Here is a 54115-nt window from a genome sequence, read left to right on the forward strand (position 1 = left end):
TTGATATCGCCCAGGCGCTGGGCGTGACCAAGCAAGCCGTTGCACAACGAGCGAACCGCGAAGCCTGGCCGTTCGAGGAGATCACCCTCCGCGGGGGCAAGCGCCGCCTCTACCCCCTCGCCACCCTCCCGGCCGATGTTTCACGGGCCGTGACGCATCACCGAAACGTCGTCGTTACAGTGAACCGGGGCGCGCGGATGAAGGCCCTGACCACCATGCTGGCCCAGTTTGAGGAAGAACAGGAAGCCGCCCGCGCGCGCCGCCAGCAGACCGCCGAGGCGGTGCTGCGCGACCTCGCCGGCGGGCTGTCGGCGCGCGAAGCGCTGACGCTTTCCGCGCACAGCGAGATCGCGCAGGGCTGGCAGGTGTGGTTCGTGAAAGCGCAGCCCCTCAAAAAATCCGCGAGCTGGGACCCCTACGCGCAGGCCTACAACGGCTTGGAAATCCCGGTCTCGAGGGCCGTTCGCGAGGCGTATCCGGCGGTCTCCGGGCGCTCGGTACAGCGCTGGGTGGCCGCCTACGAGGCGCAGAACCTCGCCGCCCTGGTCGATCGGCGCAACGGCGCCAAACTCGCCGGCCAGACGGTGTTTTCCGCCGTGCCGCTCCTGGCCGCAGCCGCCAAGAAACTGATGCTCGACCGCCCCGGCATCCGCACCGGGCAGTTACACCTGCTGCTGCACACCGCGTCGATCGACGCCAAGACCGGCGAGAAGCTCTTCCAGGCGCCGAGCTACGACCAGGTGATGCGCTTCCAGAAAACCTGGATCGCGGAGCACCGCGAACTCTACCTGCAGGCGACGAATCCGGACGCCTGGAAGAACCAGTGCATGCTGGCGTACGGCTCGTGCAGCGAGGACGTGCACGGCCTCAACGACCGCTGGGAGATGGACGCGACGCCGGCGGACTGGCTGCTGCTCGACACCGACGGCCAGCATAAACGGCACACGGTGAGCGTGATCATCGATGTGTGGAGCCGGCGAATGCTGGTGGTGGTGGCGAGGACGCCGCGCACGGTGACGCACTGCACGGCGCTACGCCTGGCGCTGCTCCTCTGGGGCGTGCCCACGGAAATCCTGACCGACAACGGGCAGGACTACCAATCCACACATTTCAAGCGCGCGCTGCTGGCGCTGGGTATTCAGCACCGGACGACGAACCCTTTCTCTCCCGAGGAGAAACCGCACGTCGAGCGCGCCATCGGCACCCTGAACCACTCGATTCTGGAGCTGCTGCCGCATTTCGTGGGCCATTCGGTGGCCGAGCGCAAGGCGATCGAGGCGCGGCGGACTTTCGCGGACCGGCTAGCGCGCAAGGGCGAGCTGGTGGACTTCGGCGAACTGGGCATCGAGGCGATGACGGCGGAAGCGATGCAGGCGCGGATCAATACCTGGATCGCCGGGGTGTATGAGCAACGGACCCATGCCGGCCTCGGCAGGAGCCCGTTCGCCCAGGCGGCGTCGTGGAGCGGCGAAGTTCGGCGGATCGCTGACGAGCGCAGTCTGGACCTGCTGCTCGCCAGGCCGGCCGACGGCGGGCAACGGACGCTGCAGAAGAAGGGCATCCGGCTCGACGGCACGTGGTTCCAGGCGCCTGAACTCGCGCGGATCGACGTCGGCAGCGTGGTGGACGTCTATGAAACGCCGGATCTCGGGCGGATCGTCGTCTATTTCCGCAAGAACTTCGTGTGCATCGCCGAAGCGGCCGAGCGCACCGGGGCGGACCGACAGCAGATCGCCCGGAAGGCGAGCGAGATCAAGCGCGAATTCCTGGCCGAGCAAAGACGACGCCAGAAAGCCGAAACCAAGGGTCTGGCGCCGACGGCCGAGGTGCTCGAACGGCATCTCGCCGACCAGGCGGCGGCCGCCGGCAAGCTGGTGGTGGGCGATTTCGGCAAGACGGCGACCGCGCACACCAGCCACGGGCTTACCGAGGCGGGCAAAGCGGCTGCCGCACTGGCCGGGCCGCAGCCTTCCGCCCGCGCGGCGGCGCTGCTGGCGCAAGCCGAGCAAGCGATGGCGGAAGCGCCGAGCAACGTCACCGAACTGCCGGCGGCCAAGGCGCACGCGACGCCGCTGGAAGGGCTTTCGAATCGCGAAAAATATGAGTTGTGGCTGCAGTACGACGCCCTGGTGACAGCGCACGGCGGCGAGGTGGAGGTGCTGGAGGAAGCCTGGCAACGGCGGTTCTGGCTGCATTTCCCCGGCACCGCGATTTTCCGGACCGAGGCGAGCATGGCCGCGGCGAGGCAAGAGGCGGACGCCCGTTAGCGGCGGGCGTCCTGGGATGACCGAGCGGGCAGGAACCCGCTCTGACTACAGAGAGGTGTGATTATGACGGAAAACAGGGTTCACGGGGTGGCGGGGGTCAGCAGCGTGCCGGATGGTGGGCACATCGCCCCGCTGACGAACATCGCGGTGATCGAGCAGGCGATTTATCAGCTCGCCGACCGCGGCGCGACCGACCCCGGCATGATGGTCGTCAGCGGGCCGTCGGGCTACGGCAAATCGGTGGCGGCGGCGTGGGCGAAAGCCCGGCACCGCGCGTACTACCTGCAGCTCGACGATTTTGTGAGCAAGAAGAGCCTGCTGGTGCAGCTCTGCCTGGTGCTGGGATTGTCGGTCGACGGCAAGCCGCCGAAGGGCACGATTCAGCAGCTCGCCGAGCGGGTGGCGGCGCAACTGCACCAGTCGAGGCGGCCCTTGATCATCGACGAGTTCGACTTCGCGATCGACAAGTCCCTGGTGATGGCAGTGTTCTCGATCTACGAGATGAGCCGGGCGAGCATCATTCTGATCGGCGAAGAAGCGATGCCGGCGAAGCTCAAGAAATGGGAAAAGTTCGACGGGCGCGTGCTCGATACGCTCTACGCCGAGCCGGTCAGCCTGGAAGACGCACGCCGCCTGGCGCGCGCCAAGAACGCCGGCCTGACGCTGGCCGATGACCTGCTGGCGCACCTGGTGACGATCGCCAAGGGCAGCGTGCGGCGGGTCTCCAACAACCTGCGGAAGATCTTCGAGACCGGCGCCGCCGAGGGCTGGGACCACTGTGACCTGGCGCGCTGGGGGGATCGGCCGCTGCAGCAGGCGGACGTGAAGCGGAGGGGGTCGTGATGTCGCGATTGCCTGTCGTGATGGAGCTGGCGGGTGGCAAGAGCCAGCGGCAACGGGTGTGGGAGGCGATCCGCAGCCTGTCCGCCTGCGCCCTCGGCGGCGGCGAAGAATCCCGGTGGTTCGCGGCAGACGACCTCTCGCGCCAGGCCAAGATCGAGATGCCGGTCGTTCGCGAATATTGCAAGTGCCTGGTGGCTGCCGGCTATCTGCGCAGCGCGACTTCTGCTGCCGGTCGAGGCGTTAAAACCTCCTTCGCCCTGGATAAAGATAACGGCATCGAAGCGCCTCGTGTACGCCGCGATGGCTCGCCAGTGACGCAGGGAAGCGGCACCCAGGCCATGTGGGACGCGATCACCGTACTCGATTCCTTCACGCCCGCATTTTTGGCCGAGCTGGCGATGGTCAAGCCGGCGACGGCGGCCAATTACTGCGGGTATCTCTATCGTGCCGGGTATCTCACCCTCCTGAAGCCAGGGCACGGCACCGGCCGCGGCGGCGTCGCCAGCGTCTGGAGCTGCGCGCGAGCGCATCGGAAAAAACCCCGCGCGCCGATGATTACCCGCCTCAAGGCAGTCTACGACCCGAACATTCACGAAATTGTCTGGCGGGAGGACGCGGGCACCGCGGCGGACCAGTGGGATGCGGGCGAGGTGATCGAATGAGCGTCCCGACCCCTCGCGAGTACATGGTCGAGCGCTGGTTCAGCGTGCTCGTCGCGGCGGTCGCGGCCGACCCGCGCGGCATCCAGGGCGTGGCGGATCGCCTCGGCCGCGGCTGTGGCCGGACGGCGCTCTCGCTGATCCTATCCGGCGCGTACCCGGCGTGGCCGGGCAAGGCCTCGCGCCGCGTGCTGGAGGTGTACGACGCCTACCGTTGCCCGTATCTGGGCCGCGACGTGCAGGCGAGTTTCTGCGCCGAGACCAACAGCGGCCCGGTGCCGACCTGGGACCCTGCCGCGCTCGATTTGCGCCGCTGCTGCCAGAAATGTCCACACCAACCCCCTTCTTCTCCATCCGGAGAAACGCCATGACCCACCCTCTGCTGAAACCCCTCCCTGTCCGCTCCGGCGTGGCGTCCCAGGACACCGTCGAAGCGCTGCACGATCTGGTCGAAGTGCTTTCAATCCTCCTGCTGGAGTTCACCGACGCCATCGACAAGGCCGCGGTGCGCGACGCCATGCAGCATCTCCTCGATGTGGCCCTGGTGCATGACGCGCTGGGCGGCTATGGCGTCTATCCGGCGCTCGACGCCGAGGAGGTGGCCGAGACTCCCGCCACGGAGGTGCGCACATGAGCACGACCACCCCCGAAGCCCGCAAGCCGGGCAGCACGCGCGGCCAATTGCTGGCCCGGCTGCACTGCATCAAGCACGAACGCACCTGGTCGGATGACGAATACCGCGACATCCTGCAGGGCGTCAGCGGCAAGCGCAGCGCCGCCGATCTGGATTTCGCCGGGCTCGCCCGCGCCGTCGCCGTGCTCGGCGGCAAACCGGTGCGCGTCGCCGCGGCGGACGTCGCCGGCGGCCACGCGGACGATCCGCGTTTCCGGACCGTCATCGCCCAGGCCAGCGCCGACAAGAAGCCGCTGCTGCGCAAGATCGCGGCCGTCTGCGGCGCGCTCGGCGCAAACGCCGCCTACGCCGAAGGGATCGCAAAACGTCACTCTGGTGGCGTCGATCGCCGTCTGGAGATGTGCAGCTACGAGGAGCTGTACAAGATCGCTCAGGCGCTGGTCAACACCCAGCGAGCGCGGCAGAAAGGCCGGGAGGTGCCGGCATGAACGCGCAAGTTTTCGGTTTCCCGGTCGGTGGCGGGACCTCCCCGGCGCTCTCCGAGCGGCGCGCCCTGCAGGGCGCACGTGTGCAGATGGATTTCACGACGCAGCTCGGCAAGCTCGAACGCACCCTGCGCTGGCTCGATCGGCACCAAATCGAAGTGGTGGCGTTCGCCTGCTCGACGCTCAAGGGAGCGCGCATCCACGCGCGCGGCGCCGGGCCGTTGCGGCGGATTCTCCGCGAGGAAATGTGCTCGCGCGGCCATTACGTCACTGGCGCTACACGGATCGAGCAGATGGAAGCGCGCGATCCGTCGACCGGCGTGCTGATCTGCTGGGAAGAGGAGGCGAGCGCATGAAACTGATCCTGCTCGCCTACCTGGTGCTGGCCCTATTCAGCCTCCCCCTGCGCAGCGCGCCGGTGCTGTGGTTCTGCCGCTGCAGCCGCGCCATCCGCCTGTGGCGAGTCCTGCACCATCCCTGGCGCGTGGCGTGGCAGCGGGCCTGCCGGGAGATCGCCCCATGATCACCACCGATGCCCGGACGGGCGCATCCGCCCCCGTGGATGGGCGGATTACCTGGCGATTCGAGATCGCTCTGCTGGCGCAGCATGCCGAGCGCCTGAGACAAACCAGCCCTATCACGTGGAAACGAATTCTGGAGTGCCTTCCTGTGTGCTCCGAGCGGGCGATGCGGCCCCTCGAGCTGAACCAAATCCTGCCGGACGTGGATCTGCGAACGCTCAGCAGCTACCTGTCTATGATGGTTGCCAGAGGCAAAATCCAGCGCATCGGGCGACCGAACCAATCCCGTTACTACCGTGAATCCTGAAAGGACCCCCATGCCTTCCCCCCGCAAGACCCGGATCAAAACCGGAACCGCTCACGAGGCGGTGCCGCAAAACCGCGACGAAGCCAATCACTCGGTCGCCGAGATCGGCACCGCCACGCGCGAAATCGCGCGCATCGAAGCGGAGATGAACGACCTCCTGGCCAAGATCAAGGACGAGTACGAAAATCATGCCGCTCCCTATCGCGAGCGCATCCTCACGATGACCCGTGGCGTGCAGATCTGGGCCGAGGCCAACCGGGACGAACTGACCCAGCATGGCAAGGTCAAGACGCACGACCTGCCCGCCGGTCAGGTCCTCTGGCGCACCCGCCCGCCATCGGTGCGCGTCACCGGCGCCGAAGCCGTGCTCGACCTGCTGCGGCGGATGCATCTCGATCGGTTCATCCGCCACAAACAGGAAGTCAACCGCGAAGCGATCCTCAACGAACCCGCGGCGGTCGCCCACGTCCCCGGCATCACGATCAGCCAGGCGGAAGATTTTGTGGTGGTCCCGTTCGAAGTCGAACTGGCCAACGCCATCGCTTAATCACCCCCTACCAGGAAAAATCATGACTAAGCAGGAAACCATCGCCGTTTGCCGGCAATGTTTTGGGACCGGCCCGGTGACCGCCGGCCAGAGCAGCGAAATCGCCTGGGCGCGCTGGAATGCCCGGCACGCGGCGACGCCCGATCCCGAGGACGCCGACGCCCCGGGAATCGGCGAGTGACCGACTTTGTTTGACTTTGATCTGACCGACATTCACTGAAAGAACTCGCCGGGAGGCGACCTCGCCCCTACCGATCCAACCCCCTGAAAGGAGCCACCACCATGCAACAGAAAGAACTCATCCAGACCGTCTCGAACATCACCTCCGTGAGCCGGAGCATCGTTGCCGAGATCCTCAAAACGACCGCCTGCGTAGTCGCGGAAACCCTGGCCGAGGGGGAGGAGACCGAAGTCAAGGTACCCCGGATTCGGGATCTTCAGCACGCATGTCAGCGCGACCCGCGTCATGCGGCTCAATCTCCAGGAGAGCAATGAGATCCGCACGGTCGGCGGCCGCAAGCGCCCCCGGTTCCGCCCCAGCAAACCGTTTGCCGAGTGCATCGATGGCCGAGGGAAAATCTGATGGGCGCGATCCCCCGTCTCGACGATCTGAAAACCGCCGAACTCCACGACACCGCCATCGCGCGCGCCGCGCGCGCCGAAATCGCGCGGCGCGCCGCGCGTTTATCGGAGCGGGCCGCCGACCGTTCGGCAGCCGCTGAACATTCGCCCGCCGAACGATGTGGCGATCGAACGCCTGGTCTTTCAGATCTGCCACTTCACGCTGGCGCCGCTGCGCCTCGTCTCGGCGTTCGTCAGCGCCGACCGGCGGCGGCGGGGCGTCGGTTGACCCTGCGCGCGCCGCGCTGATGGACAATCTGCCGCGATCGGTGCGCGAGATCCTCGCCCTGATCGGCCTTGCGCCGGCGCTGGCGCTGGTGCAGGCCTATGGCGGCTGCATCCTGCGCGTGCCGACCGGCGCGCACGCGGACGGGCAGGTGCGCGCGCGCCTGATCGGCCTGCTCGGCGGCGACGCGGCAGAGGTGTTCATCGCCCACTACGGCGGCGAGCGAATCTCGATTCCCCGCTGCGCGGCGGCGCTGCGCGACGAACGCGACGCGCGCATCATCGCCGCCTACACGGCCGGCCGGGCGGTGCCGACGCTGGCCAGGGAACACGCCCTCACCGAGCGCCAGATCCGCAACATCCTGAAGCGCGTGCCCGGTGGCGGATTCGGGAGCCGCGGCGCGGACGAGTTACAGATCCCGCTGTTTTAACGGGCGCGGTCCTCAATCCCCGGCGCGCGGGCGCAGGTTCGGCAGGAAGCGCTTCCTACCTTAATAAACCTACGCGCGCGCGTATGCTGGAATTCTTAACCATCCTTCGGAGTTGCGCTCATGCCCGCTTCCCTCTTTCTTCGATTCTTTCTTTTCCTGTGGGCGCTTCTGACGTGCTTCGTCCAGCCCGCGGTCGCAGGTTCTTTTACGGACTATGCCGAGAACAAGCTGGTCGACTACCTGTTCCGCGGCCAGGCGAGCGGCATCCCGGCAAGCTGGTACATCGGTCTGGATACGGTCGCCTGCGGCGAGACCGGCAGCGGCACCGAAGTGACCGGCGGCTCGTATGCGCGCGTCGCAGTCACCTCCTCACTGGCGAACTGGGCCGGCACGCAGTCTGCCGGCAGCACGACGGCCAGCAGCGGCACCGGCGGCACGACCAGCAACAATAACGCGATCACGTTTTCGGCGCCCACGGCTAACTGGGGTTCCGTCACCAGCGTGCGCGTCTGGGATGCCAGCTCCGCCGGAAATGCCTGGCTGTGCTTCAACCTGACGACCGCCAAGACCATCAACAACGGCGACGCAGCGCCCTCTTTTTCTGCGGGCGCGCTGACCATACAGGTCGACAACTAAGGAGTCCCAAATCCATGCTCACCGAAACCCAAATCGCCACGCTACGCACCGCCGTGATGGCAGAGCCGACCCTCGATACCGCTCGGGTGACGGGCGACGATTACGCGATTGCCGCCTGGTGCAATGCCGTCGCCTCGCCGGACTACAAAGTCTGGAACACGACCACGCCGACGGCGACGATCGGCGACGCGATTACCTGGGGGAACCTGACGCCCGTGGATACGCCGGATGGCACGGCGACGTTCACCAACCGTGCCTTGGCGGCGCAGGCCAAGCAATTGAATCTGCAGATCCTGATCCAGGGCCGGGAAACGCTGTCGAGCGGCCGGTCGAATATCCGCGCCGGTCTGCAGGATGCGCTCACCGACCTGCCGACTGGGACCAGTGGCGCGCTGCGGAGTGGCGGCTGGCCGGCGGTCAAATCGATCATCCAGCGCAATGCCACGAATGCGGAAAAAATCCTGACCAGCGGCGCCGGAACAGCGACCACGCCGAGTACCCTGGTCTTCGAAGGTCAGGTCACGCCGAACGAAGCGTCGCTGTTGCGATAACGCCATGACCACCACCACCCTGACCAAAACCGCCGGGACCGTCCTGCTGGCGCATACCCAATGCGCCACGGCGACGATTACCGTCGGCAGCGCAGTGGACGTCTCCACCAAGCTGGGTCCCGCCACGGCGTATGTCAAGATGGGCCGGACCATCGCCAACGTGCTGACCAATAATGTCAAATTCCGGATGGACGGGTCCGCAAAAACGAGCGGGAACGACGAATGGGTGCCGTTGTATGAATGGCAGTCGGCCAATGGGGGCACCCTAGCCAGCAAGACCACGTTGAACGACGCCGCGTGCGACCCCGGCGATACCTCATTCACCCTGACTAGCGCCACCGGATTTACTGCGGGCGATCTGGTCTATCTGCGCGAGACGGGCACCCCGGCGAACAGCGAGTGGTGCCGTGGCAAGTCGACGTCTTCGAATACGCTGATCCTCGAGGAAGCGCTGACGCGTGGGCACACCAACGGGATCGATGTCACCGATCTGGCCGAGGTATTCGCCATCCCGTTCGATGTGTCCGGGCAAGTGCGCGTCCGGCTGGTCGTCGATACCGCCAGCGCCGCGTCCGGGCAGACGGTGGACTGCATCGCCTGGCTGGTGACGGCAGACAGCGCCAATACCGCCTAGCATGCCGCTGATTCTCTCCCGTCCTCGCATCGTCCAGCCGATAGGACCGGTTGGGGTCAATCGCCGGCATCCGCTGACGCGAGGGCTAGTGTCGCTGATCTGTCCCGGCAGCGGTCTCGAGGATTGGGCCAGCGGACGGGTCGGGGCGTCGGCCGGGCTTCGTCATGCACTGACCGCCACCGGGAAAACCTGGAGCCTGGACGGCACCGCTTCCACGGTCATCGACCTAGGCGGAATGCCGCCCGGTCTTCCCGACCTGAGCGGTACGTATACCCTGGCCGCAATCGTGATCCCGGACGGCACATCCGCGGTCGGGCCGTTCATCCGTTTGTACGACGGCGCCAGGAGCATCCAGGTCGGCTATGTCGTGAATAATGGATGGATGGGGCTGCAGTCGTCGGTCAGCAATAGTTCCCGAGCAGTTTCCGTCAGTTCCGCATGGGGCAAATTTCATACGATCATTGGCAGCCACGCCAACGGCGCCGACCTCGACACCTATGTGAATGGGAGCAGCCTCGGAAAAGCGGGCGCCATGGGGGCCTCTCTCACCACTGCCGGGTATTTCCTCAACAATCCGGATATCACGGCGACTACTGCGAAAGTGCAGATGGTGGCGATCTGGAACCGGTTTCTGACGGTCGAGGAGAAGCAGCAATTCACGCGCAATCCGTGGGCGCTGTTCGAGAGTGCTCGTCTGTGGATCGATCAGCCGACCGAAGCATCCGCCGGACTGGCGGGATCCGCCACCGGGCAGGCTACGGGCAGCGGCACGCTGACTACCGGCATCTCACTGGCTGGAGCCGCCACCGGACAGGCATCCGCCTCTGGATCGTTGACCACCGGCATCCCACTGGCCGGCGCCGCGGTCGTGCAAGCCACGGGCAGCGGCTCGCTGACCACCCAGATCCCGTTATCGGGCAGCGCCGCTTCGGTATCGGTCGCGTCCGGTGTGTTGACCACCACCATTCGGCTTTCCGGCGCCGCTCTCGCGCAGGCCGGCGCCACGGGCGCGCTGACCACGCAGATCCGACTGTCCGGCGCCGCCGTGATGCAGGCGCTGGCCAGTGCTGGGCTCACCACGTCTCCGCAGGGATTATCTGGCGGAGCGATCGCATCCGCGACTGCCACCGGTACGCTGACCACCGGAATTCCGCTCGCCGGCAACGCCACCGCACTGGTGACCGGAGCGGGCGGTCTGACGACGGCTATCCGGCTTTCCGGCGCCGCCGTGGCCGTCTGCAACGCCACCGGCAACCTGATCGTCAGCGGGGGCCTGTCCGCCGTCGCCGTCGCGCAGGTGATCGCTACCGGCACACTGTCCACGCAGATCCGATTATCGGCGGCGGCGGTCCTGTCGGCGCTGGCGAGCGCCTCGCTGATGAGTGACTCGGGAATGGGGTGGATCGCCGACCCCCGATACCGCGCATCGGGCAGCGCGCGAGGATATCGGGCGCCGGGATTTTCCAGGAGCTATCGGGCATGACTTCCCTGAGATCGGTCTGGCCGGCGAAAGACCCGGAAGAAGCCCTCGTCGCCGAGTTTTCGTACGCGAACGAGATCCAGGAAGGCGAGACTATCGTGAGCGTGAGTGTGAGCTGCAGCGTGCTCGCCGGCGCCGACAGTAATCCGGCCGCGGTGCTCAACGGCACCCCGACCCTCAGCGGCAGCTCGGTGCTGCTGCCGTTCCACGCTGGCCTGGATGGCGTGAACTACCGGCTGCGCTGCGTCGCGACGTTATCGAGCGGGCGCATCCTGGTGCGCGCGGCGAATCTCCCGGTGCGCACGGCATGACCGACTTCGCCGACCTCGCCGCCGAACGGGAAGCCGAGATCCGCGCCGATGCCCTGGCCGAGCACGCGCGCCGCTCCAGTTGGCCGGACCGGCTCTCCGCGGTGCTCTGCGGCGTCTGTGACGAACCCATCCCCGAAGCGCGCCGGCGGGCGGTGCCGGGCGTGCAGACCTGCATCGATTGTGAACGAGAACTCGAACAAACACTGAACCGCACCGCCAGGAGGCGCCCCCATGGATACTGAATCGATCAAGTTCGCGATCACCCTCGCCCAATTCGTGATGCTGATTGCGCTCGCCGCCTACACGTACCTGGGCGACCAGAACAAGGCAACGACGGCCCGCGTCTCGACGCTGGAAACCGACCTCACCGACAAATATGAAGAGCACGGCGAACGGATCAGCAAACTCGAAGTTTCCGTGGACGGACAACTGACCCATAAAGATTTGGCCGAGCTATACGACTCGATCAACAAGCTGGCCGCGACCGTGAATCAACTGGTCGGCGAGACAAAACTACAGAGCGACTGCCTGCGCATGATGATCCACAACATGGTCAATCGACGGGCCGGAGAGAGCCAATGACCCCAGAGGACAAGAAGCGCGCCAACAGCCTGCTGGTTTCCCTGCTGTTCGCCGGCGGCGCGAGCCAGGCGCGGACCTTGCGCACCGATCTGGAAAGTGTGCACGGCATGGCCGTCACCCTGGATCGCGTACGCCAGGACCTCGCCTGGCTCGCCGATGTCGGCCTGGTCCAGCGCATCAACGACACCGTTGCACTGACCGAGGAGGGCCGCGAGACCGCTGGTGGCCTGCGGCAACTTCCCTAATGGCCCACCCCCCCGAAAAGCGCATGGAGCTGCGCGCCGCGTACATCGGCGGCCTGCCGCTCGAACAGGCCGCGGAAAAGGTCGGCATCCCTCCCGGCACGGCGCGCAACTGGTATCGAGAGGCGCGCGAAACGCAGGATGATTGGGACAAGTTCCGCGCCGCTTCCCTGATCGTCGCCGGCGGCGGCATCGAGCAAGCCCTGGGCCGCATCATCGCCGCCGGTCTGATGCGCTGCGAATCCCTGCTCGAAAAGACCGCCGACGCGGACGACCCTTTCGAGGGCGTTCGCGCCATGGCGACGCTCGGCGACACCATCGCCAAGCTGCGCTCGGCGGCCAAGAGCTTCATGCCCGAGGTCAGCGCCGATGCCGCGGCGTCCGACACGCTCAAGGCGCTCGCAAGCTGGACCGCCGAGGTCGCCCCGGCACGCGGCATCCTGCTCGCGGACCTGCTCGAACCCTTCGCCGCGGCCCGCAAGCTCCCCATCGCCGCGGCGGTGGAAGAGCTACGCGCGCGCGCCAGAGCGGCCGGCGCCGCCGACACCGCGCGCAGCGGCGAGCGCGCGCAGATTTCGTCCGAGGCCCTCGCCGAGATCAGCGAGCGCATCTATGGCATCGACGCGTAAGCCCCGCGCACCGGCTGTCCCGCTCTACCCCTATCAGCAGCGCTGGCTGGCCGATACCGCACGCTTCAAGATCGGCATGTTCGCCCGCCAGACCGGCAAGAGCTTCACCACCACCCTGGAAATCGTCCTCGACTGCCTGCATGCCGAAGCCGCCGGCCGGCGCGCCAAGTGGATCATCCTCTCGCGCGGCGAACGCCAGGCGCGCGAGGCGATGAACGAGGGCGTTAAAAAACACCTCGAAGCGTTCAAGATCGCCAGCCAGAGCAACGAATTTGCCTTCTCCCCGGACGTGCGCGCGCTCGATGTCACGCTGCCCGGCGGATCGGAGATCATCGCCTTGCCGGCCAATCCGGACACTGCGCGCGGATTCTCCGCCAACGTCTTTCTCGACGAATTCGCGATTCACAAGGATTCGCGCGCGATCTGGGGCGCGCTCTTCCCGGTCATTTCCGCCGGCTACAAGATCCGCGTCACCTCGACGCCGAAAGGCAAGGGCAACAAGTTCTACGAGCTGATGACCGGCGAAGACCAGCTCTGGAGCCGGCACCGCGTCGATATCCACCAGGCCGTGGCCGATGGGCTGCCGCGCGACATCGACATGCTGCGCAGCGGCCTGAATGACCCCGACCTGTGGGCGCAGGAATACGAACTCGCCTGGCTCGACGAAGCCAGCAACTGGCTGTCCTTCGACCTGATCAACGCCGCCGAGGCGACGGGCGCCGGCGACCCCGCCCACTACCAAGGTGGCCCCTGCTTCGCCGGCGTCGACATCGCCGCGCGTAACGACCTCTTTGTCATCTGGGTGATTGAAGTGGTCGGCGACGTGCTGTGGACGCGCGACGTGATCGTCCGCCGGCGCATTTCCTTCGCCGAGCAGGACGCCCTGCTCGACGGCGTCTTCGCCCGCTACCGCGTCGTCCGCGTCGCCATGGACCAGACCGGCATGGGAGAAAAGCCCGTCGAAGACGCGCAGCGCCGGCATGGAACAACGCGCGTTGAAGGGGTGCTATTCACCGCCGCTCACAAGCAACTGCTCGCCGGCATCGGCAAACAGGCCTTCGAAGATCGCCGCATCCGCATTCCGGAAGGCGACTACGCGCTCCGGGCCGACCTGCACAGCCTCAAGAAAGCCGCCTCGGCGACCGGCGCGCCGCGCTTTCTCGTCGATGGCGAAGGCGACGGCCACGCCGACCGCGCCTGGGCGTGTTTCCTCGCCTGCCACGCCGCCGGCAGCGGCGAGGCGTTCACCTGCACCGGATTTCAATCGGCGCCGCGCAATGGCGGACGCTCCAGGAGATTGCTCTGATGGCCACGCTACTCGATCAATTCGGCCGCCCGCTCGACCGCACCGTGCTGGCCGCGCCGCAGACCGCCTCGGTGGCGCAGCTCGCGCGCCAGGCGCTGCAGCCGATGCTCGAAGGCCTCTCGCCGGCGCGCCTGGCGCAGGTGCTGCGGCGCGCCGACGACGGCTGGCTGACCGATCAACACCGGCTGTTCGCCGACATGGAAGACCGCGACGGGCATCTGCTGGCGGAAATCAACAAGCGCAAGCTCGCGCTGCTCGACCTCGACTGGCGCATCGATCCGCCGCGGCACGCCAGCGCCGCCGAGGAACAGGCCGCGGCCTGGGCGCAGGAGGTGGTGGAGGACCTGGTCGACTCGCTCGAAGACCTGATCCTGGCGGCGATGGACGGCCCAGGGCACGGCTTTGCGGCGATCGAAATCGAATGGCGACGAGACGGCGGCGAGTGGTTGCCGACTTTTCACCCACGACCGCAGGAATGGTTTCAGATGGACGCCAGCCGGCGGCGCCTGTGCCTCATCGATGGCACGCGCGAGGGGCGGGAACTGCTGCCGTTCGGCTGGGTGCTGCATACGCACGGCAAGGCCAAGACCGGCTACCTGGGGCGCATGGGCCTGTATCGCGCGCTGGTGTGGCCGTTTCTGTGCAAGCATTTCTCGATCAGCGACCTGGCAGAATTCCTCGAAACGTATGGCCTGCCGATCATCTCCGGCAAGTTCCGCAGCGGCGCCAGCCCGGAAGAACAGGCCAGCCTGCTGCAGGCGGTGATCGATCTGGGGCACGACGCGCGCGCGATCCTGCCGCAGGACATGAGCCTGGAGATTGCCAAGGTGAGCACCAGCGGCGACGCCGATTCGCACCTGGCGATGGTGCACTGGGCCGAAGGCGCGATGTCCAAGGTGATCCTTGGGCAGCGTGGCGACGAAGCCCGATCAGCCGGGATCGGCTCGGGGCAGGCGGATTTTCAGCGGGAAGTCCGGCGCGACATCCGCAACGCCGACGCCCGCCAGGTCGCGGCGACGCTCACCAGCGATGTCGTCTATCCGCTGCTGGCGCTCAACCGCGGCGTCGACAGCCTGCGCCGCTGCCCGCGTTTTCAGTTCGACACCGGCGAGCCGGAAGACCTCGCGACCTACGCTCAGGCGCTGCCCGAGCTGGTCGGCATCGGCATGCGCATCCCCGTCGCCTGGGCGCACGAGCGACTGCGCGTACCGCTGCCGGAAGGCGATGAGGCGGTGCTCGGCGCGCCGGCGCCGGCGCCAGCGCCCGCCGGCGAACCGGCGACCCCACCGGCGCCAGGCGGCCAGCCGACGGCCGCGCCGGCGCCGGCGCCGGCGGCGCTGTCCGCAGTCCTCGCCCTCGGGGCCGGCGCGCTGAGCGCACCGGATTCGGCCGCGGCTGACCAGGCGGTGCTCGACGCCGCGCTGGCGCAGTTGCCGGGCGCGGACATCCATGCCGCCATGCAGGCCCTGCTGGCGCCGGCGATCGCCGCGCTGCAGGCCGGCGAGACGCCCGACGAGGCGGGCGATGCGCTGCTTGCTGCCTTCCCGAGCCTCGACAGCGGCGCGCTGGAGACGCTGCTCGCGCGCGCCATTTTCGTGGCCGATGTCTGGGGGCGCCTGAGTGCCGACAATGCCGGACCCCGCGCCTGACCTCGCCTATGCGTGCCGGCTGCCGCCGCAGGACGCCATCGCCTACCTCGAAAGCAAGGGCTATGCGATCGGCTTCTCCTGGACGGACGTCTGGCAGGAAGCGCACGCCAAGGCCTTCACCGCCGCCGGGGTGATGAAGACCGAGATCCTCGCCGATCTCAAGGGCGGTCTCGTCGACGCGTTAAAAAACGGCACGACGCGGCAGGACTATCTTCGGAATTTGACGCCGCTCCTGCAGCGCAAGGGCTGGTGGGGCGCCGACGCGCAGGTGGACGAAATCACCGGGGAGATGGCCGGCAAGGGGCTGACGCCGCGACGCCTGGCGACGATCTTCGACACCAACCTGCAGTCGGCCTACATGGCCGGGCGCTATAAGGCCTTCCTGGCCAACGTCGCCGACCGGCCCTACTGGCAATATGTGGCGGTGATGGACAGCCGCACGCGGCCGGCACACGCCGCCCTGAACGGGCGCACGTTCCGCTACGATGATCCGTTCTGGCAGAGCGGTTTCCCGCCGAATGGATTTCGCTGCCGCTGCGGTGTGCGCGCCCTCGATCGCGAAGACCTGCACGCGCGCGGCATCGATCTGTCGAGCAGCGAAGGCCGGCTGTCGGAGATCGAAGTCCCGACCAGCCGCCAGCCGGACGGGCCGACGGCGACGGTGACGCGCTTCGAGTACGCGCCGGGCAAGTTTTTCGCGCCCGATGCCGGGTGGAACTACAACCCCGGCCAATCCGGCCTGGCGCACCTGCGGCAGATCCTGACCGAGCAGGCGAATCGGGCCGAGCCGGCGCTGGCCCGTGCGTCTGTCCAGGCGCAGGTCGGCAGCCCGGCGTTTTCTCATTGGTTCGATCACCCGGACGGCGATTTTCCCATCGCCGTCCTGGACCGGGAAAGCGCGGCGCGCATCGGCGCCCAGGGGCAGGTGGCGGTGTTCTCGGCGGCATCGCATGCCAAGCAGGCGCTCAGGCATCCGGAACTGACGGCCAGCGACTATGTGCGCGTCCAGGAGGTGATCGACCGCGGGACGGCGTATCAGGATTCGGCCGTGTCGCTGGTGTTCGTGCTCGACGAACCGGATGGGCTAACCTCGGTGGTCAAGGCCACGCAGAGCGGTGAAGGGTTGTTTCTGACCTCGTTGCGCCATCTGTCGGCGAATGAGGCGCAGCGTGCGGCAGAGATCCGGCGCATCCAGAGAAAAGCCGACGGCTATGCACCGTAACGCAGGCGGCGGGGCCTCCCGTCTGGACCAGCCAGCAACCCCGCATGGCGCTCCGATCGAAACGATCGTGCTACGGCCGGGAGAATGGCACCGTGTCGCACCTGCGTTGATTTCAGTATAGTCCCACCAGGACATGATCACCATCCAGATCGAAGGCCCCGACATCGCTGCAGCGCTCCGGCGCCTGAGCCGCGGCATGGTGCAGCCGGGGCCGGTCATGCCAGTGGTGGCGGGCATCCTGCACGATACGGTGATGGAGAACTTCGCGCAGTCCGGCCGGCCGCGCTGGCAAGCCCTGAAACCGGCGACGCTGGCCTACAAGCGGAAGCACGGCTACGGCGACCAGATCCTGATCCGGCGCGGCGGCGGCCAGAGCCTGCTGTCGAGCATCACGCAGCAGGCGGATGATCACTCGGCGAGCGTCGGTACCAACCTGGTGTATGCCGCCATCCACCAGTTCGGCGGCCCGATCCACATGCCGGCGCGCAGTCAGCAGGCGTATTACCGGCAGGGCCGGGATGGCTCGGTCGGCAATCGCTTCGTGCGCCGGAGTCAATCCAACTTTGCGCAGTGGCACGAGCGCGGCGCGCACACCATCGAGATGCCGGCCCGCCCGTTTCTGAAGCTGACCGAGGCCGACGAGGCGAAGATCGCCCGGAAGCTGCTGGAGTACCTCGCCGGGCGGCTGCAGGGGTAGGCATCGAGCCGCGAGCGCACCAAAAAAACCCCGGCACGGGGCCGGGGCGCAGAATCGCGATTTAAGGCTTTCGACGGGGCCGGGTAGGCTCAGGTATTCCCCGCGAAAAACACCCGCGTTAATCCCCCGTTAAGATTCGTTCTAGAGGTATTCTCGGTTGTCTGGTAGATCCAGCAGCGCCTCCGGCGCTTCGGGATACGTCCATCTGGCTCAGCATCCGCTCGATGCGGCACAAGCGGCGCAGGATCTCCTCTTCGTGGCGCAGCCCCTGCGGTTCGCGGGTCAGGCCCTGCTCGGCCGCGGCGCTGGCGAAGATCTCGGTGACGCGCGCCTTGAAGATCGCGTAACGGTCTGGTTCGGCCGCGGGGCGCGGGGGGGCCGGGAAGGGAATCACGCAGGCCATCACGCATCCCGTTTCGTCAGCGTCTCGGCCAGCTTCGCCTGTTCGCGCTCGATCCAGCCTTCGAGGATCTCGCCGACGCCCTTCGGCGCCGCGTCTGGCGGCGGCGTCTTGATCGGGTACTGGTCGAGCACCAGCAAGCGCGCCGTGCCATACGAGATGCGCAACAGCCGCCCGATGTCGGCGTAGGTCATCCCTTCGGCGTGCAAGGCCCGCGCTTGGTTCTTGACCTCCGCCGTCACGCGGGTGCGGCCCTTCTGGTTGATTTCCAGCAGGCCGATGTACTTGGCGGTGACGTTGAGCTGCCGGCTCATCGTCTGCATGCCTTCGGCCATCGTCTCGACGCTGGCGGCCATCCGTTCGAGGCTGGCGTCCAGGCGGGACGAGGGAGCCGGCACGGGCGCGGGGGCGACAGGGGCCGCGAGCTTCTTGCTCAAGACCTTCGCCGCCCAGGTGCGGAATTCCTTGGCGCGCGCCGTGCGGGCGAAGAAGCCGAGCTTCTGGCAGCCGGTGGCGGAGAAGATGCGGCATTCGCGCAGGCCGGCTTCCGTCATCAGTTCGATGACGGACATGTCTTCCTCGCTGAATTCGTCGGCGTGCTTGTTGTACAGATTGATGACGGCTTTGCGCGATTGGGCTTCGCTGTAGCCCAGGCAACGCCCGGCCTGCTCGGCGGTGATCCACTGCCGACCAGCATGGTCGATGATCGAAACGGGGTTGCCGAAGAACTCGGCGGTGATGAGGTGTTGCTGTTGCTCAGCCATGATGGCCTCCTGTTGGTTTCAGTTGAAGATCCCTCGCCGGTTAGTAGTCGGCGTGGGCGGTCGGGACTCAACTGGGCACCAACAGATGCCCGGCGCGCATTCCCCTTGCGGGTCTTGTATTCGGCGCTCTTGTCCCGACCAGAAAAAGCAATGCCCGCAGGTGCGGGCAGCGAAGGCGTCAGATCGGAGACGCTTCCGCTGTTGGTTTCAGTGCGAACCATCCTACGCTTTTGCCGGAGAATTTCAAGCAGAATTTAACGCGGCAATCTGCTAAGCTGACGCGGCCTTTGGGCGCTTCGCGAACTTTTACGGAAGGGCGGCATCTTCATGCAAGGTCGACATTCGAACAGGTCAACGACGAACGAGCAACGCGGGTTCAACCTCCTGCCCTGGTTGCTTCTGCTTGTCATCGTTGGAGTTATCGCGGTGTGGTGGAAAGTCGAGCAACGGAAGCCCGTCGCGGAAATCGCCGTACGGGTTCCGGAAGCCCAAACAAACCAAGCGGCCATGGATGCGGAGCGGGCAGCCAAAGCGCGCCTGGAAGAACAGCGGCGATCCTTTGACGCGCAGCTCGCGCAGGAAAAGGCAAAAACGGAGCACGACAAGGCGATTGATGCCGCGAAGAAGGTCTATGAAAAGTGGAAGGACGCAGTGATCCTTGCCGAATCGACGCCGCGCATGTCACTTCCCGCGCAGATTGCCAGAATGCAGGACATTCGTCGGGAAGCATCGGACTTGAAGGTCCCCAAGTGTCTTGACGAAGCCAAGATCAGTCTCCTGTCGGGGATGGATAAGCAAATCAAAGGCTTCTTTTACTTTCTCGGAAACGAGGCAAAGGTTGGTGATAAGTTGTTTGCAATCGAGTTTCAATCATCGCTCGAAGATATCAAAGCGTTTCTGGTTGGCTTGGGCGCCTGTGCGTCCGGGATAGTCGTGCAGCCGTAGCGCGTAGGTTGGGCTTCCTGCGTCAGCTCAACCTATGGTCTTGTTTTGCAGGGGTCGGTGCTGATCTCCGACACAGGGCAAGGTAACTTCCCTTCGGTTGTACTTCCGCGACTCCTCGCGACTCAACGACCAAGCCGGATTAAACGCCGCGCGCATCAGCCTGCGCATTCCCTGACCCCGGATTATAGCCCCCGCGCGCGCCAGACGACGCCGTCGAGTTCAGCGGCAACGCAGAACGCATCGCCCCCGTTCGCGCCAGACGTGAAACGCTTCCAGTCCTTTCCCCGCCCCGCGCGCGCGCAAACTGCGATGCATGCCGTCCCTATTCCCGCTTCTCCTCCCTCGCTCCGCTCCACGGACTGGCGGCGCTTTGTCCGGTCGCCCGCATGGTGGTGACCGGGCTTTTTCCGCCTGCTCCTTCGTCGGCGCGGAAGGCCGGCTGACGGCCAGCGCGCGGGTGCAGTTGCTGCCGGCTGGCGAATTCCGTTCGCTCGACGGGCGGCCGACCGAGGTCAGCGCCTGGTTTATCGACGGCGCCATCGCCGCGACCCTGATCGCCGCGGCGGCGGCGCGCGAAACCCCATACGTGCTCGACTATCACCATCAATCGCTGCTCGCCGCCGAGAATGGCCTCAAGGCACCGGCCGCCGGCTGGTTCAAGACCCTGGAATGGGTCGAGGGCGTCGGCCTGTTCGCCACCGACGTGCAGTGGACCGACGCCGCCCGCCAGATGGTCGAGGCCGACGAGCTGCGCTACGTCTCGCCGGTGTTCGCCTGGGACCGCGAGACCGGCCAGGTGACGCACCTGATCAACGCCGCGCTGACCAATACCCCCGGCCTCGACGGCATGACGGCGGTCGCCGAGCGCGTCGCCGCCGCACTCAGCGGCCTTGTGATTTCTACCCTGGAGTCCACGATGGATGATCTGATCGACCGCTTGCGCTACTTCCTGAACTTACCCATTACGGCGACCGCCGAAGACTGTACGGCCGAACTGCAGAAGCTGATCGAGCAGATCGACACGCTGCCGCCGCCCGAATTCTCCGCGGCCAGCCTGACCCTCGGCGGTCGCCTGCTGGCGGCGCTGTCGGCGGCGTGGGTACCCGAACCCGAGACGCCGGACCCGGCGCAGTACGTGCCGATGGCGATGTATCTGGCGCTGCAGGGCGAACTGTCGGCCGCGCGCTTGGCCCTGGAAGGCGGGCAACACGCGGCCCTGATGCAGGCCGCGCTGGCCGATGGGCGCATTCTGCCGGCCACCGAGACGTACTGGCGCGGCCAGCCGCTCACGACGTTGTCGGCCTACCTCGAACAGGCGCAGCCGATCGCCGCGCTGACCGGCATGCAGTCCGCCGGGCAGCCGCCGAGTCGCCCCGCGGTCCTGACCCACTTTACCCCCATGGCCGGCTATGCCGTCGATGCCGAGCGACTGGCGCTGCATCAGCGCGCCCTGGCGCACGCCAGCGACCATCGCTGCAGTTACGCGCAGGCGCTGTCCGCCCTGCAATCCTGACCTGATCTGACAAGGAGTTTCCCGCATGGGCACCCAAAACAAAGCCATCCTGACCCTGACCGTGGCCGCGACCGGCACCATTGCCGCCAACCGCTTCATTACTCCCGCGGGCGCGCAGGCCGGCGCCGACGTCAATACGCTCGGCGTGGCCAATACCGCGGCCGTTTCGGGCGACAAGATCCCGGCCGACATTCTCGGCACCACCACCGTCGAATCCGGCGCCGCGGTGACCGCCGGGGCCACGGTCAAGTCCGACGCCTCCGGGCGCGCCATCAACTGGGTCACCTCGGGCGCCAAGATCGGCATTGCGCTGGAAGCGGCGACCGCCGCCGGCCAGTTCATCGAAGTGCTGTTGATCCCCAACGCCGTGTAAGCGCTTTTCCCCCTCTCCCCCAGCCCCTCCCCCGCCAGGGGGGAGGGGAGATTTCTACCTGAAAGGAAACCCCCATGCCGCAATTGACCCCCAGCCAGGCGCGTGTGATTGATCCGGTCCTGTCGACCGTCGCGCAGGGCTACAAGAACCCCGAACTGGTCGGGGGCGAGTTGTTCCCGTATGTGCCCGTCGATCAACGCGGCGGCAAGATCGTGACCTTCGGCAAGGAGGATTTCTACCTCTATTCGGGCGCGCGCGCTCCCGGCGCCGATACCAAGCGGGTGGTCTTCGGCTACAGCGGCAGTTCCTACGCGCTCAGCCAGTACGCCCTCGAGGGCGTGGTGCCGTGGGAGCTGCAGCAGGAATCGCAAGCGGTTCCGGGCATCGACCAGGCCAGCCTGGCGGTGATCCGCGTGCAGCGCATCGTGGCGCTGAACCTGGAAAAGGCACAGGCGGATCTCGCGACGACGGCGGCCAACTACGCCGCCGGCAACAAGAACGTCGGCCTGACCGGAACTACCCTGTGGTCCGACGCCAGCGCCTCGGACCCGATTGGCGACATCGAAACCGGCAAGGAGGCGATCCGCACGCAGACCGGCCGCTACCCGAACACCCTGGTGATTTCGGCGAAGACCGCGCGCGCTCTGCGCGTGCATAGCAAGATTATCGATCGGATCAAGTACACCGGCCGCGACATTCCGACCGTCGAACTGCTAGCCAGCCTGTTCGGCCTGCAGAAGGTGGTCATCGGCGGCGCGGTGTGGGCCGACGCTGCCGGCACGCTGACTGATGTCTGGGGCAAGACGGCGGTGCTGGCGGTGACCGAAATCGGTTCGGTTGCCGACCTGGGCGTGCCGAGCTACGGCTACACCTATCGCCTGCGCGGCGCGCCGATCGTCGAAGTGCCGTACGAGGACCGGCCCGCCAAGTCGTGGGTCTATCCGGTGACCGACGAAGTGGCGCCGGTCATTGCCGGGGCGACCGCAGGCTACCTGATTTCGCCGACGGTCGCCTGACATGCCCTACGCCACGCTCGCCGACCTGGTCACCCGCTTCGGCGAGCAGGAGCTGATCGACCAGACGGACCGCGCCAGCGGCACCAACGTGGACGCGACGGTGGTGGCGCGCGTGCTCGACGACGCCGGCGCGACCATCGACGGCTATCTGACGGGGCGCTATGCCTTGCCGCTGCCGAGCGTGCCGCCGTTGCTGGTCGGCCTGTGCTGCGACCTGGCGCGCTATGCGCTGTATCCGGACGCGGCGCCGGACATGGTCAAGGACCGCCATCAGAATGCGCTGCGGGTGCTGCGGGAAATCGCCGCCGGGACGCTGCAACTGGGGTTGGCGACCCCGGCCAGTTCGGGGTTGGCGCAGATGGTGAGCAACCCCCGCCTGTTCGCCCGGTCGTGAGCGGGGCATGTTGACGCTGGAAACGCCGCTGGTCGAGCGCCTCGGCGAGGTGCCCGGCCTGCTCGGGGTGTACCCGATGAGCGACCTCGAAGACATCGAGAAATCGGGCAAGCCGGCGCCGTGCGTGTTTGTGGCGTACGACGGCTATCAGGTGGTCGAGGCGAACCGAAGCCGGCGCGCGGTGCGGATCGAAACGCGCTGGCTGGTGATTCTGGCGGTGAAGTCTGCCGCCCGCACGGGCAGCGGCGCGCCGGCGCGGGCGGCGGCGGCACCGTTGGCCGAAGCGCTGTTGAAGAGTCTGTTGGGCTGGACGCCGCCGGCGAAATTCACGCCGATCTTGTTGGCCACGCCGCCCGCGCCGGTCTTTTTGTCCGGCACGCTGTTCTACCCGCTGGCGATCACCACGCAACAGGTGATCGAGTCCGACCGGTAAATCCTTTCTTAACCAGGAGACCACACCATGGCATCACGCGCTTTTTTGGGGTCCGGAGATTTGTACATCGACCGGGTCGACCCGGCCACCGGCCTTTCTCTCGGCCTCGCCGGGCCTTTCGAGGTCAGCAAGTTTGAAATCAAGCCGAACACCGAACTGAAGGAGAAGGTCTCCAAGGGCAAGACGACGTATGGCCAGGTGATTGAATCGGTCGCCATCCAGAAGCCGGCCGACCTGTCCGTGACCCTCTCCGAACTCAACAAGGATGGCGTCACGCTCGCGCTGCTCGGCACGCAGAGCGCGTTCACGCAGGGCAGCGGCTCGATCACCGCCGAGGCCATCGTCGCCAAGCGCGATTACTGGGTGCCGGTCAGCAAGGTGAATCTCGCGGTCGCCGGGCTTTCGGTCACGCATACCTCGGGCACGCCGACCTACGTGCTCGGCACCGATTACCTGATCAACTACCGGCTCGGTCTGGTCAAGGTGCTGAGCACCGGCGCGATCCTGGAAGGGGCGACGATCAAGGTCACGGCCAACTATCAGACCTCGGCGGGTACGCGCATCGCCGGCGCCACGCAGGCGCAGGTGCGGGCCAAGTTCATCCTCGACGGCATCAACTACGCCGACAGCCTGCCGTGTATCTGCACGGTCTGGGAAGCCGTTCTGGCTCCCGAATCGGGCTTCGACTTTACGCCGAACGACTTCGGCGACATCCAGTTGAAGGGCCGGCTCAAGACCCCGGCTGGTAAAACCGAGCCGTTCCAGGTCGATCTGCTCACCTCGTAAGACTTTCTACCCCCTATCCCCTAGCCCCTATCCCCGACCATGTCCGACGATCTGCGATTACGCGTCGATATTGCCGCCGGGGTCACCGGCCGGGAGGCGGTCGACCAACTCGCCGCGTCGGTAAACCAGCTCGGCGAGCAGGCGACCGACGCCGGCGGCGAGGCCCGGACCGCCGGTGCGGGGATCACCGCCTTGAGTGGCGCCGCGCAGGGCATGGCCTCCGAGGTCAACCAGGCCGGCAATGAACTCGACGCCCTGCAGTCCTTTGTGGACCATCTCACGGCCTCCGAGCAGGCGGCGGGGGCGCAAGCCCGGACCGCCGGCGCCGGCATTGCGGCGCTGGGGGCGGCGGCGCATTCGACCGGCGCGGGCGCCCGCAGTGCGGGCGATGGCCTGGGGAATCTGGCCGCGGCCGCGAACCGGGCCGGGGAACACGTTCGCGGTGCGTCGCAGTCCCTCGATGGCGTCAGCGCCGCCGGGCAGCGGGCGCGCAGCACCACCGACCAGGTACAGGCGGCCTTCGCCACCCTCGGGATTCGCTCGGCCGATCGCATCCAGGCGGAACTCCTCGAAATCAACCAGGCGCTACAGCGGCTGGCGCGCAGCAGCGACGTCACCGGCGAGCAGTTCGACCGCGCCTTTGCCGCCGGTCAGGCGCGCATCCGCACGCTACGCGCCGAGCTGGATGGCGTGCCGGGCAGCATCGGCCAGGTAGCGCGCCAGGCCGATGGGCTGACGAGCGTGATGGGCAAGCTCGGGCTGGCGTTTTCCGGGGTCGAGCTGGCGCGGGAGTTCCTCAAGGTCAACGTCGAACTCGAGAATTTATCGAGAACATTCACCGCCGTCGCCGGGTCGAGCCAGGCCTCCGCCAAAGAGATGGCCTATGTGCACGACGTCGCCGACCGGCTCGGGCTGCCGATCCTCGAGGTCGGCAAGGCGTATGCCGGGCTGACGGCCGCGACCAAAGGGTCGGCGGTCGAGGGCGCGGCGACGCGGGAGGTGTTTGAGGCGGTAGCGCACGCGATGTCGGTCGCCGGCAAAAGCTCGGCCGAAACGCAAAACGCATTGCTGGCGCTGTCGCAAATGGCGTCCAAGGGCGCGGTCTCGATGGAGGAACTGCGTGGGCAACTGGGCGAAGCGCTGCCGGGCGCCCTGAAGGCGGCCGCCGACGGATTCGGGATCACGACCGAGCAACTGATCAAGCTCGTCGAGACCGGAAAGCTGACTTCCGAAGAACTGTTTCCGGCGCTGGCCAAGGGATTGAATACCCTCTATGGCGCGTCCAGCGAGCTGGGCGCGCAGACCGAAACGCTGACGCAGCGCTGGAATCACTTCCGGAACGCGGTCGCCGAGATGTTCCAGACGATCGGCGACGCCGGCGTGGTGACTGGGCTCAAGACGGCGCTGTCCGCGCTGGAGGTGGTTCTGGTGTCCTCTTCGGCCATGATCGTGGCTGCAGGCAAGGACATCGGGATCTTCTTTGCGGCCCTGGCCAATGGCGACATCACCCTGTCCGGGTTCAGCCAGCGCGCCAAAGAAGCGTTTGCCGAGGTGGAAAAGGAGGCGCGCGACAAGCTCGTCAAGGCGGCATTGCACAACGAGCAAATGGCCGCGACTCTCGATCAGGCGGGGCAGTCCGCCCTCGCGGCGGCGCGGGCGCATACGGCGGCCGCCGCCGAGACCGCCAAACTGGGCACCGCGGCGCAGGGCGCGGGCACGCACCTGACCAAGATCAAGGTGACCTACGCCGAGCTGGGCGAGGCGGCCGAGAAGCTGACCAAGCAGACGATCGCCGACGCCGAGGCCACCAAAGCGCAAACGGCGGCCTCGGTCGAACTCGCCAATGCCTTCGGAACCGAAGTCGAGAAACTGGACGCCAAGGCCGAGGCCAGCCGGAAAAATGCCGAAGCGCTGCGGCAGGTGGCGACGCAGCGCGAAGCCGATTTAACGCTGGCGCAGCGGGAGCTGGCGGCGATCGAGGCCGAAATCGGCGCCAAAGGGAAGGCCACCGAGCAGCAGCAGAAGCAGATCGACGAACTCAAAAAGGTGGTCGACCTGCGGCAATCCGACGCGGACAAGGCGCAGGGGCAGGCGCGCGCTTCGGCGGCGGTCGCCGCGCAGGCCGAGAGTGAGGCCGCCGCCTGGGCCAATAACGCCGGGCGCGTCGACGAGCTGCGAACCGCCTACGAACGCGCGCAGGCTGCCCTGGAGGATCTGCGCCAGAAAAAGGCGGCGGGCATCGATGTCACCAAAGCGCTCGAAGCCGCCGATATCCAGGCCGGGCAGGCGAGCCGGCTGTATCGCGATGCCCTGTCCGACACGGTTCGACAGATTCAGGCCAAAAGCACGGCCGAGCAGGCGCAGTTCGGTATCGCGCAGGCCGGCGTCCGCCTGGCGATCGAACAGCAGCGAACGATTCTCGACGTGGCGCGCGCGCATGGCGATGAGCGCGGCGCCCTGAATGCCTTGCTCGAAATGAAACGCCTCGAAATCCAGCTCGCCGAACTGGTGGCCCGAGCAAAACACGCCCAAGCGGCGGCGGATCTGGCCGCAGTTCAGGCGACCCGGCAACAACTGATTGCGACCGGCCAACTGACCGACGCCAAAAAGCTCGAACTCGACGCCCTGGAAGCTAGCGCGCGCGTCAAGGAAGTGGAAGCGCAAATTGCCGACGAGGTGGCCAAACGCACGCGCGAGCTGGCCGAGAGCATGCGCTTTGCCGGGCAATCGGCGGGCGAGATGGGCGCCGGCGTTCGCGGCGCGACGCGGGACATGGAACAACTGGGGCAGGCCTCTGGGCTGACCGCGGACCAGATCAAGCGGCTGCGGGATCAACAGCAGCGGCCGTCGTCGCTGGGTGGCGGCGGTGGTGGGGGGCAGGAGTTATCCGTGCAGCAGCTCCAGGCGGCCAATTTCACGCAGGCGGAAATCAGCGATTACTACGCCAACCGACGGACCTCGCAAACCGACCAGGCGGCCGGCCTGATCAACCGCTCGGTCAGCACGCAGGGGATCGACAACGAAACCGTGGGGCGCTCGATGGGCCTCACCGGCGAAGCCGTGAAAGCCTTTGCCAGCGTCTACTCGGACCTCTTCGCCGAGGAAATGGCGAAGCTCAAGGACAAGCTCAAAGCCGTCTCGGCGATTTCGACCGAGGGCTATCTGACCGAGTACGCCGGATCGGTGGAGCGGGCCAAGGCGCGCGCCAAGGAATTGGCCGAGCAGTCCGGGTCGGCAGGATCGGCCAGCGTGGGGTCGGTCCATCAGGTCAATATCCAGATTGGCAGTGCCAGCGCCAGTGTCAACACCACCAGCCAGGCGTCGGCACAGGCGCTGGTCGGGGTGCTGACCCACCTGCGTGAACGGTATGTGTCCGGATGATGAGCGGCCCTGCGGATCCTCTGGGATGGGCCAAGCGCCCGCGCAGCCCGCTGGCGATCGCCTGGGTCCGGGATCTGGCCAAGAAAGACCGCCGTTTCCGCGCGATCTGGAAGGTCCTGATCGATACCGGCATCGCGCACGCCGACGGGCGGGCTCGGCAGCTCTGGACCGGCACACAATGGGAGGCGGTAAATGTCTGAGCATTTGCTGGGGTCGGTGTCGCTGCCGTCCGATCTGGTGTGGACCGACGAATTCACCTGGCCCACCGTCGTGCGCAAGACCGAATACGCCCTGACCGGCGCCTTGATCGTCGATGTCGGCCAGCGTCAGGCCGGGCGGCCGATCACGCTCGCCGGCGATGCCGGCACCTGGGTGCCGCGCGCCACGGTCGACGCGCTGCGCGTGCTGGCTTGCGAGGTGCCGGGGCAGTTCGTCCTGGCGCTGGCCGATGGGCGCAGCTTCAACGTGGTTTTCGCGCCGGAAGCGGCGATCGCGGCGGCGCCGCTGTATCCGATCGCCGATCCTGGCGCGGATTTTCCGTATGTGATCACGATTAAATTGATCGAGGTTTAACGCATGCCCATTCTGGATGGCGATATTGTGCTGCTCAAATCCTCGGTGCTCGACGACGTGCCCGAGGGCGGCGGCCGGGCGACGGGGATCGCGGTCGTCGACGGCGTCAGCAACAATCTGTTCCCGGATATTTCCGAGCTGGACCGGACCTATGGGCGGACGTCGCTGCGCAAGGTGTTTCCGGGGGTGCTCACGGATACCACCGACGCGTATTACGGCGCGCATGCGATCGTCGCGCAGGCGCCGGCCGATCCGCGCGTTTCGGCGGCGCTGTTCACGACCAAATCCTGGTCGGATGAGCGCACGAGTGCGCAGGGCAAACTCGAGGGCTATCTCGCGCTCGGCAGCGAATCGCGGTATGTGCTCTACAGCAATCACCTGGTCGGCCAGCGCAGCATCCAGGTGCACTGCGCGCGCTCGGTCGCCACTCCCGGCATCGGCGATGTGTTTGCGCTGGTGCAGCGCGACGCGGTCAGCAACCAGCAGTTCGTGCGCGTCACCCGGATCGCTTCGCGCGCGGTCGATACGGTGTTCACCGATCAGCACGGGGATTATCTGCGGGATCTGATGGTGCTGGAAATCTCCGACCCGTTGCGCCTGGCGTTCACCGGCGCGCCGGTCACCCGGTACACCTACGATTATTACAACCCGCCGACGCGCGTGCATGCCACCTTCCCTGCCGACTCGACGAGCTATTACGGGGTGGCGCCCCTGGCCCAGCCGGCCGCTCTCGGGGCGCTGACGTTGCGCGCCGAATCGGTCTACACGCAACTGGTGCCCTCGGCGCTCTCCGAAGCACCGATCATCGACGCGCGCTGCGTTGGCGATCGCGAGCTGATCGTGCCGATTACCGGGGCGCCGGGATTGACCTTCCAGACGACCGTCACGACGGCGCCGGGTGTGACCGCGGTGCGCTATTTCGGGCGCGCGGTGGCGCGCGGGTCGGTCAGCGTGGCCATTGGCGGGGTAACTCTGGTCGATGACAGCAACGGCAACCTGGTCGCGCAATCCGGATTCACCGGGACAGTGGACTATGGGAGCGGCGCCGTCAGCCTGGCCAAAAACGTCGGCACCAGCGGCAGCGCGACCTACAGCGCGGCGCAGGCGGTGGCGATCGCGGCAGCCGGGCATACCGAGAGCACGCTGGTCAGCATCGGCAACCGCGGCTACAACTACGTCAAGAACCTCAGCCCGGCGCCGGCGCCGGGGTCGGTCTCGGTCGATTACCTGGCACTCGGCAAGTGGTACCGGCTGCAGGACGACGGCGCCGGCGGCCTGACCGGCGATGATGGCGTCGGCTCCGGGCAGGTCAACTACGCGACGGGATCGCTGGTGGTGACCCTCGGGGCGCTGCCCGATACCAATACGCAGATCCTGTTTGCCTGGGGGACCCCGACCCATTACCGGCCGCAGGTGGGCGCCAGCGTCTTCCGGCCACCGGCGATTCCGATCAGCCTGCCGGAGGGCGCCATCGAGCCATCGAGCGTGCAGATCAGCTATTGGGCGGGCGGGGTGGCCCGTGCGGCGATAGACGACGGCGTGGGAGGATTCATCGGGGACGACGCCGCGGGGGGCTGGATCGATTATGCGACCGGCAAGGCCATCCTGCTGCCCCGCAGGCTGCCGGATGGCGATTCCGACCTGGTGATCCAGTACCGCCAGGGCGGCCTCGTCACCGAGATATTCCCGGCGGGCGGGGCCTCGAACAATTTCAGCCTCAGTCATGCGGTGCTGCCCAAAAGCTTGTCGCTCTCCTTCCTGGATACCCGCGAGACCGAGTATATCGTCTATGACGAAGGCACCGGGGTCCTGGCGATGCTCGAGGCCACACCGCGGATTGCGGTGGATCGCTCGGGGTCGAGCGCGGGGTCCAGTGCCAGTCGATCCTCGTCGATCAATTCGACCTCGGGCATCGGCGGCTCGATCAACTACAGTACCGGCGCCGTGGCGCTGGGGGTACAGGTGACCTACCACGACACCTCGCAGTCGCGCAGCGTGAGCGGGTCGGGGTCGGAGATCACCGAGCAGCACACCTGGGTCGAAACCTTTGCCACGGTCAACGCCGCCGGCACGATCACGGCGCGCTATCGCCCGGCGACCGATAGTGCCGGTGGCGTGCTGACACAGTCGCAAGCCATGGGTCCCTTGCGGATCGATCTGCTGCCGACCATCTCCAATACGCTGGTGCCGGGCAGCCTGCGCTTCACGCTGGCGGGCAGTGTCTATGTCGATCGAAACGGCCTGTTGCTGCGCGATGTCTCGGTGACGACCAACAGCGGTGTAGCCGCCGGGACAGTCGATTACACTACCGGCCGGGTCACGCTCAGCGATTATGCGGGCGCTGGAGGAGAGCCGGCGATCACGGTGGTCTGCCTGACGCGCAAGGGTTTCTGGGACGGTTGGCGGTTCCAGTTCCGGGTTTCCGGGGCGCCGCTGCAGCCGGCGAGCTTCGCGGTGCGCGTGGTGCGCGCGTCGGATAGCGTGCAGATCAGCGCCAGCAGCGATCTGACGGGGGACGTGGAAACGGCGCAGGTGGATGGCGTCGTGGACGTGCAGTTCGGCATCGTCACGCTGTCGTTCGGGAGCTGGGTCGCCGACTCCGGCCTGTCGCCGGCGGAGAAACTCGAGTGGTGGTATGCGCCCGAGCGGGTGGTGTCGGGGCAGGTTTTTCGGCCGCTGCTGGTGATGCCGGAGACCGCGCTGTTCAACGCGGTGGCGGTGTCGAATCTGCCGCTGTCGGCCGAGGTGCTGGGGCTCGATCCGGTGCGGCTGCCGGTCGATGGGCGGGTGCCGGTGTTGCGCAAGGGCGATGTGCTGGTGATCCACCACACCGCCACGACGGCGCCGGCGACCGTCAGCAATGGCCAGACGGTCAATTTGGGGCGCGTGCGGATTGCGCGGGTGCGCGTGATCGGAAACGATGGCGAGACCATCGTCGGCGGCTATAGCCACGACCTGGACGCCGGCACGGTGACGTTTGCCAATGTGACCGGCTACGCGCAGCCGGTCACGATCGAGCATCGCATCGAGGACATGGCGCTGTGTTCGGATGCGCAGATCAACGGCGAACTGACCCTGACCCGGCCGCTGACGCATGATTTCCCGCTCGGCTCGCTGGTCAGCTCGGCGTTGATTCTGGGCGATCTGCATGCGCGGGTCTCCCATTGGTTCGACCAGGCCACCTGGACCGGCGTCTGGTCGGATACGGTCATCGGCAGCGCGGCGAGTGCCAGCTACAACACCGTGCAGTACCCGGTCGTGGTGACCAACCGCGGTGCGATTCAGGAGCGCTGGCAGATCATTTTCACGAACACGACGACGGTCAATGTGATCGGCGAGACGGTCGGCCAGATCGTCACCGGGCATGCGATCGCCAACCCGCTGGCGCCGATCAACCCGGCCACCAGCGTGCCGTATTTCACCATCAGCCCCACCGGCTGGGGCGCCGGCTGGAGCGCCGGAAACCTGGTGCGGCTGAACACCGTCGCGGCCAATTACCCGGTCTGGGTGGCGCGCACCGTGCTGCAGGGTCCGCCGTCAGAGACCGACGACCAATTCATCATCGGCATCCGCGGCGATGTCGATACGCCCTAACGGTCATGACCGTTTCCCTCTCCCCCGACCCCACCCACGGCCCGCGCTGCATCGCGGGCCGGCTGCGGCGGCGCGGAGCAGTGCTCCGCGAAATCCCGCCTTCGCCCCCCGCGAGGGGGGAGGGGAGATTCGTGAGTCGCATACGCGACTTCCATATTGATGGAGGGGTAAATGCCCGATACCAGCGTTAAATATTTCCACTCCGGGCTGACCGGCGCGCCCGTTTTATCGGGCACCGCGGGGTCTCTGGTCGCGGTACTCGATGCCTGCCTGGTCAATGGTTTTGCCGTCTCCGCCGTGGCCAGCCTGGTGGTCGCCAGCAACATCGCCACAGCGACGATCAGCGGCGGCCACAGTGCCGAAGTGGGGAGCGTGGTGCTGGTGTCCGGCGCGACGCCCAGCGGCCTCAACAGCGAGAAGAAGGTGTTGAGCGTCGGCGCGGGCAATACCACGCTGACCTTCGACGCGCCCGGCATCAGCGATCAGACGGCCAGCGGGACGATTTCGCTGAAACTGGCGGGCGCCGGCTGGAGCAAGGAATTTACCGGCACCAATCTGGCGGCGTACAAGAGCAACAACGTCGCGGGCACGGGCTGCCGGCTGCGGGTCGACGATACCGCGGGCAAGACCGCACGCGTCGTCGGCTACGAGACGATGACCGCCATCAGTACCGGCAGCGGGCCGTTTCCGACGAGTACGCAGCGCAGCGGCGGGTCGTGGTGGACCAAGAGCACGGTGGCGGATGGCAGCTCGAGGACCTGGACGCTGGTCGCCGATGACCGGATGTTCTACCTGATCACTGGGTATCACCCGACCTATCCCGCGGGGGGAGCGTTCATGGGATTCGGGGATTTTCTTCCGGTCAAGTCGGGCGACGCCTGGGGCTGCGTGCTCTCGGGCTACGCCAGCGACAAGAGCGGGTCGGCGCCCGGCGATACCAACGATTTCGGCGTGCTGCGCAATGCCGCGGATGAGCTGTATTTCGCGCGGTCGTACGGCGGTGTCGGCAGCGCGGCGACGGCATACAAGGCCTTCAGCTTGCTGACGCCCTCGACCAGCACGGGCTTTGCCAGCGGTGCCGGGCCGATGCCCTATCCCAATGGGCCGGATCAGGGGCTGTACCTGTCCCAACTGAACCTGTTCGAATCGTTCGCGGGCGCTTTTCGGGGGGTGGCTCCTGGGGTCTACTGCTGTCCGCAGACGGTCCCGCTCGGGCTGTTCGCCGCGAACGCGGTAATCACCGATGTCGCCAATCTGATGGAGCGACAGGTGCGGGTCATGCCATTCGGCGCTGGAGTGACGACCGCGGCCTTCGCTTTTTTCGATACCACGGGGCCGTGGCGGTAATCGATGGGTGATCCGCTCTGGCCTCTCCTGAATGCCGGGCTGCACTTGTCCGGCAGCAACGGGTCGACATCCTTCCCGGATGTCAAAGGACACACCTTCACGCGATCCGGCGGGGTCGTCATCTCGACGGCGCAGAGCCGGTTTGCGGGCGAGGGGTCTGCCTACTTTCCGGGCGGGGCCAACGACCGGCTGAGCTGCGCGGCGTCTTCCGATTTTCTGTTCGATGGCTCGTCTCTCTCGATTTCGTTTTCTCTCTATTTGCTCGCCTATCCGGCCACGGGGACCGAGTGCAGGCTGATCAATATCGGGACGAACGGGAGCAGCGCCGCCTTCTGTGTCGATATTAACCAATATCACGATATCGGCGCCTACGTGCAGATCAGCGGGAAGAATTCCCTCTTCACCGGCGGCGAGCCGGTGGCGCTGAATACGTGGCAGGATTTCCAGGTATCGGTCTTCAACCGCCAGGCGCTGATTTTCAAAAACGGGCTGATCATCGCATCACGCCCGGACCTGGACATGCCCAGCGGCGGCACGACCAATATCGTCCGCATCGGCGGCGATCAATCCGGGTACCCGTCGGTTGATGCACCCCTGTACGGGTATCTGAGCCAGCTTCGGATCATGTGCAAATCCGGGCGGAACGATAGCGCCTATGTCCCGGACAGCGGGCCGTTCGAGGAAGGGTTTTCGTTGGATTATGTACGGGCTGCGCCAGTCGTGCCGCTAGTGCGGCCCGCGCTGCCGGCCTGGAAGGCCGTCCGGTCACCGCCCGGAAGCCTGCTGCTCGATGCCGAGCACGGCGGCCGGGGGCGGATCGTGGGCACGGTGAAAAACAAGGGCGTCCCGGACTACCCGGTTTCTCGCCGTGTGCGCTTGCTGCGCAAGCGGGACGGCGTTCTGGCGCGCGAGACCTGGAGCGATGCCGCCGGCAACTACGTGTTTGACCACATCCGGCACGACCTCACGTATGTGGTGATGTCGCACGATCATACCGGGCTCTACAATGCGGTCATCGATGATGCGATCACCCCGGATCTGATCCCATGAGCCTGTTTTTTTCCGATTTCGTGCGCAACGCGCGCGCCAATGCCATCGTCGCTCAACTCGATCGGGCGGCGACGCCGGGGACGCTGGAGCTGTACTACACGACCCAGCCGGCTGCGGGAGCGGCTCCTGGCGGCAGCCCGGCAACGATCATCACCCTGCAAAAACCCTGCGGGACGGTGTCCGCGGGGGTGATTTCCTTCACGACGACGCAGCCGGCGCAGTTGCTGACGGGCGGTACCGTCCTGTGGGCACGCGCGCGCGACGGGGATGGCTACTGGATGCTGGATGGCAATGTGGCGGTCACCGGCACGCCCGGCGCGGCCTTTACACTGCCGGATGTGGTGATGTATGCCGGCGCTTTTGTCTTTCTGTTCAACGCCACGCTGACCGAGCCGTGACCTCGTCGTGAGCGCGGATCTGCTTTTTGCCGACGCGCGGCCGGGGGTCAACCTGGTTTTTGGCGATGTCGGCAACCCGCCGGAGGTTCGCCAGCTCGGCAGTGCGCTGGTGCTGCCTCTGCCGCTTTTCGATGGTCCCCTGGTGGCCGGCGCCGTGCCGGTGGGGATGTCCGTGCTGCTGGCCCGGCCTGGCCAGGCGATCGCCATTGCGCCCGTGCCCCCACTGGGGAGCGTCGCCACGCTCGCGGGGCCTCTCCCGGCGCTGTCGATCCACTACGACAATGCCGTCAACCGCGCGCCGTTCCGCTGGGCGGGAAGCTCCTGGAAGCGCGCAGCGGATCGCGATCAGTATGGTGCGCTGGCGCATCGTGCGCCTCGAGTCGGCCAGGTCGATGCCCGGATCGAGGGGGATCAGGCGGCCCGCAGTCTCTGGCAGGTCCGCAGTCTCTGGCAGATCCCGCGGCGGGATTTTCGCCCCCAGGTACGCATCCCCTGGGCCGAGGGACAGCGGCGCCGAACCGTTCTGGCCGAGAAATTCCGGCCGTTATCCATGGCCGTGCGGCCGGCACAGGCGATCCCGTTCGAGGACGCCTTGCCCAGGCCGCAGCGGACCGCGGCCGCGTGGGTCGAGCTGTTTCGCTGGGCGCGTCCGCCGCTGGCCGTGCCCTGGGAGGAGGGGGCGCCGCTGCCGGCAGACATCGATCTGGCCTCGGGCGTCGGCACCCAGCATCTGCTGATCGTGCATCACCCCTGGCAGATCGGGCGGGCGCCGGAGGCGGGTCGATCGCCCATCCCGCCAGGGCCGGATCCCGATCCTCCCTGGTATGTCGGCGATCCGGATCTACTCTTTCCGTGGCTGGGGTCTCGCGCGCATATTTCGATCCCCATTTTGAGGACGTATCTGGTGACCAATGAAGTAACCTTGACGCGGGTATCCAATTCGCTGGCTCTGCCGGCGCTATCGCTGTCGGTGTCGATTGATGCCAACTCTTGGGTATGGGGCTGGAGTGCGAGTCTGCCGGCCAGCTATCTCGACGATGTCCTGCCGGATGGACCAGGGCAGCCGGTCGAGCTGGAGGCGGTCGTGAACGACGTTAATTTTCGGCTGCTGGCGGAGAAAATAACGCGCGATCGACGGTTCGGCCATGCCCGTATCTCGGTCTCCGGGCGGGGCCTCGCCGCGGCACTGGGCGCGCCGTATGCGCCCACGATCAGCCGGATGAATGCCGAGGACCGCACCGCGCAGCAGTTGATGAACGACGCGCTGCTGCTCAACGGCGTGAGTATCGGCTGGGATATCGACTGGCATCTGACGGACTGGCTAGTCCCGGCGGGGGTCTGGTCTCACCGTGGCAGCGCGATCGAAGCCTGTGCGCGCATTGCCGCGGCCGCCGGCGGCTATCTCCAGGCCAGCCGTACCGACCGCACCTTGTCTGTCCTGCCGCGCTACCCGGTGGCCCCGTGGGACTGGTCCGGCGTGGTTCCCGACTACTCTCTGCCGTCCGCAGCCACCACGCGCGAGGCCGTCCAGTGGCTGCAAAAGCCCGCATACAACTCGGTGTATATCAGTGGCGAGGGGGCTGGGATTCTCGCGCACGTCACCCGTGCCGGGACGGCTGGCGACCTGCTTGCGCCGATGCTGGTCGACGCCCTGACCACCCACTCGGATGCCGCTCGCCAGCGAGGTATTTCGGTGCTGTCCGACACCGGCCCGCAGCAACTGATCACCCTCGAAACGCCGGTATTTTCAGGGGTCGGAATCTACCCCGTGGGGGCGTTCGTGGCGTTCTCTGACGGAGCCAATTCCAGGCGTGGAATGGTCCGATCCGTATCCATCAGTGCGGTCTTGCCGACCGTCCGCCAGACCATCGAGATCGAGTGTCATGAGTAACCTGCTGAGCGAATTTTTAAGCTTGTTCCCAAGCGATCCGCTGCTGGTTGGAGAGGTGTCCAGCATCACCAATGAGGTCCGTACCGTGACCCTTCCAGATGGCTCCACGATCACCGCCAAAGGCGTAGCGGAGCTTGGTCAAACGGTGTTTATTCGGGGCGGTGTAATTGACGGAATTGCGCCCTCGCTGACGGTCGTTGAAATTTCCGTTTAACGCCCGAAATATGCGCTTGTCCTGTGCCAAGTAGCGCGCGAATTTGTGCCAAGTAGCGCGCGAATTTACAGGGAGGAAGGCCGACGTGAGAAGCGAACGCCTTCGGCCCATTGACACGAGGAACTCACGATGAACAACATGCAAACTAAGTATCTGTCCAGAAATAACTTGTACAACTTATACGAGTAGGCGACGATCTCGTCATGAGTAATGACGAGCTAGTTGAAACGATCCGTAAGAAGTTCGAGCGCGTGTCCACGGTTTTGGATGAGCGGGGGCGTCGTGTGTGGGCGTTGGCGGAAGCCGAGGCGCTCGGTTACGGCGGACAAAGCATCGTCGCTAAAGCCACGGGGCTATCGCGAATGACGCTGTATTCGGAAAAATGCGGTCATGCCCAGGACGACCCGGCGGGTTCTCGTAGACACGTCCGAAAAGCAGGGGGTGGACGCAAGAAGCTGATCGAGCACGAGCCGACATTGCTCTCGGCGCTGGAAAGATTGGTGGAACCGACCACCCGGGGAGACCCTGAGAATCCTTTACGGTGGACCTGTCTGAGTACCCGTCAACTGGCGGCGGCCCTTGAACAACAAGGCCACCGGATTGGTCGTCAGACCGTAGCGGTTTTGCTGGATAAGTTGGGCTATAGCCTTCAGGGAAATCAAAAGACCAAGGAAGGCACCGTCCATCCGGACCGGGATGCTCAATTCCGTTACATTCACGGTCGAGTCGAGGATTTCCAACGACGGGGACAGCCTGTGGTTTCAGTCGATACCAAGAAAAAGGAACTCGTCGGGGACTTCAAAAATGGAGGCCGAGAGTGGCGCCCCAAAGGAAACCCCGAACCGGTTCGCGTTCATGACTTTATCGACAAGACCCTAGGCAAAGTGAATCCCTATGGCGTCTATGATCCAACGGCAAACACCGGTTGGGTTAGCGTTGGGGTCGATCATGACACCGCCGAGTTTGCGGTGGAAACGTTACGACGGTGGTGGGAAAAGATGGGACGAATTCGTTATCCCGGGGCTACCGAACTGTTGGTGACTGCGGATGGTGGTGGCAGCAATGGGGCGAGAGTACGGTTATGGAAGGTCGCTTTACAGCGTCTGGCCGACCAAACCGGCCTATGCATCTCGATCTGCCATTTTCCACCGGGAACTAGCAAATGGAATAAGATCGAACATCGGATGTTCAGCTACATCAGTATGAATTGGCGAGGAAAGCCTCTGGTCAGCCATGAGGTCATCGTCAATTTGATTGCTGCCACCACCACACAAGCAGGCCTAAAAATTGAGGCGGAGATGGATACCAACACCTACGCGAAAGGCATACACGTGACTGATGATGAACTCGATAAAGTTCACATAGAACGCTCCGAGTTTCATGGTGAATGGAACTACACCATCCGGCCATCGGTTTGAACTTGTACAACTTATTTCTGGACAGATACTAATTGGGAAGAAAACAAGAGACAAATGCAGGAGCAGTTGGAAGACCTGTGGCGGGAAATGGAAGCCTTCGCCCGGACGGGGACGGCGGTGCATGAAGTCGAACGGCACCTGTTCCGGAAAGTCTTGGCTTTGGGGTTTGCCCTGTTGGGGTATTTTTTCAAGCGCTTGGGGCCGGGCGATCAGGGGGCGCAGGTGGAGTTGGAAGACGGGCGGGTGCTTCGGCGCCTGGAAGGGACGCGGCCGAGGCGCTACGTGTCGGTGTTTGGCGAGTGGGTGTTATGGCGCACGGTGTACGGTGTACGGGGAACGGGGAACGGGAAAAGCAAGCCCAGGAGTACATACCGCTGGATGCGCGCTTGCAATTGCCGGAGAGTGCGTATTCCTACCTGTGGCAGGAGTGGTCGCAGGCGCTGGCGGTACAATTTTCGTTCGAACAGGTCGTGGAGGTGTTGGGCCACCTGTTGGGTTGGACAACCGGAGTGTCGGCGTTGGAGCGGAGCAACCGGGCGATGGCGGAACTCGCCGCGGACTATTGGGAGCAGACGCCCGCCGAGCCGGCGCCGAAAGGCGAGTTCGTGGTGGTCAGTGCGGACGGCAAAGGGGTGCCGATGCGCAAACCGGCGGAGGCGCCCTCGATCCAGGCGCATGACGGCCATCGCGGTCCGCCGAAGGATCGCAAGAAGATGGCGATCGTCGGTGCGGTCTATGACGCTCAGCCCCAGGTGCGCACGGCGGAACAAGTGCTGCACAGCCTGTTTCGTAGCCCGCTGGAACCGAAAACACCGGCGGAGGCCGCCGAGGCACGGAAAAAGCCGATTGCCAAGGCCGTGCGCGCCAGCCTGACCCAGGCGGCGGCCAACGATGAGAAAATCAACGCCCGTGACGTCATCTTTCCCTGGCTGGGAGAGCAAGTCTGCCAACGCGACCCGGCGGGGATCAAGCCGGTGGTAGTGGTCATGGATGGGCAGGTCTGCCTATGGGGGGATGCTCGAGCGGCACTGGGGGAGCGGCCGCGGGTGGAGATCCTGGATTTTCTGCATGTCACCGAAAAGCTATGGGAACTGGCTCATCTCCTCGACGAACCCGCCCAACACCGGATCAGAATGAATGGGTATATCTTTCTGCTCTTGAATGGGCAGGCACAGGAACTGACGGTCTGGTTCCGGCAGGAGGTCAAAACCCGGCCGCTGTCTCCCGCCACTCGCCAGAAAGTGGAAGCCGTGTGTAACTATTTCGAGAAGAATTGGGAAAGGATGCGCTATGACCAATACTTGGCAACGGGCTATCCCATCGCCTCCGGCGTGATCGAAGGGGCCTGTCGGCATGTGGTCAAGGATCGGCTGGAACGCACCGGGATGCACTGGACGGTGGCCGGCGCCCAAGCCATGCTGCAATTGCGCTGCATCGCCATCAACCAGAAATGGGAAGACTTCACCGCCTTCCGTGTCCAGCGCGAATCCGAGCGGCTGTATCCACATACCACTCTGTATGAGATCGAGGATTGGCCGATACCTCAAGCCGCTTGAACCTTCGGCGCGGGAGACGGGTTACACCCCTGCCGTACCTGTCGAGCGAACTCGGCTTCTTCGTCGAGGTCGCGGTGACGGTGCAACGCGTGACACTGAGGAACGCCCACGAAATAACTTCCCGGTTTTATGCTGTTGAATTTGGCAGGATGGTGTAATTCCATGGGGGCAGTAGTGCATCGGCGACGATGCGCAGGGATGCCTTGAGATCAAGCGCCGCTTTCCGTCCGGTTTCGTAGACGCGATCGATAATATCGACGGTGACCTGAAGTCCAGTTCGAGTCTGGGTACGCTCGATCAGTTGTTTGACCAGAGGCACGCTTTCAAATACGACGCCTTCGCAAGCGCGCGTGACATGGGGGAAGACGCGGTGCTCAATCGGATTGTGCTTGGAGCAATACGGCGGGAAGTGGGCGATCCGAATTTCCAGCTTGAGCCGATTGGCAAGCGCTTGCAAGTCCTGCTGAAACAACGGCGAGCGTGAGGGGTTGCTGCCACCGCCATCGCACAGAATCAATATCTTATCGGCATTGGGATGATCGTGACGTCCGTGCAAAGACCACCAACGTTCCACGCTGTCACACGCGAACTGCGTGGTGTCATGACTCGTGCCCAGATTGACATGGGCTTTGTTCAAACCGATGTCGTACAAGCCATGCGGTACGACTTTGCCTTCGCTATAGCTGGGAAAGTCATGATCCAGCACGGCCAGGGTCTCTCGGGTGTAAAGCGTGCCGTTCCGGTAAAAATTGCCGAGCATCTCTTTCTTCTTGGTGTCCATGGAGAGTACGGGCTGACCAGCCGCCAGGTACGCGGCCTTGAGCGCTGTGATGTTTTCAAACTGCGGGTTGCGCTCAGGGTGCTGCTTGAACGACGTCTTCTTCTGCGCCTGACGGCGAACAAAGCCATGCTGCTTCAGCAACTGGCGAACAATCCGGCAACTGACCGGGGTTCCCGTCGCGCTAATGCGCCGGGCAATCTCCGGCTGGCGCAGATGGGTCCAACGAATGGCGTGCTGCGGACAGCCCGCCGTATGCTCTCGAACGACGTCCAGAAACGTCGTCGATAATTCGGGCGTCAGGTCGAGCTTACGCTTCCGCCCACCGCCTTTTTTCGGAGCTTATCCCCCGTCGCCTCTTCCGCTATGTCCAGGTCGGCCAGTCCTTGTCGGATCGTCTTGCTATCGATCTCAAACAACTGCGCGATGTACTGCTGGCCCCCATGCCCTAACTTGTCAGACTCCACCGCCGCGTACCGGCGACGATCCTTTTCCGATAGTCGCCGATAGAATTCCTTCATTCGCCGCTCTACGTCTTCCCGGTAATAGCCCACGCTGCATTCCCTTTGCTGTTTTCAGAACAACCAAGCAAGCAAGTGGCATGCCCGAGCGCACAGTCAAAACGGGAAGTTATTTCGTAGGCGTTCCCTGGGGCTCACGCCGCTATGACAACCGAGTGGCAAGGCCCTGAGGTCTCCCCCACCCGAGCGGATGGCGTTCATTCAAGAACGGTTCTATTATTTTCCACTGTTCGTTCGTCAGATCGGAATCGTAGGTTGCTCTGCTCATATAATAGATAGACAATGGCGTGTTTAAACGGATGGAATATTCTCCCGGGTCAGACAGGCCTCTCTTCCCGCCTTCCGGATGAGCAATCATTATAAATCAATAGGTTAGGTTTTTTAACACGCTCTGACGTTAGACACGGTTGCTCCCCCGCGCGGGGGGAGGGGAGATTCGTGAGTCGCATACGCGACTTTCACATTAATTCTTCAGCAATAGCCACACGCCCTCGATACCGTTGAGCACGAGATCCACGACGTCGGGTGCTAATCGGTCCTTGTGCTCCTGCCGCTTCGCCCGCAATCTGGCACGCTCGTTGGCGATCAGCGCTTCGGCAAGGGCCTGCGGGTCAAGGTTTGCCTGCCGGTTCGCTTTCTTGCCGAAGTCATCAAGTGCTTTCTGCACGGCGTCGGGGTCGAGAATGACGATCGGTGAACGGCAGTGATTGCAGACCTGGTCGCGACAAATATCGACCGGCGCGCCGCAACCGGAGCAGCGAATGGTCTGCACCTGGCGCGCGAGTTGATCGACTTCGGCGCCGTTGAGCAGACGAACGAAGCCCTTTTCGATCATGAATGCGGCAAATCCGGTGTAACGGCCGTGCCGTTGCGGGCAACGGTGGTAGGCAAAACGGCCGGCGCGCGTGCTGTCGAGGCAGGCCAGCAGCGACTGCTGGCAGCGCGGGCAGCGCAGCGGCTGGCGCCAAGGCTGGCGCGAGTCGGCAAAATGCTGGTGCAGCAGCCGGAACAGTTCGAGGACCCCCGCTGGCGCCAATTGCGCACTCTCATATTCGTCGAACCAGATGCCCTGGCAGGCGAAACAGAGATCCAAAGTGAGTTCGCCGCTGAGCTGGCGCTGGAATCGATGAACTGCCATCGGTACCTGGCAGCTCGGACATCGCGCAGCGTTGGTCGGAGGCGGGGAAAATGGCTTGGGGAGACTGGACATGGTGGCGAAGGGGCGAAGGCGGCAGGGGGTCAGTCGGCGGAGGCTCTGCGTTCAGCCCCGCAAGTGGTGTGAAACGATCAAAGGCGAACCAATGGGCCAGGTTCGGCGGTTCTACTGCATTCACAAAACGATGTGAGCCCGGCTGCTAGCTGTTGCTTTACATCGCTGCACGCTGCACGACGCGACGGATGTGTCGGACCCCCATCGCGGCGCTGATGACCACGATCGGAATCGCCACCCCGGTGACGACATCCGGATTGACATCGACGCCCGCCGCCTTGATTGCCTTGGTGATGTAAGCGATCAGGCCGACCACGTAATAGCTGACCGCGGCTACCGACAATCCCTCGACGGTCTCCTGCAGGCGCAGTTGCAGTCTGGCCCGCCGTGCCGTCGCGCTCAGGAGCGCCTGGTTCTGCCTTTGCATCGCGATGTCGACCCGCGTGCGCAACAATTCGCTGGCACGACCGACTCGTTCCGACAGGCTGTCCTGGAGCCTGGCCACGGTTTCGCAGGTGTTCATCGCCGGCATCAGGCGCCGCTCGACGAACTCGCGCAGGGGCGACAGACCTTCGACACGCACTTCCCGCAGTTCGACGATACGACGATCGACCAACTCGTGGTAGGCGCGCGCGGCGCAAATCCGACCCAGAGTCGATGAAATCGTGCTCTCGACGACGGCGGCGAGTTTGGTGAGCCGGTCGAGCAGCGCCGGTTCATCTTCGCTCCTGGCCTCGACCATTTCGTTGATCAGCGCCGCCAGTCGCTGATCGACATCGACCAGCACCGGCATGGTCGCCCGGGCCACCGGGAGGGTGAGCAGCGCCCTCATCAGATAGGTTTCGATCTCCAGCAAGCGCTGCACCATCCGTCCCGCCTGGCGCGGGGTGAGGCTGAAATCTTCGATCAGGAAGCGGCTGTAGCCATCCGCATGGATGCGAAAGTCGGCCCACACGCTGGCGACGCCGTCGCCGACACGTGAACCGACGAGCGGGTTGCCTTCGAAATACGTCGCCAGTTCCTCGTTGCCGGTCGCTTTCCTGGGGGCTTTTCGCAGCGCGACGTGCGCGGCCACGAGCACCTGCCCCGGCAGGCTCTCCAGCCAGTCTGGCGGGACGCTGGCGATCACTGGCCTGGCGAAGGGATCGTCGAACTCGCCCTGACGGAAGAAGGTGTAGCTGTTGCACTCGGTACGCCGCTCCCATTTGATCCGGAAGGTGCCGAGATCGGCCTGGAAGTGATTGACATCCGGCGCCGGGGGAGGCACGCCGTAGCGCGTGCACAGCTCGACGAGGCGCTCGTACTCGGCCTCCCGGTTGGCAGGGTCGGTGGCGAGGGCCAGATAGGATGCCTGCTCCGGAATGTTGAGCGTTTCCGGTAAGCGGGCATGCAGCTCGTAGTTGAGAGCAAAGCGTTGCGGATGATTCACTGCGGTTGCCATGCCATTCCTTCATCAATCTTGCAGGGGATTTCTGGCGAATAGTAACCGATGAGCTTTCTTGAACGCTACCCGGCGCCCTCGACACTCAGGCGTCGAAACGACGTACCCAGAACAGTTCATGGCGGCGGACGGCCTTGCGGAAAAATTCGTTTTCGCCGGTGGGCGGCCAGGAACGACCAGTGAGCACTTGCTGGATGCGCCGGCGCAGACGTTTCTTGATCGGCAGGCGGCCCTGCAGATCGTGCTGCATGGCCAATGCCATGGCTTTGTCGAGCTGCACCGCTTCGCTCAGCGTCGGGCTCCAGAGAGCATCGGCGGGCAGCGATGTGAACGCCGGCGGCAAGGCGATGCCGCAGCCGGCCGGTCCCATCGGCCAGCGGTCGTTGTCGTGCAGGTGATTGGCGTAGAGCAGGGCGATTTCGGGCTGCCAATTCGCCAGTTTTGCCGCCAGATCGATCGCCAGAGTGGTGGCGTAGTGATCGGGATGCGGGTCGAGCTGCGGGTGCGGCGTGACGACAATTTCCGGGCGAAAGTGTTCGAGCAGAGCAACCAGATCACCGAGCAGGTTCTTCCCCGAAGGCTGGCCATCGGCATCGGCTGGCAGTGGCAGCGGATTGTGGCAGCGCGCGCTGCGGATGTCGGACTCGCCCGATGCGCGGGAAGCAAAGGTTTCCGCGGCATCTTCGAGCATCGCCGATAGTTGCAGGCAGTAGTAACCGAGCTGCACGCAGCGCTTCTGCGGAACGTTGCCCCAGAGCGGTACGGCGATGCTGTCCCAACTGCGCAAGCGGCCTTTCAGCCTGGCCGCCTGCGCGGCATCGAGGTCGTAACGCTGGTACGCCTCTGCCTCGATCTCGCCCTGCGTAAGCGTCACGATGAGTACTGCGGACGCTCGGCTATAGAGGCCGAATGCCGCCAATTCGGCGTCATCGGCGTGCGGCGCGAGCACCATGATGCGGCGCTGCGCATAATCCGGGTTATGCAATGTGTAGAGCGTGGCGGTCGCCGGCAGGCGGCAGTGTCTCCCCTGGATCAGCAACTCGCTCCTGGCAAGCACATCGGCCTGTCCCGAGACATTCAGATAGCGCCGACCCGAGACACCGCGCTCGAAATCCTGCCGGTCATCGCCGAGCAGAACCTGCGGGTCGAGCCAGTAGCCGAGCCCGCTGCTGCGCAACTCGATTTCGAGGATCAAGGTCTCGCCAGCCGCCAGTGGCTCGCTCAACTGCACGCGGCCATCGCGCAGCGATACCTGCTGCCGGGGAGTATCGGGCGGGAAGCGGTACTGGTAGTCATCGTGTGGCGAATAGAAGAGATGATCGGCCAGCCAGGCCTCATGCGTGATCCAGCCGAGCAGCAGCAGGCCGGGCAGCAGCCACCAGGCGAGGAAAAAGCCAAGCACGACGAGCAGGAGCGCGGCCGAGAGTAGCAGATAGCGTTTCTGTCGGCGGTAGCGCGAGAGTAATTGCGGTTTACGTGAAAGCATGGCTGGCCTCGTGGAGGAATTCGCTGGCATCGCGGAGAAAACGTTTTCTAGATTTGATAGGCTGGCACGCGATGGCACCAGCGATCCTTGTATTCACGATCGGCGCGACCGAAGGAATAACGCAAGGGTTTGCCGAGCGCGCGCGCATCCTGCCAGGCGGCTTGCGTGTTGACGAAGCTGAGGACGCTGCCGGGGCTGAACTCTCTGCATTGCGGGTCTACACCGCCATTGATGTATTCGAGAGAAATCCACTGCGGGGCTTCGACGCGGTAGAGAATCTGGATGGCGATCGGCTGCGCGTTGCGCAACAGCACCGCGCCGGTCATGAATTCACGCAACAGCGTAAAGACTTCGCTCAAATGCGCAGCGCCACGCGCGGCAAAGCCCCAGCGGCGCTCGAACAAATCTGCGTAGATGGCGGCCTGCTCGGACGGCGAAAAATCGAGCATCGAACGAATGCTGCCCCCCGCTTCCTCGAGCAGACGCAATTCGCGGCGCTGGTTGTAGCGGAACTTCTTGCCGTAGTCTTCGGGTGGGCGCGCCAACGCCAGGCCCTGCGGCTGCGGCCGCAGCGTGCTGATGCGTGCGGCGTTCAGTTCGGAGACGTATGGCACTCGCAAACGCACCGGTACAGAGGCCTCGGCAGCGATCGGCAGGATGATCTCGGCATTGCCGAGATCGAACAGGCCGCGCTGCCCGCGCTTTTTGAGCACCACCTTGGACAGCGCCAGATAAGGCCCCCAGCAGGGAATCGCTGCCAGCAGTCGATCGCCGGCAAACCAGCCGAGGTAACGCACCGGTATCGCCGCCAGCCCCGCCAGCCGCTCGACGACGAGCGGATGCGTGGCGACGCTGCCACCGTACTGTTGCCAGGCCTGCGCGTAGCTCGCCGCATCGATCGGCGTCCAGCCACGCTCGCGCCAGGCGCGCAACAGCGTCAGCACGGGTCTCTGCCGGCAGCACGCGGCGCGCGCACTGCGACCAGGCGGGTGGCGTGCCAGGACTCTGCGCTGCACGCCGGTGGCTCCTGCCCCATGCTCCGATTGATCCCCAACGACTCGTCAAAACAAGAATGTACCGCTTTTTCCATGAAATCAGCTTAAAGGCATGCGCGACCTCAGGGCTTGGCGCATTCGCGGACGAGGCGATCCCCGGCGCGGCCGCAGGGCGTGGGGGTACCGGCTTGCGGGTGCGGGGTGCCGTCTTCGTCGATCTGCGCGGCCACGGTATCCCAACTGAGCAGGCCATGCTTGTCGAGGGTCAGGCGCAGCAGCCAGCCGGTCCGGGCTGCGGGGAGGTCAAAACCGTCAAAGACGAAGTTGCCGAGGCTATAGACAATCAGCTTGCCCTGGTAATACTCGATGTCTTGCGTCACATGCGGATGCCCGCCGACCACCAGGCTGGCACCGGCGTCGATCATCAAACGGGCCAGTTGCCGCTGCCGTTGGCTCGCCTGCCGTTCACGTTCCCAGCCCCAGTGCATGAAAGGAATCACCAGGTCGGCACCGGCCGCGCGCGCAGCGCGGATGTCGGCGACGACCTGGCTATCCTCGCTCCAGGCGATTCCCGGCCATTCGGCACCGGCTTCGAAGGCGCGCGGCTTGAACTCGTTGTAGGCCAGCACGGCGATGCGCAGGCCGCGCCGTTCGATCCACAGCGGACGGTGCGCCTCGGTCAATTGGCGACCACCTCCGAAGGTGGCGATGCCGTGGCCGGCGAGATGAGCGAGGGTTTCGAGAAAAGCCGCCTGACCGTAATCGCCGGAATGATTGTTGGCCACACCGAGCGCATCGAATCGCCCGCGCAGAACGGGCAGCACGCGCGGGTCGGCGCGGAAGCTGAAAATCTTGTTGTCGAGCGGTTTCCCGGTCGTGGCAATCGGGCATTCGAGGTTGCCGATGCGGTAGTCGGCGTCCTGCAGCAGCGCCGCGAAAGGTGCGAGCGGATCCCCACCGCGGTGGATCAGGCGGCCCGGACCATCGTCGAGCATGATGTCGCCGACGAAAATCAGACGGACGGGTTCGGCGCGCGCGCTTCCGGCGAGGATTGCCCCAGGTACGCCGAGCAGGATGACCAGCAGGCGCAAGCGGCCTCGCCAACTCATCGTGCCGGCCCGCTGCTGGGAGACCATTCGCACCAGTATTGCAGCTCGCCATCGCGGATCGGCTCATAGACCTGGTTGAGGCCAGTAAAGCCGAAGCCTGCGCCCTTGCCTGCGAGCGGCGGGTAAGGGTGTGTTGCCTGCTGGATCGGCAGCGGTCCGCTGTCCCGATCGGCAAAGACATAGAGCTTGATCGCCGCCAGGTCTGCCGGTTCTTTCTGAAAAACGATGCGAAAGAGGAAATACGAGCCGATCGGCTGCACCGGGACGGTGTAGGGCGAACTGACCGGCCGCGCTTCCAGATCCTGCGTTTCACCGCCGTAAGTGACGTGGCAGAGCAGCGTCTCGGCATGCACGGGCGCGGCAAACAGCAGGATGGCGGCGAGGAGGCGTTGGCAACGGTTGGGTATCATCGGCGAGTGGCGGCTGGAAAACTGACTGGCGTCGGTGTAGGGACGAGCGATGTGCCAGCCTATGGCTGCCGCTCGATCCAGGCTGCGATTCGCTCGGCCGCGGCTTCCCAGTGGGCGTCGAGCATCAGCGTGTGTCCGGCACGCGGAATCACCGCCACTTCGGCCTGCCAGTGCGCGGCAATGAAGCCCAGCCCTGCCGGCGGAAACAGGGCGTCCGCTTCGCCGCCGACGACCAGCACCGGCAGCTTCGGCCGGCGCCGGCCGATGTGCATCGCCAACAGCGTCAGGTCGAGGATGGCACGACGGGATTCGGACTGGAACAATGGCGCAAAGCGGAGCAGATTCTCGGTGCAGGTCTCCGGCGAATAGTAGACGTCGCGAATCGTCTGCAGCGTCTCCGGCGTGTACTCGCCGCGAGTCGCGCGCGCTTGCTGGTCGAAGAATGCAGGCTCGGTCAAGGCAATCTTCATCGTCGCGCCGAGAATGCCCGTCGGCGGGACCGGTGCCATCAGGACTGCAGCCTGCGCCTGCTGACGTTCGAGAAAGCGTTCGACGACGACGCTGCCCATCGAGTGCCCGATCAGGATCGCCGGCACATCGAGTTTCCGGGTCACCTGGGCGAGGTCTTCGGCATAATCGTCGATGCCGAAAGAGTGCAGATGCTCGCGGCCCTCGCTGGCGCCGTGACCGGAGAGGTCGAGCGCGTAGCAGTCGAAACCGCGACGGCTGAACCAGGGCAGAAAGTACGCGTCCCAGCAGCCGGCCGTGGCATAGCCGCCATGGACAAAAACGAGTGCTGGAAAACGCTTCGCGCCGACCGCCGGCCGGTGCAGAGTATGGATGCGGCGAATTTTCATGATCGATGGGAAAGTGGCACGGCGAGGCCTGCTGGCCGAATGCCGAAGGTTGGCAGTTGGATCGAGCGCTTTGGCAGCTTTGGATGCCAGACAGGAAGCTGACGATGGCAAGTATCGCAGGGTCTTGCCAGTGCAGGCAATCCCCATTTTCTCAATGGACGTTCGCTGTCGGCCTGGCATTCTGATCAACGCAGGCATGGAAGCGCTCCCACGCCATCTCCATCTCCATCTCCGGCGAACAGGCGCACAATGGCGATTGCTTACCGTCCACGGAAACATCACATGCAATTCCAGCCACGCATCCTCGTCTGTCTGGCCTCCGAGCAGATCATGCAGAACACCCTGCCCGCCCTGCGCCTGCGACCGGCGCAGGTGATCATCGCCGCCAGCGACTCCGAACCGGCGCTTCAGGGCGCGCTGCAGGTCAGCCGCGTCCTGCACGATGCCGGTTGGCCAGCGGATGCGGTACGCATCGTCGAGCACACGCCGGACCACGATCTCGGGAGCATCAGCCGCTACGCTCAGGATCTCGCCAGCGAGTTGCAGAACCAGCATCCGGGTCTGCCGATCGACCTCAATGCCAGCGGCGGTACCAAGGTGATGTCCTTCGGTTTTGTCGGTGCGCTCGCCGGACTGGGCGATGCCTGGTATTGCGATACCCGCCATGGTCTGCTCGAGCATCTGGGCGGCGGTGCGCCTTTGCTGCTGCCGGCCGACATGCTCAAGCTCGGCGAGGTGCTGCAGGTGCAGGGATATCGCGTCGTTGCCGACCCTACCTGGAACCCGACATTCGTGTGCGCCGCTGCCGCGCGCGCTGGTCTGACCGAGCGCCTGGTCCGTGAGGCACCGCAACTCAACGGCTTTTTCGGCTACGTCAACCGGCTGACCCGCGAAGCCTTGCCGCAGAGCCGTACGGACGGCAGCATTCTGCGCACTTTCCGTGACGAAATCCTCGCTCAGCGCCCGTTGTTCTCGAACAACCACGAACTGGCGCGAGCCTTTGAAGAGGCCGGCATCTGGGAGTGGGACGGCGATTGCCGCTTCCTCTTTGCCAGCGAGGCCAGCGCCAGGTATGCCGGAGGCGGCTGGCTCGAGGAATGGGCCTGGCTGACGCTGGCCGGGCTGCAGGCCGATGGCCTGATCCCCGACGGCCATTGGGGCACCAATCTGCGCGTCGATGCCGGACACGGCCTGCAGGAGGCAGCCAGCAACGAGCTCGATGCGGCACTGGTGTGGCGCAACCAGTTGCTGGTGCTCGAATGCAAGACCGGAGTGCAGATCAGCACCGAAGGCGGCAGTCAGTCGATCCTCAACCGCCTGGACAGCCTGCGTCGCCATGTCGGTGGCGCGATGGGCGAAACCTGGCTGCTCACCGCGCGGCGCTTGCAACAGGGCACCGGATCGGCGGCGCGGGAACGCGCGCGTGCCTACCGCATCCGCCTGATCGAGCCTGCACAGCTGGTCGATCTGCGGGCGGAAATCTGCGCCTGGATGGACATCGATATCGCTGCATAGCGCTATACTTCACAGGCTTTGCGTCAGCAAGTACCAGTTTTGCAGTCTTGTCAGGGATGTAGCCAATGAGAGCCGATGATCGAAGGTTATGGATGTGGGCGGAGGCACTCGATCTGCTGCAGGGCGGAGAGCGATTGCAGCGCCGCTTTCTTGCCCTGGAGAGCCTGCAGTCGGTGCCCTGCTGGGAACCATCGGTCGATCTGTACGAGAACGGCGACGAACTGAGACTGCTGGTGGCTCTGCCTGGCGTCCATTTCCGGCAGGTCGAAGTCGTCCTCGATGAAGCTGGCCTGGTCGTACGTGGTACGCGCCCGATACCACAGGCTTTGCGTCGGGCAACGATCCACCGCCTGGAGATTCCCTATGGGCGCTTCGAGCGCTGGATAGCGCTGCCGCCAGGAAACTACCAGCTGCACGAGCAGTTCCTGGAGGACGGCTGCCTGGTGTTGGTGCTGCGCCACCTGCGAGACGAAAATGCGATCTGACCGGACAGACGCGAGTCGCAACGCACTCGCGACCGGCGCTGGCGTCCTGGTGATCCCGGACGACGCGATGGTCATCGTTCCGGTACGCAACGTGCTGCTTTTTCCCGGCATGATCCTGCCGCTCACCATCAGCCGCGAACAGTCGATGCTGGCAGCGCAGCAGGCGGTCAAGACCGAGCGCCCGGTCGGTGTTCTCCTGCAGCGGGATGCCGAGGTCGAAGTGCCGGGACCGGATGATCTTTGCCTGGTCGGTACGGTGGCCAACATCCTGCGTTATGTGACCCTGCCGGATAACACGCATGTCATCGTCTGCCAGGGGCTGCAGCGATTCCGCGTCGTCGAGTACCTGCCAGGCTATCCTTTCCCGGTGGCGCGTGTCGGGCGGATGGATGAACCCGACGCGACAGACAGCCAGATCGAAGCGCGCATGATCCAGCTCAGGGAACGCGCGCTCGAAGTCCTGCAGTTTCTGCCGCAGGTCTCACAGGAACTGGTCGGTGCGGTCAAGAGCATTACCCAGGCGGGGGCTCTGGCCGACCTGGTGGCGAGCGTCGCGGAACTGAAAATTGCCGATCGGCAGAGGGTCCTGGAAAGCATTGATCTGCAGCGGCGGCTCGACATCGTTCTCGATTGCCTGCTCGCGCGCCTGGAAGTGCTGCGACTTTCACGCGAACTCGACGAGCGTACCAAGGCGAACATCGATCAGCGTCAGCGCGAATACCTGCTGCGCGAGCAGTTGAAGTCGATCCAGAAGGAACTCGGTGAAGGGGAAACCGGCAACAGCGTCGAGATCGAGGCGCTGCGCAAAGCCATCGCCGAAGCCCAGATGCCCGAGGAGGTGGCAAGTCAGGCAAACAAGGAGCTGCAGCGCCTGGCGCGCATGTCGGACGCTTCGGCGGAGTACTCGATGGTGCGTGCCTATCTCGACTGGCTGATCGAGTTGCCATGGCGGGCACCCGAGCCGGATCGGATCGAGATTGCCGAAGCCCGTCAAATCCTCGACGCCGATCATTTCGGCCTCGACCAGGTCAAGAAGCGTATCGTCGAGTTTCTCGCGGTGCGCAAGCTCAACCCGAGCGGGCACGGACCCATTCTGTGCTTTGTCGGCCCGCCCGGAGTTGGCAAGACCTCGCTTGGCCAGTCGATCGCCAGAGCGCTGGGACGAAAGTTCGTGCGCGCATCGCTCGGCGGCGTCCACGATGAAGCCGAAATCCGCGGCCACCGGCGCACCTACATCGGCGCCCTGCCCGGCAACATCATTCAGGCGATCCGCAAGGCCGGATCGCGAGGCTGTGTGATGATGCTCGACGAGATTGACAAGCTCGGTGCCGGTATTCAGGGTGACCCTTCGGCCGCCCTGCTCGAAGTGCTCGATCCGGAGCAGAACAATACCTTCCGCGACAACTATCTGGCCTTGCCGTTCGACTTGTCCCGGATGCTGTTCATCACCACCGCGAATGTGCTGGACAACATTCCGGGGCCACTGCGTGACCGCATGGAGATCATCCAGTTGCCCGGCTACACACAGGAGGAAAAGCGGGAGATCGCCCGGCGTTATCTCGTCGGACGTCAGATTACCCAGAATGGCCTCCAGGAAGGTCAGATCGAGTTTTCGGAACAGGCACTCGTGGCGATCATCCGCGATTACACGCGCGAAGCCGGCGTGCGCTCGCTCGAGCGGGAAATTGGCGCGGTGTGCCGACGCGCCGCGGTGAACATTGCCGAGGGCAAGATGCCGTCGATGCGGGTCGATGAGGGCGATCTCGCCAGCATACTCGGTCCAGGCAAGTACGATAACGAAGTCGCCTTGCGCACCGGTCTTGCCGGAGTGGCCACCGGGCTGGCGTGGACGCCGGTCGGTGGCGACATTCTGTTCATTGAAGCCAGCCGTACGGCGGGTGACGGCAAGTTGATCCTCACCGGGCAACTCGGGGAGGTGATGAAGGAATCCGCACAGGCAGCGCTGACCCTGGTGAAAACGCGTGCAGCAGACCTCGGCATCGATGCCGGCAGCTTCGAGAAAAGCAACGTACATGTGCATGTGCCGGCGGGGGCGATCCCCAAGGATGGTCCGAGTGCGGGCGTGGCGATGTTCATCGCGCTGGCCTCGCTGTTTGTCGACCGCCCGGTCCGCAACGATACCGCGATGACTGGCGAGATCAGCCTGCGGGGACTCGTTCTGCCAGTGGGCGGAATCAAGGACAAGGTGCTCGCCGCCATGCGCGCCGGGATTCAGCGGGTGCTGTTGCCGGCAAGGAACCGCAGGGATCTCGATGAAGTGCCGCAGGAGGCGAAGGAGCGACTCGAATTCATCTTCCTGGAAAATGTGGACGATGCGGTCCGGCATGCCATGCGGCAATGAGTCGGCGGGACGCGCTGCGTCCTGGCAAGGTGGATCTCGTTTTTTTCCTGGAAAATGCCATCGGACGACCTATCATGAATGTGTCAGCAGGCTGTTTCCTAAGGGTTGCGGTGCTGGCAATACCCAGGGTGGGCAGAGTGTGAAGAATGGGTGGTTTTCGCCTGTCGCCGGGGTGACATTTTCATTGAGGAGTTTTGTCATGAGTAGCAGATCCATTCCCCCCGGTTATCAGCCGGTTCGCCATGATCGCCTGTTGCAGGAAGCGCAGCATGACAGCTACAAGAGCCGGGGAAAACTTCCGGAGCCTACCATCTGCGCGCATTGCGGCGCCGTTTTCCATGCTGGCCGTTGGCAATGGGGTATCTCGGCAGCAACCGATGCGCATCGGGCAAGCTGTCCGGCCTGCCAGCGCGTGCACGATCATTGTCCGGCCGGGTTTGTCTTCCTTGCCGGCGCCTTCCTGCAGGCGCATCACGAGGAGATCTTGCACCTGGTGCGCAACGAAGCCGAGCGTCAACGTGCGGAGCATCCCTTGAAGCGGGTGATGGCCATCGACGAAGCCGAGGGAGAGGTTCGGGTCAGCACCACCGACATCCATCTCGCGCGCGCCCTGGGTGAAGCCGTGCATCACGCGTACCAGGGCGAACTCGAATTTCATTACAACCCGCAGGAAATGCTGCTGCGCGTTCATTGGTCGCGATGATCGGCATGGCCAGCAGGTCTTGCCCTACGACGAGAGTGCCATGGCCAGGTCGGTCTCCGTGGCAGGAAGTCTGTGCGCCGGGCCAGCGTTCAGTGAGGCGTCAATGAGCAAGGCGGATCATCGGGAGGTCGATCTGTTGCTCGATGAAATCCGCGACGAAATGCTCGCGACCGGCCATCTGACCGGTTGCGCGGCACTGGAGCAACGGGTATTCGAGGTCTTGAGCGCGGTACCGCGGCACGCTTTTGTTCCGGAAGAACTGGTGGACTGCGCTTATGCCAACCACCCGCTGCCGATCGGGCATGGGCAGACCATTTCGCAGCCCTATATCGTCGCCTTGATGACCGAACTGATCCGCCCCAAGGCGGAAGACGTGATCCTTGAAGTAGGTACCGGTTCCGGATACCAGGCGGCCATTCTGGCCGGCCTGGTCAAGCAGGTCTATTCGCTGGAAATCATCGCGGAGCTCGCCGAACAGGCGCGCCAGCGCCTGCAGCGGCTGGGCTATCACAATGTCGAGGTGCGCACGGGCAACGGCCACTTCGGCTGGCCGGAGCACGCTCCGTACGACGCGATCGTCGTCACCGCGGCCGCTGCACGGGTTCCTCCGGCACTCGTCGAGCAGCTCAAGCCTGGCGGAATGCTGGTGATGCCGGTGGGCAGTCGGTATTTCGGACAGGATCTATGGACGATCCGCAAGGACGCGCAAGGCCGGATT

General features: G+C 65.0%; 61 protein-coding genes (2 of these 61 running past the window's edge). 50 read left to right on the forward strand and 11 right to left on the reverse strand.

Annotation, left to right across the window (positions count from 1 at the left end; genetic code table 11):
* From V5B59_RS17220 to V5B59_RS17350, 27 genes are all read left to right on the forward strand, one after another.
* Positions 1-2267: the 3' portion of a DDE-type integrase/transposase/recombinase gene (locus V5B59_RS17220; protein WP_332352083.1), read on the forward strand. The gene continues 43 nt to the left of window position 1, outside the view; only the last 2267 of its 2310 coding nucleotides appear in the window; its start codon lies beyond the left edge, outside the window; its stop codon occupies positions 2265-2267.
* 87 nt (positions 2268-2354) lie between these two features.
* The gene (locus V5B59_RS17225) at positions 2355-3110 is read left to right on the forward strand and encodes an ATP-binding protein (RefSeq protein ID WP_332352084.1); all 756 of its coding nucleotides are present in this window, start codon (positions 2355-2357) and stop codon (positions 3108-3110) included.
* Positions 3110-3772, forward strand: a complete 663-nt coding sequence (locus tag V5B59_RS17230; protein ID WP_332352085.1) for a hypothetical protein — start codon at positions 3110-3112, stop codon at positions 3770-3772. Before V5B59_RS17225 ends, V5B59_RS17230 begins: the two co-directional genes overlap by 1 nt.
* Positions 3769-4140, forward strand: a complete 372-nt coding sequence (locus V5B59_RS17235; protein ID WP_332352086.1) for a LacI family transcriptional regulator — start codon at positions 3769-3771, stop codon at positions 4138-4140. The genes V5B59_RS17230 and V5B59_RS17235 overlap by 4 nt, the downstream gene beginning before the upstream one ends.
* On the forward strand, positions 4137-4403 hold the full coding sequence (locus tag V5B59_RS17240) for a hypothetical protein (RefSeq protein ID WP_332352087.1): 267 nt from the start codon (positions 4137-4139) through the stop codon (positions 4401-4403). Before V5B59_RS17235 ends, V5B59_RS17240 begins: the two co-directional genes overlap by 4 nt.
* Positions 4400-4891, forward strand: coding sequence for a regulatory protein GemA (locus V5B59_RS17245; RefSeq protein ID WP_332352088.1), 492 nt, complete (start codon positions 4400-4402; stop codon positions 4889-4891). Before V5B59_RS17240 ends, V5B59_RS17245 begins: the two co-directional genes overlap by 4 nt.
* Entirely contained in the window at positions 4888-5244 is a 357-nt protein-coding gene (locus V5B59_RS17250; protein ID WP_332352089.1) for a hypothetical protein, read from the forward strand. The genes V5B59_RS17245 and V5B59_RS17250 overlap by 4 nt, the downstream gene beginning before the upstream one ends.
* The gene (locus tag V5B59_RS17255; RefSeq protein ID WP_332352090.1) at positions 5241-5411 is read left to right on the forward strand and encodes a hypothetical protein; all 171 of its coding nucleotides are present in this window, start codon (positions 5241-5243) and stop codon (positions 5409-5411) included. Before V5B59_RS17250 ends, V5B59_RS17255 begins: the two co-directional genes overlap by 4 nt.
* Positions 5408-5716, forward strand: a complete 309-nt coding sequence (locus V5B59_RS17260; protein ID WP_332352091.1) for a hypothetical protein — start codon at positions 5408-5410, stop codon at positions 5714-5716. Before V5B59_RS17255 ends, V5B59_RS17260 begins: the two co-directional genes overlap by 4 nt.
* Positions 5717-5726: 10 nt before the next feature.
* A complete protein-coding gene (locus V5B59_RS17265; RefSeq protein WP_332352092.1) occupies positions 5727-6263 on the forward strand; it encodes a host-nuclease inhibitor Gam family protein in 537 nt (178 codons plus the stop codon).
* Between the two features lie 22 nt (positions 6264-6285).
* A complete protein-coding gene (locus tag V5B59_RS17270) occupies positions 6286-6444 on the forward strand; it encodes a hypothetical protein (protein ID WP_332352093.1) in 159 nt (52 codons plus the stop codon).
* Positions 6445-6545: 101 nt separating this feature from the next.
* Positions 6546-6758 carry an HU family DNA-binding protein gene (locus V5B59_RS17275; protein WP_332352094.1) on the forward strand — a complete coding sequence of 71 codons (213 nt, stop codon included), beginning with the start codon at positions 6546-6548 and terminating at the stop codon, positions 6756-6758.
* Positions 6759-6845: 87 nt separating this feature from the next.
* Positions 6846-7133 (forward strand): hypothetical protein, encoded by a 288-nt coding sequence (locus tag V5B59_RS17280; protein WP_332352095.1) that lies wholly within the window; start codon positions 6846-6848, stop codon positions 7131-7133.
* Positions 7133-7540 (forward strand): Mor transcription activator family protein, encoded by a 408-nt coding sequence (locus V5B59_RS17285; RefSeq protein WP_332352096.1) that lies wholly within the window; start codon positions 7133-7135, stop codon positions 7538-7540. Before V5B59_RS17280 ends, V5B59_RS17285 begins: the two co-directional genes overlap by 1 nt.
* 120 nt (positions 7541-7660) lie before the next feature.
* Positions 7661-8176, forward strand: coding sequence for a phage tail fiber protein (locus V5B59_RS17290; RefSeq protein ID WP_332352097.1), 516 nt, complete (start codon positions 7661-7663; stop codon positions 8174-8176).
* 14 nt (positions 8177-8190) lie between these two features.
* Entirely contained in the window at positions 8191-8727 is a 537-nt protein-coding gene (locus V5B59_RS17295; protein ID WP_332352098.1) for a hypothetical protein, read from the forward strand.
* Positions 8728-8731: 4 nt separating this feature from the next.
* Positions 8732-9361, forward strand: coding sequence for a hypothetical protein (locus tag V5B59_RS17300; protein ID WP_332352099.1), 630 nt, complete (start codon positions 8732-8734; stop codon positions 9359-9361).
* Position 9362: 1 nt separating this feature from the next.
* Positions 9363-10844: a hypothetical protein gene (locus tag V5B59_RS17305; protein ID WP_332352100.1), complete on the forward strand. Its 1482-nt coding sequence runs from the start codon at positions 9363-9365 to the stop codon at positions 10842-10844.
* On the forward strand, positions 10841-11152 hold the full coding sequence (locus V5B59_RS17310; RefSeq protein ID WP_332352101.1) for a phage fiber-tail adaptor protein: 312 nt from the start codon (positions 10841-10843) through the stop codon (positions 11150-11152). The genes V5B59_RS17305 and V5B59_RS17310 overlap by 4 nt, the downstream gene beginning before the upstream one ends.
* Positions 11149-11394 carry a TraR/DksA family transcriptional regulator gene (locus V5B59_RS17315; RefSeq protein ID WP_332352102.1) on the forward strand — a complete coding sequence of 82 codons (246 nt, stop codon included), beginning with the start codon at positions 11149-11151 and terminating at the stop codon, positions 11392-11394. Before V5B59_RS17310 ends, V5B59_RS17315 begins: the two co-directional genes overlap by 4 nt.
* Positions 11384-11734, forward strand: coding sequence for a hypothetical protein (locus tag V5B59_RS17320; protein WP_332352103.1), 351 nt, complete (start codon positions 11384-11386; stop codon positions 11732-11734). Before V5B59_RS17315 ends, V5B59_RS17320 begins: the two co-directional genes overlap by 11 nt.
* A complete protein-coding gene (locus V5B59_RS17325) occupies positions 11731-11979 on the forward strand; it encodes a hypothetical protein (RefSeq protein WP_332352104.1) in 249 nt (82 codons plus the stop codon). Before V5B59_RS17320 ends, V5B59_RS17325 begins: the two co-directional genes overlap by 4 nt.
* The gene (locus V5B59_RS17330; protein WP_332352105.1) at positions 11979-12605 is read left to right on the forward strand and encodes a DUF1804 family protein; all 627 of its coding nucleotides are present in this window, start codon (positions 11979-11981) and stop codon (positions 12603-12605) included. Before V5B59_RS17325 ends, V5B59_RS17330 begins: the two co-directional genes overlap by 1 nt.
* Complete coding sequence (locus tag V5B59_RS17335) at positions 12589-13911, forward strand: terminase large subunit domain-containing protein (protein WP_332352106.1); 1323 nt, start codon at positions 12589-12591, stop codon at positions 13909-13911. Before V5B59_RS17330 ends, V5B59_RS17335 begins: the two co-directional genes overlap by 17 nt.
* On the forward strand, positions 13911-15560 hold the full coding sequence (locus V5B59_RS17340; protein ID WP_332352107.1) for a phage portal protein family protein: 1650 nt from the start codon (positions 13911-13913) through the stop codon (positions 15558-15560). Before V5B59_RS17335 ends, V5B59_RS17340 begins: the two co-directional genes overlap by 1 nt.
* On the forward strand, positions 15541-16782 hold the full coding sequence (locus V5B59_RS17345; protein WP_332352108.1) for a phage head morphogenesis protein: 1242 nt from the start codon (positions 15541-15543) through the stop codon (positions 16780-16782). The genes V5B59_RS17340 and V5B59_RS17345 overlap by 20 nt, the downstream gene beginning before the upstream one ends.
* Before the next feature lie 133 nt (positions 16783-16915).
* The gene (locus tag V5B59_RS17350; RefSeq protein ID WP_332352109.1) at positions 16916-17479 is read left to right on the forward strand and encodes a phage virion morphogenesis protein; all 564 of its coding nucleotides are present in this window, start codon (positions 16916-16918) and stop codon (positions 17477-17479) included.
* Between the two features lie 118 nt (positions 17480-17597).
* On the opposite strand, the gene V5B59_RS17355 is transcribed toward V5B59_RS17350, so the two are convergent.
* Both V5B59_RS17355 and V5B59_RS17360 read right to left on the reverse strand, forming a co-directional pair.
* A complete protein-coding gene (locus V5B59_RS17355; protein WP_332352110.1) occupies positions 17598-17882 on the reverse strand; it encodes a hypothetical protein in 285 nt (94 codons plus the stop codon).
* Complete coding sequence (locus V5B59_RS17360) at positions 17882-18643, reverse strand: hypothetical protein (protein WP_332352111.1); 762 nt, start codon at positions 18641-18643, stop codon at positions 17882-17884. The genes V5B59_RS17355 and V5B59_RS17360 overlap by 1 nt, the downstream gene beginning before the upstream one ends.
* Before the next feature lie 426 nt (positions 18644-19069).
* Between V5B59_RS17360 and V5B59_RS17365 the strand changes: the two genes are divergently transcribed.
* From V5B59_RS17365 to V5B59_RS17450, 18 genes are all read left to right on the forward strand, one after another.
* Entirely contained in the window at positions 19070-19588 is a 519-nt protein-coding gene (locus V5B59_RS17365; protein ID WP_332352112.1) for a hypothetical protein, read from the forward strand.
* A gap of 370 nt (positions 19589-19958) precedes the next feature.
* On the forward strand, positions 19959-21101 hold the full coding sequence (locus V5B59_RS17370) for a phage protease (RefSeq protein WP_332352113.1): 1143 nt from the start codon (positions 19959-19961) through the stop codon (positions 21099-21101).
* 25 nt (positions 21102-21126) lie between these two features.
* A complete protein-coding gene (locus tag V5B59_RS17375; protein ID WP_332352114.1) occupies positions 21127-21474 on the forward strand; it encodes a DUF2190 family protein in 348 nt (115 codons plus the stop codon).
* Positions 21475-21548: 74 nt separating this feature from the next.
* Positions 21549-22490 (forward strand): major capsid protein, encoded by a 942-nt coding sequence (locus tag V5B59_RS17380; protein WP_332352115.1) that lies wholly within the window; start codon positions 21549-21551, stop codon positions 22488-22490.
* 1 nt (position 22491) lies between these two features.
* Positions 22492-22884, forward strand: a complete 393-nt coding sequence (locus tag V5B59_RS17385; RefSeq protein WP_332352116.1) for a gp436 family protein — start codon at positions 22492-22494, stop codon at positions 22882-22884.
* Between the two features lie 7 nt (positions 22885-22891).
* Complete coding sequence (locus V5B59_RS17390) at positions 22892-23317, forward strand: phage tail terminator protein (protein WP_332352117.1); 426 nt, start codon at positions 22892-22894, stop codon at positions 23315-23317.
* 27 nt (positions 23318-23344) lie between these two features.
* On the forward strand, positions 23345-24103 hold the full coding sequence (locus V5B59_RS17395; protein ID WP_332352118.1) for a hypothetical protein: 759 nt from the start codon (positions 23345-23347) through the stop codon (positions 24101-24103).
* 39 nt (positions 24104-24142) lie between these two features.
* Positions 24143-27484: a tape measure protein gene (locus tag V5B59_RS17400; RefSeq protein WP_332352119.1), complete on the forward strand. Its 3342-nt coding sequence runs from the start codon at positions 24143-24145 to the stop codon at positions 27482-27484.
* Entirely contained in the window at positions 27481-27684 is a 204-nt protein-coding gene (locus tag V5B59_RS17405) for a hypothetical protein (RefSeq protein WP_332352120.1), read from the forward strand. Before V5B59_RS17400 ends, V5B59_RS17405 begins: the two co-directional genes overlap by 4 nt.
* Positions 27677-28057: a hypothetical protein gene (locus V5B59_RS17410; protein ID WP_332352121.1), complete on the forward strand. Its 381-nt coding sequence runs from the start codon at positions 27677-27679 to the stop codon at positions 28055-28057. Before V5B59_RS17405 ends, V5B59_RS17410 begins: the two co-directional genes overlap by 8 nt.
* 3 nt (positions 28058-28060) lie before the next feature.
* Complete coding sequence (locus tag V5B59_RS17415; protein WP_332352122.1) at positions 28061-31651, forward strand: hypothetical protein; 3591 nt, start codon at positions 28061-28063, stop codon at positions 31649-31651.
* A gap of 171 nt (positions 31652-31822) precedes the next feature.
* A complete protein-coding gene (locus V5B59_RS17420) occupies positions 31823-32998 on the forward strand; it encodes a hypothetical protein (protein WP_332352123.1) in 1176 nt (391 codons plus the stop codon).
* A 3-nt stretch (positions 32999-33001) separates the two neighbouring features.
* Entirely contained in the window at positions 33002-34048 is a 1047-nt protein-coding gene (locus V5B59_RS17425) for a hypothetical protein (RefSeq protein WP_332352124.1), read from the forward strand.
* A complete protein-coding gene (locus V5B59_RS17430; RefSeq protein WP_332352125.1) occupies positions 34045-34446 on the forward strand; it encodes a hypothetical protein in 402 nt (133 codons plus the stop codon). The genes V5B59_RS17425 and V5B59_RS17430 overlap by 4 nt, the downstream gene beginning before the upstream one ends.
* Before the next feature lie 7 nt (positions 34447-34453).
* Positions 34454-36337, forward strand: a complete 1884-nt coding sequence (locus tag V5B59_RS17435) for a hypothetical protein (RefSeq protein WP_332352126.1) — start codon at positions 34454-34456, stop codon at positions 36335-36337.
* Positions 36330-36551: a hypothetical protein gene (locus tag V5B59_RS17440; RefSeq protein ID WP_332352127.1), complete on the forward strand. Its 222-nt coding sequence runs from the start codon at positions 36330-36332 to the stop codon at positions 36549-36551. Before V5B59_RS17435 ends, V5B59_RS17440 begins: the two co-directional genes overlap by 8 nt.
* Before the next feature lie 203 nt (positions 36552-36754).
* On the forward strand, positions 36755-37969 hold the full coding sequence (locus tag V5B59_RS17445) for an ISAzo13 family transposase (RefSeq protein WP_332351424.1): 1215 nt from the start codon (positions 36755-36757) through the stop codon (positions 37967-37969).
* A gap of 308 nt (positions 37970-38277) precedes the next feature.
* Entirely contained in the window at positions 38278-39525 is a 1248-nt protein-coding gene (locus V5B59_RS17450; protein ID WP_332352128.1) for an ISKra4 family transposase, read from the forward strand.
* Positions 39526-39652: 127 nt separating this feature from the next.
* Here V5B59_RS17450 and V5B59_RS17455 read toward each other — a convergent pair whose 3' ends face one another.
* The 9 genes from V5B59_RS17455 to V5B59_RS17495 all read right to left on the reverse strand — a co-directional run bounded on the left by V5B59_RS17455 (position 39653) and on the right by V5B59_RS17495 (position 48332).
* On the reverse strand, positions 39653-40606 hold the full coding sequence (locus V5B59_RS17455; RefSeq protein WP_332352159.1) for an ISAzo13 family transposase: 954 nt from the start codon (positions 40604-40606) through the stop codon (positions 39653-39655).
* Positions 40603-40824, reverse strand: a complete 222-nt coding sequence (locus V5B59_RS17460) for a hypothetical protein (protein WP_248594609.1) — start codon at positions 40822-40824, stop codon at positions 40603-40605. The genes V5B59_RS17455 and V5B59_RS17460 overlap by 4 nt, the downstream gene beginning before the upstream one ends.
* Before the next feature lie 463 nt (positions 40825-41287).
* Positions 41288-42034: a zf-TFIIB domain-containing protein gene (locus V5B59_RS17465; protein ID WP_169068946.1), complete on the reverse strand. Its 747-nt coding sequence runs from the start codon at positions 42032-42034 to the stop codon at positions 41288-41290.
* Between the two features lie 157 nt (positions 42035-42191).
* Positions 42192-43475, reverse strand: a complete 1284-nt coding sequence (locus tag V5B59_RS17470; RefSeq protein WP_169068947.1) for a DUF3422 family protein — start codon at positions 43473-43475, stop codon at positions 42192-42194.
* Between the two features lie 85 nt (positions 43476-43560).
* Positions 43561-44961: a PIG-L deacetylase family protein gene (locus tag V5B59_RS17475; RefSeq protein WP_169068948.1), complete on the reverse strand. Its 1401-nt coding sequence runs from the start codon at positions 44959-44961 to the stop codon at positions 43561-43563.
* 47 nt (positions 44962-45008) lie between these two features.
* Positions 45009-45905 carry a GNAT family N-acetyltransferase gene (locus V5B59_RS17480; protein WP_169068998.1) on the reverse strand — a complete coding sequence of 299 codons (897 nt, stop codon included), beginning with the start codon at positions 45903-45905 and terminating at the stop codon, positions 45009-45011.
* Positions 45906-46078: 173 nt separating this feature from the next.
* On the reverse strand, positions 46079-47065 hold the full coding sequence (locus V5B59_RS17485; RefSeq protein WP_169068949.1) for a CapA family protein: 987 nt from the start codon (positions 47063-47065) through the stop codon (positions 46079-46081).
* On the reverse strand, positions 47062-47475 hold the full coding sequence (locus V5B59_RS17490; protein WP_248594603.1) for a hypothetical protein: 414 nt from the start codon (positions 47473-47475) through the stop codon (positions 47062-47064). The genes V5B59_RS17485 and V5B59_RS17490 overlap by 4 nt, the downstream gene beginning before the upstream one ends.
* Positions 47476-47534: 59 nt before the next feature.
* Positions 47535-48332 carry an alpha/beta hydrolase gene (locus tag V5B59_RS17495; protein ID WP_169068950.1) on the reverse strand — a complete coding sequence of 266 codons (798 nt, stop codon included), beginning with the start codon at positions 48330-48332 and terminating at the stop codon, positions 47535-47537.
* Positions 48333-48614: 282 nt separating this feature from the next.
* On the opposite strand from V5B59_RS17495, the gene V5B59_RS17500 reads away from it, so the two are divergent.
* The 5 genes from V5B59_RS17500 to V5B59_RS17520 all read left to right on the forward strand — a co-directional run.
* Positions 48615-49847, forward strand: a complete 1233-nt coding sequence (locus tag V5B59_RS17500) for a Card1-like endonuclease domain-containing protein (protein WP_169068951.1) — start codon at positions 48615-48617, stop codon at positions 49845-49847.
* A 65-nt stretch (positions 49848-49912) separates the two neighbouring features.
* Positions 49913-50332, forward strand: a complete 420-nt coding sequence (locus V5B59_RS17505) for an Hsp20/alpha crystallin family protein (RefSeq protein ID WP_034916575.1) — start codon at positions 49913-49915, stop codon at positions 50330-50332.
* Positions 50322-52694, forward strand: coding sequence for an endopeptidase La (lon, locus tag V5B59_RS17510; protein WP_169068952.1), 2373 nt, complete (start codon positions 50322-50324; stop codon positions 52692-52694). The genes V5B59_RS17505 and lon overlap by 11 nt, the downstream gene beginning before the upstream one ends.
* Before the next feature lie 199 nt (positions 52695-52893).
* Positions 52894-53397 (forward strand): BCAM0308 family protein, encoded by a 504-nt coding sequence (locus V5B59_RS17515; RefSeq protein ID WP_034917343.1) that lies wholly within the window; start codon positions 52894-52896, stop codon positions 53395-53397.
* Positions 53398-53500: 103 nt separating this feature from the next.
* A protein-coding gene (locus V5B59_RS17520; RefSeq protein WP_169068953.1) for a protein-L-isoaspartate(D-aspartate) O-methyltransferase crosses the window boundary here: on the forward strand, positions 53501-54115 show its 5' portion. The gene runs 60 nt beyond the window's last position; only the first 615 of its 675 coding nucleotides appear in the window; its start codon is at positions 53501-53503; the stop codon falls past the right edge of the window.

The sequence above is a fragment of the Candidatus Accumulibacter contiguus genome (genome assembly GCF_036625285.1).
Classification (GTDB): domain Bacteria; phylum Pseudomonadota; class Gammaproteobacteria; order Burkholderiales; family Rhodocyclaceae; genus Accumulibacter; species Accumulibacter contiguus.

What these genes read in the sequence shown, in the direction of transcription:
- V5B59_RS17230 (WP_332352085.1), top strand. Translation starts at nt 3,110, where the DNA reads ATGTCGCGATTGCCTGTCGTGATGGAGCTGGCGGGTGGCAAGAGCCAG.
- V5B59_RS17235 (WP_332352086.1), top strand. Translation starts at nt 3,769, where the DNA reads ATGAGCGTCCCGACCCCTCGCGAGTACATGGTCGAGCGCTGGTTCAGC.
- V5B59_RS17240 (WP_332352087.1), top strand. Translation starts at nt 4,137, where the DNA reads ATGACCCACCCTCTGCTGAAACCCCTCCCTGTCCGCTCCGGCGTGGCG.
- V5B59_RS17245 (WP_332352088.1), top strand. Translation starts at nt 4,400, where the DNA reads ATGAGCACGACCACCCCCGAAGCCCGCAAGCCGGGCAGCACGCGCGGC.
- V5B59_RS17250 (WP_332352089.1), top strand. Translation starts at nt 4,888, where the DNA reads ATGAACGCGCAAGTTTTCGGTTTCCCGGTCGGTGGCGGGACCTCCCCG.
- V5B59_RS17255 (WP_332352090.1), top strand. Translation starts at nt 5,241, where the DNA reads ATGAAACTGATCCTGCTCGCCTACCTGGTGCTGGCCCTATTCAGCCTC.
- V5B59_RS17260 (WP_332352091.1), top strand. Translation starts at nt 5,408, where the DNA reads ATGATCACCACCGATGCCCGGACGGGCGCATCCGCCCCCGTGGATGGG.
- V5B59_RS17265 (WP_332352092.1), top strand. Translation starts at nt 5,727, where the DNA reads ATGCCTTCCCCCCGCAAGACCCGGATCAAAACCGGAACCGCTCACGAG.
- V5B59_RS17270 (WP_332352093.1), top strand. Translation starts at nt 6,286, where the DNA reads ATGACTAAGCAGGAAACCATCGCCGTTTGCCGGCAATGTTTTGGGACC.
- V5B59_RS17275 (WP_332352094.1), top strand. Translation starts at nt 6,546, where the DNA reads ATGCAACAGAAAGAACTCATCCAGACCGTCTCGAACATCACCTCCGTG.
- V5B59_RS17280 (WP_332352095.1), top strand. Translation starts at nt 6,846, where the DNA reads ATGGGCGCGATCCCCCGTCTCGACGATCTGAAAACCGCCGAACTCCAC.
- V5B59_RS17285 (WP_332352096.1), top strand. Translation starts at nt 7,133, where the DNA reads ATGGACAATCTGCCGCGATCGGTGCGCGAGATCCTCGCCCTGATCGGC.
- V5B59_RS17290 (WP_332352097.1), top strand. Translation starts at nt 7,661, where the DNA reads ATGCCCGCTTCCCTCTTTCTTCGATTCTTTCTTTTCCTGTGGGCGCTT.
- V5B59_RS17295 (WP_332352098.1), top strand. Translation starts at nt 8,191, where the DNA reads ATGCTCACCGAAACCCAAATCGCCACGCTACGCACCGCCGTGATGGCA.
- V5B59_RS17300 (WP_332352099.1), top strand. Translation starts at nt 8,732, where the DNA reads ATGACCACCACCACCCTGACCAAAACCGCCGGGACCGTCCTGCTGGCG.
- V5B59_RS17305 (WP_332352100.1), top strand. Translation starts at nt 9,363, where the DNA reads ATGCCGCTGATTCTCTCCCGTCCTCGCATCGTCCAGCCGATAGGACCG.
- V5B59_RS17310 (WP_332352101.1), top strand. Translation starts at nt 10,841, where the DNA reads ATGACTTCCCTGAGATCGGTCTGGCCGGCGAAAGACCCGGAAGAAGCC.
- V5B59_RS17315 (WP_332352102.1), top strand. Translation starts at nt 11,149, where the DNA reads ATGACCGACTTCGCCGACCTCGCCGCCGAACGGGAAGCCGAGATCCGC.
- V5B59_RS17320 (WP_332352103.1), top strand. Translation starts at nt 11,384, where the DNA reads ATGGATACTGAATCGATCAAGTTCGCGATCACCCTCGCCCAATTCGTG.
- V5B59_RS17325 (WP_332352104.1), top strand. Translation starts at nt 11,731, where the DNA reads ATGACCCCAGAGGACAAGAAGCGCGCCAACAGCCTGCTGGTTTCCCTG.
- V5B59_RS17330 (WP_332352105.1), top strand. Translation starts at nt 11,979, where the DNA reads ATGGCCCACCCCCCCGAAAAGCGCATGGAGCTGCGCGCCGCGTACATC.
- V5B59_RS17335 (WP_332352106.1), top strand. Translation starts at nt 12,589, where the DNA reads ATGGCATCGACGCGTAAGCCCCGCGCACCGGCTGTCCCGCTCTACCCC.
- V5B59_RS17340 (WP_332352107.1), top strand. Translation starts at nt 13,911, where the DNA reads ATGGCCACGCTACTCGATCAATTCGGCCGCCCGCTCGACCGCACCGTG.
- V5B59_RS17345 (WP_332352108.1), top strand. Translation starts at nt 15,541, where the DNA reads ATGCCGGACCCCGCGCCTGACCTCGCCTATGCGTGCCGGCTGCCGCCG.
- V5B59_RS17350 (WP_332352109.1), top strand. Translation starts at nt 16,916, where the DNA reads ATGATCACCATCCAGATCGAAGGCCCCGACATCGCTGCAGCGCTCCGG.
- V5B59_RS17355 (WP_332352110.1), bottom strand. Translation starts at nt 17,882, where the DNA reads ATGGCCTGCGTGATTCCCTTCCCGGCCCCCCCGCGCCCCGCGGCCGAA.
- V5B59_RS17360 (WP_332352111.1), bottom strand. Translation starts at nt 18,643, where the DNA reads ATGGCTGAGCAACAGCAACACCTCATCACCGCCGAGTTCTTCGGCAAC.
- V5B59_RS17375 (WP_332352114.1), top strand. Translation starts at nt 21,127, where the DNA reads ATGGGCACCCAAAACAAAGCCATCCTGACCCTGACCGTGGCCGCGACC.
- V5B59_RS17380 (WP_332352115.1), top strand. Translation starts at nt 21,549, where the DNA reads ATGCCGCAATTGACCCCCAGCCAGGCGCGTGTGATTGATCCGGTCCTG.
- V5B59_RS17385 (WP_332352116.1), top strand. Translation starts at nt 22,492, where the DNA reads ATGCCCTACGCCACGCTCGCCGACCTGGTCACCCGCTTCGGCGAGCAG.
- V5B59_RS17390 (WP_332352117.1), top strand. Translation starts at nt 22,892, where the DNA reads ATGTTGACGCTGGAAACGCCGCTGGTCGAGCGCCTCGGCGAGGTGCCC.
- V5B59_RS17395 (WP_332352118.1), top strand. Translation starts at nt 23,345, where the DNA reads ATGGCATCACGCGCTTTTTTGGGGTCCGGAGATTTGTACATCGACCGG.
- V5B59_RS17400 (WP_332352119.1), top strand. Translation starts at nt 24,143, where the DNA reads ATGTCCGACGATCTGCGATTACGCGTCGATATTGCCGCCGGGGTCACC.
- V5B59_RS17405 (WP_332352120.1), top strand. Translation starts at nt 27,481, where the DNA reads ATGATGAGCGGCCCTGCGGATCCTCTGGGATGGGCCAAGCGCCCGCGC.
- V5B59_RS17410 (WP_332352121.1), top strand. Translation starts at nt 27,677, where the DNA reads ATGTCTGAGCATTTGCTGGGGTCGGTGTCGCTGCCGTCCGATCTGGTG.
- V5B59_RS17415 (WP_332352122.1), top strand. Translation starts at nt 28,061, where the DNA reads ATGCCCATTCTGGATGGCGATATTGTGCTGCTCAAATCCTCGGTGCTC.
- V5B59_RS17420 (WP_332352123.1), top strand. Translation starts at nt 31,823, where the DNA reads ATGCCCGATACCAGCGTTAAATATTTCCACTCCGGGCTGACCGGCGCG.
- V5B59_RS17425 (WP_332352124.1), top strand. Translation starts at nt 33,002, where the DNA reads ATGGGTGATCCGCTCTGGCCTCTCCTGAATGCCGGGCTGCACTTGTCC.
- V5B59_RS17430 (WP_332352125.1), top strand. Translation starts at nt 34,045, where the DNA reads ATGAGCCTGTTTTTTTCCGATTTCGTGCGCAACGCGCGCGCCAATGCC.
- V5B59_RS17440 (WP_332352127.1), top strand. Translation starts at nt 36,330, where the DNA reads ATGAGTAACCTGCTGAGCGAATTTTTAAGCTTGTTCCCAAGCGATCCG.
- V5B59_RS17445 (WP_332351424.1), top strand. Translation starts at nt 36,755, where the DNA reads ATGAGTAATGACGAGCTAGTTGAAACGATCCGTAAGAAGTTCGAGCGC.
- V5B59_RS17450 (WP_332352128.1), top strand. Translation starts at nt 38,278, where the DNA reads ATGGCGCACGGTGTACGGTGTACGGGGAACGGGGAACGGGAAAAGCAA.
- V5B59_RS17460 (WP_248594609.1), bottom strand. Translation starts at nt 40,824, where the DNA reads ATGAAGGAATTCTATCGGCGACTATCGGAAAAGGATCGTCGCCGGTAC.
- V5B59_RS17465 (WP_169068946.1), bottom strand. Translation starts at nt 42,034, where the DNA reads ATGTCCAGTCTCCCCAAGCCATTTTCCCCGCCTCCGACCAACGCTGCG.
- V5B59_RS17470 (WP_169068947.1), bottom strand. Translation starts at nt 43,475, where the DNA reads ATGGCAACCGCAGTGAATCATCCGCAACGCTTTGCTCTCAACTACGAG.
- V5B59_RS17475 (WP_169068948.1), bottom strand. Translation starts at nt 44,961, where the DNA reads ATGCTTTCACGTAAACCGCAATTACTCTCGCGCTACCGCCGACAGAAA.
- V5B59_RS17485 (WP_169068949.1), bottom strand. Translation starts at nt 47,065, where the DNA reads ATGAGTTGGCGAGGCCGCTTGCGCCTGCTGGTCATCCTGCTCGGCGTA.
- V5B59_RS17490 (WP_248594603.1), bottom strand. Translation starts at nt 47,475, where the DNA reads ATGATACCCAACCGTTGCCAACGCCTCCTCGCCGCCATCCTGCTGTTT.
- V5B59_RS17495 (WP_169068950.1), bottom strand. Translation starts at nt 48,332, where the DNA reads ATGAAAATTCGCCGCATCCATACTCTGCACCGGCCGGCGGTCGGCGCG.
- V5B59_RS17500 (WP_169068951.1), top strand. Translation starts at nt 48,615, where the DNA reads ATGCAATTCCAGCCACGCATCCTCGTCTGTCTGGCCTCCGAGCAGATC.
- V5B59_RS17505 (WP_034916575.1), top strand. Translation starts at nt 49,913, where the DNA reads ATGAGAGCCGATGATCGAAGGTTATGGATGTGGGCGGAGGCACTCGAT.
- lon (WP_169068952.1), top strand. Translation starts at nt 50,322, where the DNA reads ATGCGATCTGACCGGACAGACGCGAGTCGCAACGCACTCGCGACCGGC.
- V5B59_RS17515 (WP_034917343.1), top strand. Translation starts at nt 52,894, where the DNA reads ATGAGTAGCAGATCCATTCCCCCCGGTTATCAGCCGGTTCGCCATGAT.